We start from the raw sequence: 57,671 nt of genomic DNA, 5'->3' as shown, positions 1-57,671 counted from the left end.
GCCGAAGCCGTGATGAGCGCGGGCGGCAACGCGGACGACCCGTGGGAACGCATGACGAGCGGCCTCGACGCATTCCTCGACGCCTGCCTGGACGACGAGTACCAGCGCATCTGCCTTCAGCAGGGGCCTGCGGTGCTCGGCTGGGAGCGGTGCCGCGAGATCGAGGCGCGCATGATGGGGCTGCTCGATGCGATGCTCGCCGAGCTGGCGGACAGCGGCGCCCGTCTCACCCCCAGCCCCCTGCTGACTCGCGTCCTCTTCAGGATGGTCAGCGAAACGGCGCTGGCCATCGGTGAGGCGGAGGACAAGAAGGCCGCGAGGGCGGAGGCGGGGGAGCTGGTGACGGGGCTGTTGGCTTCGATTCTGCGCGGAGCGCCGACTGCGGACGAAGGCTGACGCAGGGCCGGCCGCTCACCTTGGCATCCAGGTCGGTGGCCCCGCCCCGTCGCGCACGGTGGTCAGCGGCGTGCGCAGATTGAACTCCGCGTTGATGCTTGGGCCGCGTCTTCGCGAGGCTCACTCCCCTCGAAGACGCGGCCCGCGGGCAAGCGCCAAGCGCACGCGAAGTGCGTTCGGTCAGTGCCCAGGCTTTGCGTTCGGCTCAGTGCCTACGCTTTGCGCTGCATGTCGCGGCGGGCAGGGTTGCCCTGTTCCGCGGCCTTGGGGTCCTTCTCGCCGGCTTTCGCGCGGACTCCGTCCTCGATGCGCTTGCCGATCGACTCGTCGATGTTGGACCAGTACTCGAAGGCCCGCAGCAGGACCGGCTCGGTGACGCCGTTGAGCAGGTGGCCGACGACGTTGTCCACCAGGCGGTCTCGTCCGTCGTCGTCCAGGACCTCGCGTACGAGGGTTCCGGGCTGGCCCCAGTCGTCGTCCTCCGCGTGGGAGACGTACGCGGCGCGCGTGATGTCGCCGTCGGCGTGCCAGCTCGGCGGGCTGCCGAAGCGCTCGGTGTCGGCGGCGGGCCCGCCCTTGGAGTTCGGGGCGTACACCGGGTCGCTCGTCTTCCGGTACGCCATCGCCCCGTCCTTCGAGTACGTGTGGACGGGCACGATCGGCGCGTTGACGGGCAGCTGCTGGTAGTTGCCGCCGATGCGGTGGCGGTGCGCGTCCGCGTACGAGAACAGGCGGGCCAGCAGCATGCGGTCCGGGCTCGGGCCGATCCCCGGGACCAGGTTGTTGGGCTGGAACGCCGCCTGCTCGATCTCGGCGTGGTTGTCGGTGGGGTTGCGGTCAAGCGTCATGCGGCCGACCGGGATGAGGGGATAGTCGCCGTGCGGCCAGACCTTGGTGAGGTCGAACGGGTTGAACCGGTAGTTCGCCGCCTCCTCGTACGGCATGACCTGCACGTGCAGCGTCCACGACGGGAAGTCCCCGTCCCGGATGTGCTCGAAGAGGTCACGCGTGTGGTAGTCCGTGTCCGCAGCAGCCATCTGGTCGGCTTCATGCTGCGTGAAGAACTCGATGCCCTGATCGGTTTTGAAGTGATATTTCACCCAGAACCGCTCACCGGAGGCGTTGATCCACATGTACGTGTGCGAGGTGTAGCCGTTCATGTGGCGCCACGTGCGCGGGATGCCCCGGTCGCCCATCAGCCAGGTCACCTGGTGCGCGGACTCGGGGGACAGGGTCCAGAAGTCCCACTGCATGTCGTGGTCGCGGAGGTTGCTGTCCGCGCGGCGCTTCTGGGACCGGATGAAGTGCTGGAATTTCATCGGGTCCTTGATGAAGAACACCGGTGTGTTGTTGCCGACCATGTCGTAGTTGCCTTCGCTGGTGTAGAACTTCACCGCGAAGCCGCGCGGGTCGCGCCAGGTGTCCGGGCTGCCGCGCTCACCGGCGACCGTCGAGAACCGTACGACCAACTCGGTGGTGGTGTCCGGCTGGAACAGCGCCGCCTTCGTGAACCGGCTGACGTCGTGGGTGACTTCGAAGCGGCCGAAAGCTCCGCTGCCCTTGGCATGCGGCTGACGCTCGGGAATCCGCTCACGGTTGAACTGCGCCATCTGCTCGATCAGGTACGAGTCCTGCAGCAGGATCGGTCCACCCGGCCCGAGAGTGAGCGAATGCTCATCGCTCTCCACGGGGGTGCCGGAGTCGGTCGTAGTCGGTTGAGGAGTGGGGTCACTCATGATCGAGTCCTTCGCTGTGGGGCCTGCTGCGCTTGGGGCTCTGGGGGACAGGCCACCGTAGGGTGTGGGAATTGGCCTCCCCTTTTGCCGGCTCCGGGTCACCCAGGGCCGCTCCTTCGGGTGACACGGCGGCCGAGTGGGCTATCCGGCCCTCAGCACTTCCCGGGCGGCGCGAATCCCGGACTGCAGCGCACCCTCGAAGTACCCGACGTACTCGATCGCAGTCTCGGTGCCGGCCCAGAGGATCCGTCCATCGGGTGCACGAAGCGCTTCGCCGTACGTGCACCCCACGCAGATCGGGCTCCAGCTTCGATGGGCTGAGCAAGAGGCGCCTGGCGGGCAGAAGCCCAGCTCAGGCGCCTCTTTTCTGTTCCCCTAGAAGAACCCGAGCTTGTCCGGCGAGTAGGACACCAGCAGGTTCTTCGTCTGCTGGTAGTGGTCCAGCATCATCCGGTGGTTCTCGCGGCCGATGCCCGACTGCTTGTAGCCGCCGAAGGCCGCGTGCGCCGGGTACGCGTGGTAGTTGTTCACCCAGACCCGGCCCGCCTGGATCGAACGGCCCGCCCGGTAGGCGGTGTTCATGTCGCGGGTCCAGACACCCGCGCCCAGGCCGTACAGCGTGTCGTTGGCGATCTTCAGGGCGTCGTCGTAGTCGTCGAACGGGGTGACCGAGACGACCGGGCCGAAGATCTCCTCCTGGAAGATCCGCATGCGGTTGTCGCCCTCGAAGATGGTCGGCTGGACGTAGTAGCCGCCCGCCAACTCCCCGTCGTACTCGATGCGTTGACCGCCCGTGAGGACCTTCGCGCCCTCCTGCCGGCCGATGTCGAGATACGAGAGAATCTTCTCCAGCTGGTCGTTGGAGGCCTGCGCGCCGATCATCGTGTCCGTGTCCAGCGGGTGGCCCGGCACGATCCGCTCCGTGCGGGCCACGGCCGCGTCGAGGAACTCGGCGTAGTGACCGCGCTGGATCAGGGCGCGAGACGGGCATGTGCACACCTCGCCCTGGTTGAGGGCGAACATCGTGAAGCCCTCAAGTGCCTTGTCGCGGAAGGCGTCGTCGCGCGCCCACACGTCGTCGAAGAAGATGTTCGGCGACTTCCCGCCCAGCTCCAGGGTGACCGGCTTGATGTTCTCCGAGGCGTACTGCATGATCAGCCGCCCCGTCGTCGTCTCCCCGGTGAACGCCACCTTCGCGACCCGCGGACTCGACGCCAGCGGCTTGCCCGCCTCCGCGCCGAAGCCGTTGACGATGTTCACCACCCCCGGCGGCAGCAGATCCGCCACCAGGTCCAGCCACACATGCACCGACGCCGGGGTCTGCTCGGCCGGCTTCAGGACCACCGCGTTGCCCGCCGCGAGCGCGGGCGCCAGCTTCCAAGTCGCCATCAGGATCGGGAAGTTCCACGGAATGATCTGCGCGACCACCCCGAGCGGCTCGTGGAAGTGGTACGCGACCGTGTCGTCGTCGATCTCGCTCAGCGAGCCCTCCTGGGCGCGCACCACGCCCGCGAAATAGCGGAAGTGGTCGATGGCGAGCGGAATGTCGGCGGCCAGCGTCTCCCGTACCGGCTTGCCGTTCTCCCAGGACTCGGCGACCGCGAGCGGTTCGAGATTGGCCTCCATCCGGTCGGCGATCTTGTTGAGGATCTGCGCGCGCTCGGTCGTGGACGTACGCCCCCACGCGGGCGCGGCCGCGTGCGCGGCGTCGAGCGCGCGCTCCACGTCCTCCGCGGTGCCGCGGGCGATCTCCGTGAACGTCTGACCGTTGACCGGGCTGGGATTCTCGAAGTACTGGCCACGGGCCGGCGGCACGTACTCGCCGCCGATGTAGTGGTCGTAGCGCGGCTTGTAGGACACGAGGGCGCCCTCGGTGCCGGGCGCGGCGTAACGGGTCATCTCTGCGGGCCTCCCGGGAACGGCCACCCACCGTCGGGCAGCGCTCTGCCGCGGAGACTAGGGACGCGGAGGTTGCAACGACGTTGCCCGTTGCCCGTTGCCCGTTGCCCGTCGCCGTCGGGGTCGAGGCCTCACGCCCCCGACTGCTCCGCGTCCAGTTCCGCCCGCCGGGCGCGCGCCGCCGCATGCTCCGGCGTGCCCGCCCGCGTGACCGCCACCAGCGCCTGCCACACGCCGAGATCGTCCCCGCCCCACCTGCTGTACGCCCAGTCCGCGAGGAGCTGCGGATCGGACCGCTCGATCAGCGCGTCCCGCAGCGACCGCTCCAGCCGGTGCCGCAGCCGCGCCACCTCGGGCGCCTGCGACAGCGGAAGCAGCGGACCGCTGTACGCGCCCACCGCACCGGACACCGAACCCGCCGCCAACCGCCGCTCCGCGAGCAGGAAGTCCGCGTCGACCGGAGCCGTGAACCGGTACGGACGGGACGCGAGCAGCTCGCCGCCGAGCAGTGAGCGCAGCCGCGACAGCTCCGCGCGCAACGTCACCGGCGACATCGACTCGTCCTCGTACAGACCGATGAGGAGCTGGTCCCCGGTCAGGCCCTCCGGATGCCGCGCGAGGAGTACCGCGAGCTCGCTGTGCCGCCGGCTCAGCCGGGTCTTGCGGCCGTGCGCGACGAGCAGCGCCTCGTCCCGGCCCAGGGCGTACAACTCGACGGTCTCACGGTTCGACTGCCGCCGGTCCAGGGCGAGTTGGGCCTCCGCGGCCCGCGCCACGGCCTGCACGAACGCCAGGCTCATGGGCTCCGCGAGCCGGTCGCCGCCCGTGATGTCGACCGCGCCGAGCAGCTGCCCCGTGTGCGGATCGTGCACCGGCGCCGCCGCGCACGTCCACGGCTGCACCGGCCGGCTGAAGTGCTCGGCCGCGAACACCTGGACGGGCCGGCCCACCGCCACGGCCGTGCCCGGCGCGTTCGTGCCCATCGCCGACTCCGCCCAGCGCGCGCCCGGCACGAAGTTCATACGCCCCGCAAGGGCCCGGGTCGCGGAGTGCCCCTCCACCCAAAGGAGCCTGCCGTGCACGTCGCACACCGCGAGGAGATGCTCCCCGTCCATCGCGAAGGTGCTCATCAGCTCCCGGAACAGCGGCATCACCCGCGCCAGCGGATGCTGCGCCCGGTACGAGCCCAGGTCCCCGTCGACCAGCTCGACCCGCGCCGTGCCCTCGGGGCTGACCCGCGCTCTCGCCGAGCGCCGCCACGAGTCGGCCACCACCGACCGCACCGGGCGGGCGACGGTCCCCGCCGACGTGAACGCCGAGTGGGCGCGGCGCAGCATCCGCACCCGCTCCACGCGGTCGGTGCCCGGCTGGAGTGCCACCCACGGATCGGTCAACTCTGCCTCCCTGAAAGGGCCGTGCGCATGCAGTCATCGTGGCCTCGCGGGTGCGGGCCGACAACCGTCATGACAACAGAAGTCGTGACCGGACGGTGATGATCCGGTCACTCGGGGTCCACGGTGCGCGCCGCTGCCGAATATCGGGGGAGGAGTAAAATGAAAGGTCGAACAGCGTTGGAGAATGCCCCAGAACGCCTGGCGAGCAGAGCGGATTCGCAGATCCCCCGAGTTGACCCGAGTTGATTGCGGGAGGTGTGAAGGCGCCCGGAATCCGGGCGTCCGCCATCATGATCACGGCAACGAGTGAACTGTTGGACCTGGCCGCTTCCAGCGGCGCCGTCGGGCGTATCGCCGCATTCATCGGTGGCATCGTCGTCGTCGGTGGCCTGCTCGGAGCCTTCTGGCTGGGCAATCGAGTAAAAGACCGGGAGCCGCACCGACCTCGGCCGGAGGAGCAGCCGAAGCTGCCCGATTCCGGACCGGTCCGGGAGATTCGGGAAATGCGGGAAGCGGACGAAATGCCCGTGGCGAAGGAGGAGAGCGAACGGCTCATGCCGTACGCACTGCACGCCACCAATTCCAAGAGAGCGAAGGATCAGAAACCACGCCGCTGGACTCCGGGCATGAGCGGATCCTTCGGCAGCGGCGGCCTCCGCTAGGCCCAGCAGGCTAAGCCCAGCAGCAGGACACGAACTCCCCGATCACTTCGGAGGCCGGCCGGTCACTCGGCCGGATCCGCGAGATCGGGGAGTTCGCGCTGTCGCAGCGGCCGCGTGGCCGGACCCTGCAGCACCGAGCCGTCCGTGCCGAACCGGGAGCCGTGGCAGGGGCACTCCCAGGTCTGCTCGGCGTCGTTGTAGTGCACCAGGCAGCCGAGGTGCGTGCAGCGCGCGGAGACCGCCGTGACCTCCCCGGTGTCGTCGCGGTGCACCGCGCACGGCTTGCCGCCGAGCCGTACGACCGCACCGCCGCCGCGCGGGACGTCCGCCAGCGAAGCGGCCTCGCCCGTGTGCAGCCGGTCCCCGACGAAGTGCCCGGCCACGGACGCCTGCTGGGCGGCGGCATGGCCCGCGTCCCGCACCGGCGGCAGTCGACGCGGGTCGTACAGCTCGGTCCAGGCAGGGCGCGGCCCGCCCACGATGTGCGCGGCGAGGAGGCGGCCGGCCATGACGCCGTTGCTCATGCCCCAGCCGCCGAACCCGGTGGCCACATACACATGTTGGCTGCCGGGATGTGCGTGGCCCACATAGGGCAGTTGGTCCACGGAGTCGTTGTCCTGCGCGGCCCAGCGGTACACGCTGTCCGCCTCGGCGAAGCCCGGCAGGCTCGTCCGCGCCCACGCGTCGAGCCGCTCGAACCTGTCCCGTACGTCCCCGGCGCCCGGTTCGAACGCCTCTCCCGTGACGACGAGCAGCCGCCGCCCGCTGTCGTACGGGGCGCTGCGCAGCGAACGCGTACGGTCCTCCGGGGTGATGAACATGCCCACGGGCGCCGCTTCCGTCGGGACGGGCGCCGCAAGGACCAGCTCGCGCCGGGGTTCGAGGAGCGTCAGCAGGAGCGTGCGGTCGAAGACCGGGTAGTGCGTGGCGATCACCACGTCCCGCGCGGTGACCGTCACGCCCCGGCCACCTGTCTCCCCGCCACCGCTACCGGTCTCCCCGAGGTCGCCACCGCCGCTGTCACCGGTCACCTCCCCGCCGTCTCCCGGGTGCTCGACGGTGAGGCGGCAGCGGGTGGCGTCATGCAGGGCCGTGACGCGGGACCGCTCGTGGATCCGCCCGCCGGCCGCCTCAATGCGCTCCGCGAGCCCGAGCAGGAACTTCCTTGGGTGGAACTGGAGTTGACCGTCCACGCGGACCGCGCCCGCGACCTCGAAGGGCAGTTCCGTCTCCGTCACGTACGACGCGTCGAGCCCGGCCCTGCGCGCCGCGGCCGCCTCCGCCTTCAGGTCGTGGACGCCCTCCGGATCCCGCAGGTACGTGAGCGCGGGGGCGCGTTCCAGGTCCGCCTCGATGCCCAGCTCGGCGCAGAGCGCCACGATCCGGTCGACCGCCTCCTGCTGCGACTGGCCGTACAGATATGCCGTCTCGCTCCCGTGCTCCGCCTCCAGGCGCGCGTACTTGAGGCCGTGCGCGGCGGTCACCTTGGCCGTCGTGTGCCCGCTCACGCCCGCCGCGATCCGGTCCGCCTCCAGGACGACCACGTCGAGGCCCGCGCTCACCAGCTCCCAGGCGGTGCAGAGGCCCGCGATGCCGCCGCCGATCACGGCCACGTCCGCGGTCAGGTCGGACTCGGGCGGCGGACGGTCGGCGCCGGGCGCGGTGACCATCCAGTACGACGCGTCCACGGTCGGTCGTTGCTGCGTAGCCATGTCGTCCCCTGACGGGTCTCCGCGCGTGCGGGCGGTTTCCGCGAGTACGGACGGTCTCCGCGCGTGCGGGCGGTTTCCGTGCTGCAGGCGGTTTCCGTGCCTCTGGAACGGCAAGGGGCGCACCCTCAGTGTGGGTGCGCCCCTTGAAAACCGCCGCTGTGCGTGGCTCGGTTCAGGTCCGCTGTCCGCACCCTCCTCATCGTGGCACGTTCGCACATGCGGTGCAGCATGGTCGATCACGGTGCGTGAAGGACCCCTACAGGGAGTTGACGAGGTCCATGTAGTGGTCCCAGTCCCAGTTCGGCCCCGGGTCGGTGTGGTCCGCGCCCGGCACCTCGTTGTGCCCGATGATGTGCTCCCGGTCCTTGGCGATGCCGTACGTGGCGCACAGGTACGCGGTGAGCTCCGCCGACGACGCGTACATGGCTTCCGTGAACCACTCCGGCTGGTCCACCCAGCCCTCGTGCTCGATGCCGATGCTGCGCGTGTTGTAGTCCCAGTTCCCGGCGTGCCAGCCGACGTTCCGGTCCCGCACGCACTGCGCGACGTGCCCGTCCGCCGAGCGCACCACATAGTGCGCGGACACCTGCGCGTCCGGGTTCTGGAAGATGCCGAGGGTGTCGGCGTACGTCTCCTGCGTGACGTGCACGACGACGAAGTCGATCGGGTACGTGAGCGGCCGGTTCGACGCCGTGTAGTTGGAGCTGCTGGCCGGGACCCACTCGGCGTCCGGGTAGTCGGCGGGGCGCCGCGACTGCCTCGGCACGACGTCGGCGCGGGCGTCGGGGAGGAGGAGGGCGGTGGGGACGGCGGCGAGGGCGGCGCCCTGCAGCAGCCGGCGCCTGCTGGGGCCGCCGGTGGGGACTCTGCGTGCGCGGTCCATGGGTGACCTGCCTTTCCTGTGGGGGAGTTCAGGTGCGGGATGTGCTCCTCGGGGGTGGTGCGGTCGGAACGTGCCGTGACGGCAGCCAGGCGCGGTCCGTCAACGACCGCTCTGGTGGCGGAAGTTGACGGACACGTGTGCGCCCCCATGTTGTGCCCGCCGGAAACGCCCGCTACGCGCGTACGCCAGGGATCCACGCGCAGGCAGCCAAGCGAAAACAGCCCCTACGCGCGCGTGCCCCCGCCCCTCCCGCTCCGAAAACAGCCCCTACGCGCGCGTGCCCCCCGCCCGCGGCGTCTCCGGCAGGTCCCCGTCGCCGTACACCGACGCGCGCTCCTCGTCCGTCAACGGCGGGCCGGTGAGCGGCTCTTGGCGCGGGCCGCGCAGGGCCGTGAGGACCAGCGCGGGGCGGAACAGGCCCGTCGCCGGGGCCGACAGCGTCATGACCTCGAGCAGGCTGCGGGCCGCGTACGGCCGGGCCGTCGCCGTGGACGTCAGCCGGTCGACGTACCGCTGCCCCGCCCGCTCCAGGAACGTGGGCCGCTTCCCGGTCGCCTCCGGGTAGAGCACGTCCTGCCCGGCCGCCATCTGCCAGGCCATGTCGATCGGCCCGGCCACGGCACGCTGCGCCCGACGCGCGAGGCCCAGCGCCTGCGGCCCGTTCCTGCGCAGCTCCGCCCGCAGCGCCAGCACCCCCTGCGCCGCCACCGACATGCCGTGCCCGTACACCGGGTTGTACGTCGCCACCGCGTCCCCCAGGGCGACGAAACCCTCCGGCCAGGCGCGGCACTTCTCCAGATATCGGCGCCTGTTGAACGTACTGCGCGACAGCGTCACCTCGTCGTCCAACGGCCGCGCGTGCGCGATGAGTTCGCCGACAACCGGGTCCCGCACCTCGCGCGCGAACCGTTCGAACGCCTCCGGCGCCTGCGGAGGATGCGCACCGCGCGTGCCGCACAGCGTCACCAGCCAGCGCCCGCCCTCGACCGGCGCGATGATCGAACCCCGTCCGGGCTCCCCGGTGTTGGCCCGCGGCTGCACATTGACCAGCGGGAAATCCTGCACCCCCGGAGGGGCCTGGTAGAGGCGGCTCGCGTAGAGGACCCCGGCGTCCACCTCCGCCTCACGGACCGGGCCGATCCCGATCCCGGTGAGCCACTGCACCGCGCGCGTGCCCCGGCCCGAAGCGTCCACCACGAGATCCGCGGGCAGCTCCTGCACGCCCGCGCCGGGAGAGTGCACCCGCACCCCGCGCACCCGTCCCGCCGAGCCCAACAGGCCCGTCACCACGGTCCGTTGGAGCAGCCGCACCTGCGGCAGGGCGAGAGCCCGGCGGCGGATGCAGAAGTCGAGCAGGTCGCGGCTGCAGGAGATCAGGAACTGCATCTCCGTGCCGCCGCGCCGGAACCAGCCCTGCGGCGTCATCGACACCAGCGCCGACGGCAGCGGTATGCGCCGCGCCCCCGCGGCCGTCCAGTCGTCGAGGACGCCCGGTAACAGGCTCTCCATGGCGCGCGCTCCACCCGACCACAGGATGTGCGCGTGCCGGGCCTGCGCGAGGGACTTGCGGGGCGACGGGCTCTGCGGCAGGGCGTCGCGTTCGACGACCGTGACCTCGTCCAGGTGCTCGGCAAGCGCGGCGGCGGCCAGCGTGCCGGTCAGGCCGCCGCCGATCACCACGGCACGGCGGGGGCGAGGGCGGGGAACGGTGCTCATACGTGTTGTCCTTCTTCTTCGGCCGCCTCCCGGCGGAACCGGGCCACGACCGTCGATCGGCGCATGGCCTGCGAGATCCTGCGCAGATCGGCCTCCGCGGCCGGGACCGCCCCGGAGGACCGACCCGCATGTGCGGCATCGTCACGGACCTGTTCCTGCCGGTCCGCTGCGACACCTTCGAGCCGCGCGGCCACCGCGATCATCGCGGCCGCCCCCTCTACCTCGGCGTCCCGCTCGCTGCGCCCGTCGAGGAGCGCCGCCTGCGCCGCCTGTGCGCGGACCCGCGCGTCCAGGGCGGGGCCGAGCCGCAGCAGCGCGTCATGGATGGCCGTCTCGCGCTGCATCACCCGCAGCGTGAGGGGCGCGAACAGGCCGAGCGGCACCTCGCGCGTCCCGCCCGCCGAGGACGCCTCCAACTCCCGGAGCAGCGGCCCCAACTGCCGGTACGCGCGCCAGTCCCGCCATTTGCCGACCACCTGAGGGCCCGCCATCGGCAGCAGGAAGCCGGCCGGGCAGAGCGTCCCGCCGACGGCCGCGAGCGGCGGCCCGATCGACGTGCTGAGCACATCCCAGTCGACGCCGTACCAGCGCGCCACCACCGCCGTCAGCTTGCACACCGCGTTGCCGAGCGTGATCGCGAAGGCGTACACGAGCAGCAGCAGACCGGCCCGCAGCCACCCCGTGGCCTTCCGCGACCAGCGCAGGCAGAGCACGCTCATGCCCACGCAGAACGCGCCGTGCGCCACCAGGTAGAGCAGGATCATCTCCCTGATGTACGGGGAGTTGGCGTAGTACGTGTCGAAGTCCTGCAGCCGCTCCACGGGCGCGTGGCCCAGGAAGAACAGCACGAACAGCGAGCTGGACACCACGAGGAAGCCCGCCGCGCACCAGCCGCTGACACGCCGCACCGTGGCCTGGTCGCCGCTGTGCCAGCAGATCAGCAGCACGAAGCAGGAGGCGCTGAGCGCGCTGAGGATCGAGTACGTGACGGGCGCGGCCAGATTCGGAATGTTGGAGGCCGAGTTGACGATCTCGATCGTCGGGGGCGCCGCGAACGTGAACACCAGACCGGCCAGCAGGATCAGCGTGCACAGCGACCAGAGCAGCGGATCACGCCAGTTCCGGATCAGGGCAGGCAGTTTCAGGGCAAGGGCGAAGCCGAGGACGTATGCCGGTATGTAGTAGTCGCCGGGGCTCACTCGGTCTCTCCCTGGTGCGTGATCTGGCGCGCAGCGCGCTCGGAGGAGCCTCTCTCAACCGGTGGCGCTTTGACCAGGCCCGGTCTCATCCGACGGTCGAACGAGCGTCGCTGCCAAGGCTGTTGTCGTCGCCACTGTCGCTACCGTCGCCTTTTACGCCGCCTGCTGAGCCGAGCAGCGGCTCCGCCCCGTCGAGCACTGCGGCGAGCCGCTCCAGGGTCTCCTCGTCGCGCCGCACCGGCTCCAGGAGCGGCCCGCGCGCCGTGTCCCAGCGGCGGGCCACCGCCGCCGGGTCCTCGCCGGTCAGGAGCCCCGCCGCCTGCGCGGCCGCGCCGAGCGCCACCAACTCCCGGGCCTGCGGCACCTGTACGGCCCGACCGGACAGCCGGCGCACGGTCTGCTGCCACGCCGTGCCGCGCGCCCCGCCGCCGATGAGCAGCAACGGCGCGCCCGCACCCGTACCTGCATCCGTACCGGACTCGCTCGGCTTGTCTCCCAGTACGAGATCAAGCGCCCTGAGGAGCGCGAACGCCGCGCCGTCGTACGCCGCCTGCAGCAGTTGCCCGCCGCTGGTGTCGTGCCGCAGGCCGTGCAGCAGCCCGGACGCGGCAGGCAGGTCGGGGGTGCGCTCACCGTCGAGGAACGGCAGGAACGTGACCCCGCCGCCGGGTTCGACCGCCTCCCGGTCGAGGCCGAGCAGCGCCGCCACACGGTCCGCGGCCAGCGTGCAGTTGAGGGTGCAGGCCAGCGGCAGCCAGTCACCGCGCGCGTCGGCGAAACCCGCCACAGTGCCGGAGGGGTCCGCCGGACGGTCCCTGGACACCGCGTACACCGTGCCCGAGGTGCCCAGGCTCAGCACGGGCGCACCGGGGAGCAGACCGAGCCCGAGGGCGGCCGCAGCGTTGTCCCCGGTGCCCGCCCCCACCAACACCCCCTCGCGCAAGGGGAGTTCCGCATGCCGCCGTACGGTGCCCGCAGCCTCACCCGGCCGCAGCACGCGCGGCAACAGCGCAGGGTCAAGGCCGACGGCTTGCAGCACGTCACTGTCGTACGCCTCAGTGGCGGAGGCCCACCAGCCGGTGCCGGAGGCGTCGCCGCGGTCGGTGGTCGCCTCACCGGTCAGCCGCTCGGTGAGGTAGTCGTGCGGCAGCCGCACCGCTGTGGTGGCGGCAGCGGCGGCGGGCTCGTGCTCGCGCAGCCACGCCCACTTGGGCGCCGTGAACGCCGCCCCCGGCACGCTCCCGATCCGCCCGGCCCACCATTCGGCGCCGCCCAACTCTGCGACGAGCCGGGCCGCTTGAGGCGCGGAGCGTACGTCGTTCCACAGCATCGTGGGCCGCACCGGCCGGCCGTCCGCGCCGAGCGCCACGAGCCCGTGCTGCTGCCCGCCCACCGACACGGCCGCCGCCTCACGCGCGGCGTCCCCGCACTGCCGCAAGGCGTCGACGAGCGAGTCCCACCACTCCTCCGGATCGCTCTCGCGGGCGGCTCCGGAGGACACCTTGTGCGGCGCCTGCCCGCTCGCCACGACCCGCCCGGTGGCCGCGTCCACCACGAGCGCCTTGGTGGACTGCGTGGAACTGTCCACCCCCACGACAAGCGGTCCACCGGCTGCTGACATGACGGCTCCGATCGCGAGACGGCCTGACCGCCCGGATACTAATGCGGCCCACCCCACGGGGAAACGCCCGGGGCACGGTCCCGAAAATCACCCCTGCCTCGCAAACTCCCGCCCCCAGCTGCCCCATTCGGTCCCTGAGTGGTGTTGGAGGGGCGGGCCGATTCAGCCCTTCCGGTGTTCGAGGGGCTGGGCTGGGGCGGGCCCTGGCGGCGTCTGGGGGCTTAGCGAGGTCTGGGCGTGGAGCGAGCGGGGTTCGGGGGCAGGACCCGAGTGGGGCGCACGGGCTGCCAACCAGCGGGGCCCGGGGGCGGAGCTCTCCGGGTCTGACCTTGACCGCAGCCTGGGCGGCGGCCCCGAGCGGTCCGGGGCTGGCCCCGAGTGGACTCCGGGGGCTGACCCTGAGCGGGGTCCGGGGGCTGGCCCCGCGCGGTGTCCGGGGGCCCCGGGTGGGTTACGGGGTCGGCCCCGAGCGGTCCGGAGCTGGCCCCCGCAACGGGGCACGGGGCGGAGCCCCGAAGCGGGGTCCAGGGGCGGCAGCCCCGGGCAGGGGGCCGGGGGTGCAGCCCCCGGAGCCGTCTGCTGAAGACTTTCGGGAAGGGGCGGGGAGGGGATCAAAACCAAGCCCGTCCGGCGCTTGAGGACGAGCCCGCAGGGCGATCGACGGTGCCAAGTCGACGGAGCCGGACCCAGGACCCTGCCCCCGCCTCACCCCTCCCCAGCCCCCGCCAGCCCCGTCGCCGGGTCCTGCGAGGCATCCCCCGCCGGCACCCACCGCCCCCGCACCTTGCGATACGGCCACCAACGCCCGTCCCGCCCCAGGCGAAGCTGTGCGCCGCCACCGGCCAAGGTCCACCGATTACGGTCGGCCCGCAGAGCAGGCCGCTCACCCTCCTCCCACGCCGACTCCAACGCCGCACGCGCGCGTGCAGCCGTTTCCCCCTGCGGCGTCCACACCTCCTCCAGCACGGCGAGCCCGGCCGCGCCACCCAACTCCCAGGCCAGCACGGCCAGTCGGAGCCCTTCACGGTCGCGCCCCGTCCCTTCGGCGAGCCGCGCCAGCACCCGTACATCCGCATCGGCACCGGCGTCCGCGGCAAGACGCACCGCATCCACAGCGAGCCGCACCGCATCCTCGGCCACGGTCAGCGCAGCAGCCGGCCCGATCGGCGCGTGACCGGGCGCGAGCGCCTCGGCCAGTGCCCGGTGCGCCTCAGCCGTCGCCGCCGCAGCGAGGAACTCCACCGCGGAGGCGTCCACTCCGGGCGCGGGTGCGGTCTCCGTGTCCAGGGACGGCGGCGTGCCGGCCGACTCGGGCAGCACGGGAAGCGGCGGCAGCGGCGGCAGGATCCCGCCCGTCGCGTACGCCTCACCGGCCGGCACCCCCCGCGCCCCCTCCGGCTCCCGCTCCCGCTCCCGCCCCCCAGAATCAGCAGAACGCTCCGGCTCGTCCTGCCCCGTCTGCGCCGCCCGCGCCACGCTGCGCACCTGCAGGTCGTCGAGCAGCGCCCGCTCGCCCCGCCCGCGCAGCAGGAGCAGTACGAACGGATCCTGGTCGAGCAGTCGCGCCAGCTGGTAGGAGAGCGCCGCCGTGTGCGCGCAGTGGTCCCACGCGTCGCAGCTGCACTCGGGTTCCAAGTCGCCGATGCCCGGGAGGAGTTCGACCCCGGCCGCCGCCGCGTCCTCGACGAGGTGCGGGGGCATCTCGCGGTCGAGGAGCGCCGCGATGTGCCCGGCCCGCTCCACGGCCATGTCGAGGAAACGGTCCCACTCGTCGTCGGTGAGCCGCTGCAGGAGGACGTCGGAGCGGTGCCCCGTACGGTCCCGGTCGCTCACCACGGCCGTGATCCGCCCCGGCCGCACCGACACCGCGCCCACCGCCCCCGAACGGGCAAGCCTGCGGCCCGCCTTGAGCTGCGCGTTGTCGAGCGCCGTGTCCTCAAGAGCCTTCAGCCAGGCCTGCCCCCACCAGGTGACGGCGAAGCCGCGGCCGTGGGCGGGCGGCAGCGCCGCGAACGTCCGCTCCTCCGCGGCCCCTTCGAGCCCCTCGTCGTACCACTCGTCACGCTCGTCGTGTCCACCGCTCATCGCGCGCCCCCTCGAAGTGCCACCAGGTCGGCCAGTTCCGCGTCGGTCAGCTCGGTCAGAGCCGCCTCGCCCGCGCCGAGCACCGCGTCGGCGAGTTCACGTTTCCGCTCCAGCATGGCCGCGATCCGGTCCTCGATCGTGCCCTCCGCGATCAACCGATGCACCTGCACCGGTTGGGTCTGCCCGATCCGGTACGCACGGTCCGTGGCCTGCGCCTCCACCGCCGGGTTCCACCACCGGTCGTAGTGCACGACATGCTCGGCCCGCGTCAGGTTCAGGCCCGTGCCCGCCGCCTTCAACGACAGCAGGAACACCGGCACTTCACCGGCCTGGAACCGCTCCACCATCGCCTCACGTTCCGATACAGGTGTACCGCCGTGCAGGAACTGACTCGGCACCCCGCGCGCCGCCAGATGCCCCTCGATGAGCCGCGCCATCTGCACGTACTGCGTGAAGACGAGCGCGCTCGCGCCCTCGGCGAGGATGGTGTCGAGCAGTTCGTCGAGCAGCTCCAGCTTCCCCGAACGCCCGGACACGCGCGGGCGCTCCTCCTTCAGGTACTGCGCCGGGTGGTTGCAGATCTGCTTCAGGCCGGTGAGGAGCTTCACGATCAGGCCGCGCCGCTCCATGCCGTCGGCCGCCGCGATCGCCGCCATCGTCTCGCGCACCACCGCCTCGTACAGGCCTGTCTGCTCCTTGGTGAGCGACACGGCACGATCGGTCTCCGTCTTCGGCGGCAGCTCCGGCGCGATGCCCGGATCGGACTTGCGGCGCCGCAGCAGGAACGGCCGTACGAGCCGCGCGAGGCGCTCGGCGGCGGCCGGGTCGCCGCCGCCCTCCACGGCCTTCGCGTAGCGGGAGCGGAACGTGCCGAGCCGGCCGAGGAGTCCCGGCGTGGTCCAGTCGAGGATCGCCCACAGCTCGGACAGGTTGTTCTCCACGGGGGTGCCGGTCAGCGCCACGCGCGCGTGCGCCCCGATTCCGCGCAGCTCCTTCGCGGTCGCCGAGAACGGGTTCTTCACGTGCTGCGCCTCGTCGGCGACGACCATCCCCCAGGTGACGCCGGCAAGCCGGGCCGCGTCGAGGCGCATCGTGCCGTACGTGGTGAGCACGAACTCGCCGGCGGCCAGGTCGCCGAGGCTGCGCGTGCCGCCGTGGAAGCGGCGCACGGCGGTGCCGGGCGCGAACTTCCTGATCTCCCGCTCCCAGTTGCCCATCAGGGACGTCGGGCAGACCACGAGGGTCGGTCCCGCCGAGGCCTCGTCCTGCTGCCGGTGCAGGTGCAGCGCGATCAGCGTGATGGTCTTGCCGAGGCCCATGTCGTCCGCGAGGCAGCCGCCGAGGCCGAGGGACGTCATCTGGGCGAGCCAGCCGAGGCCGCGCAGCTGGTAGTCACGCAGCGTCGCCGCGAGCGCCACGGGCTGCTCCACGGGCGTCGCCGCCTCGGGGTCGGCGAGCCGTTCACGCAGCCGCGCCAGCCACCCGGAGGGCTCGACGTCGACACGCCGCCCCTGGACCTCCGTCGAGCCGGTGAGCGCGGCGCTCAGCGCGTCGACGGGGCTGACCTTGTGATCCTGCTGCGCACGCGCGCGTTGTGCCTCTTCCGGGTCGATCAGCACCCACTGGTCGCGCAGCCGCACCACCGGACGGTTGGCTTCCGCGAGCTGGTCGAGCTCCGCGCGTGTGAGCTGCTGATCGCCGAGCGCGAACCACCAGTTGAAGGTGAGGAGCGCGTCGGCGGACAGGAACGACGGGGTGCCGTCGCTGTCGCCGAAGCCGCTGCGGCCGCGCCCGCTTGCGCCCTCGCCTGCGCCGTCGCTCGCGCTCCCGCCGGGTCCGTCGGCGTCGTCCGACGGGCTGATCACGGCACGCGCGGTGAGCTTGCGTGCGAGTTCGCGCGGCCAGTGCACGTCGACGCCGACCGCCGCGAGCGTGCGCGCCGCCGAACCGAGGAGTTCGGTCACGTCCTCGTCGGCCAGCTCCACCGCGTCCGGCACGGCGGCCGAGAGGAGCGGCGCGAGCGGCGCCCAGGCACGTGCCGCGCGACGCAGGGCGAGCAGCGCGTCGAGGCGCGCTCGCGGCCCGAACGAGCGTGCTGCGGGCCCCGATTCGGCCCACACGTCGGCCGCGTCGGCGACCAGGCCGGGATCGCTGACGCTGTGCATCTGCAGCACGGCACGGAAGGACCCGGGCACCGCCCCGCCCCCTGCCCCTGCCCCGTCCCCGTCCACTTCCCCTTCCGCCTCGCCGTCGCCGCTGAGGCCGCCGACCTCCACGCGCATCGAGACGCGTACGCCCGCGTCCTGCCCCGCCGCGACGTCGGCGGCCCAGTCCCGCTGCTCGGGCAGCGGCTCGGGCGCCTCGCCCGCGAACGCCCGCTGTCCAGCCGCGAGTTCGGCGGCGGGGGAGCGGGGCAGCGTGTCGGCCACCGCGTCGAGGAAGGCGCGGAGCAGCCGCTCGGGGACGGGCAGCAGCACCGGACCGCCGGCGGCGGACGCGGAAGCGGGCATGGGAGCGGACGCGGAGGCGGGCAGGGGCACGGCGTGGGCGGCGGGCGGCATCGCGGCCGCCAGATCGCGCAGCAGCCGCAGGTCGTCGACGGTCAGCGGACCCACCCGCCAGGCGTCGTGGTCGTCCGCGGACAGGCCGGGCAACAGCAGCCCGCGCGCGACGAGCTGGAGCCCCCACAGGGCGGCGGCGCCCCAGAACGCCGACGCGGAATCAGCCCCTTCAAGGGTGCGCGCCCGCGTCAGCACCGGCAGCGCTTCGCGTACGGACATGACCCGCGCGGGTACGCGTACGAGCTCGACCCCTCCGTCGCTCGCGGCGCCGTCCGCAGCCGAGGCCGAGGGGAGTGCGACGGTCAGCTGTTCGACGGTGCCGAGGCCCGCGGCGGGCGGTTCCTGCCCGTCCGTGTGCCAGAAGGCCACACGGCCGGTGCGAGCCGGATCTCCCGGCAGAAAAACGGCACTACAGAAGGAGAGCTCGACGATCTCGGAGAACGTTACTGCGGGTGGCCTGTGCACAGCGATGTCAGATTCCTCAAATTTGACTACCGGGCGAGCGGCCGAGGGTAACCCGCCGAAGAGCTCCCGCGCTAACGACCTCCCTGTGACTGTCGTCACTCACCCCTTCTGTAAGCCCTCCTGGGTGCGTCGACCCCCACCGTGAACGCCTGGAAGCCCCCGGTCGCACACGGGTGGTGGCGTCATGAATGCGCAAGGTCACGCCTCCGTACGTTCGAGCCCTCACCTTCTCCTGGCCCGGCCTTTCGTCCGCCGGCGCGGGCCGGGCTGTGAGTCGTTGTCGCCGCTCCGGTCCACGAGCGTGGGCACCAGGGGTGCATCAGGGTGGAGTCAGGGTCAGGTCAGGGTTCGGGACGCTCGACAACGGGGGGACCCACGGGGGGAGACTGGAACCAGGACGCGCTCGGGCCCGTTCTCCGTACAGGAACGTTCCGTGGACCGGACGTGGAGCACCGCCACGGGACACGGGGCGGCAGACGCAGAGCGAGGCTCGAAGAAGCGCGGCACGGGCAGCACGGCTGCAGGGCCGCAGAGGAGGCGACAGTCATGTCGAACAACGCGAAGATCGCCATCGGGGGCGTGGCGCTCGGCCTGTTCCTGTGGATCTGGCTGCCGCTGTGGGCCGTCGTCCTGATCGTCGTCGGCGTACCCGCCGCCGCGTATCTCATGCTCGACCCGTCCCAGCGCCGCAGACTCCGCCGGACACGACGACGCGAGATAGGTCGTTGAGGCGTCCTGGAATCGGGCGCCGAGGTACCGGAGAGTCACGTGTTGAGGCACCGGAGAGCCGGGTGTCGAAGCACCAGAGAAGGGGTCAGAGACGGAGCCGGAGAAGGAGCCGGAGAAGGAGCCGGAGAAGGGGCGGCGGGAGCGGTGAAATCCAGTTGCCCGCCCGCCCCTTCACCCGCCAACCTGTCCCCATGACTTCCGGAAAGGAGGCCCAGCGATCCCACGGTGATCGCTGATGGCCACACCCGCATCCCCTCAGCCCGCGCAGCCGTCGTCGTCCTCCCCGCAGCCCCTCACGCCGGGCTGGCTCAGCGCCCACTTCGACCCGCTGCCCTTCCCCGCCCGCGCCAGCGCCCTCGCGCGCTACGCCCGAGCCCTCACCCCGGCCGCCTACGCGGCCCTCCACCACGCCCTCGACACAGGCACCGACCACGAACGGCACACCGCGCTCTTCCTCGCCGTATCCCGCCGCGACCTGACCACCGTGGCCGACGCCCTGACCGACCCCCTGCTCCGCCGCCGCGCCCTGTCCGCCGCGATCCGCCTCCCCGTCCCCGAACACGCCCTGGAACAACTGGCGTTGAGCCCCCTCCGGGCCGTACGCCACGACACGTACCGCATCCTGAAACGCAGCCGCCGACAGTCTCTGGCCGACGCACTGCTGCCCCGGGTGCACGAGCGGTACGGGGCCGACGATTCGGCCCGGCTCCTCACCGCCTGCCCCACCGAGACCGTCGACGTGTGGCTGCCGCGGCTCGACCCGCCACAAGGCGTCCTCCGCGCACTGGCCCGCACCGCGCCCCTCGCGGCCGCCCGCTTCGTCGCCGACCGGAGCGTGCGGATCGAGCCGAACGGGCAGCGCGTCCGGCGCGCCTTCGACCGCAACCACCGCTCCCTGGCCTGCCTGGCGGCCCGACGGGACCCGGACGCCGGACTCGTACTGGTGCGGGCGGCGCCCCACCTGCTCGAAGGAGACGCCGTGCTGTCCGTGCTGCGCCACCCCGCCGCCGTACTCGAAGAACTGCGCGCGTCGAGGCCGGCAGAGACACGACACCAGCGGCAGGAAGAGACCGGCTGCGGCGCACCACAAGCCGAACTGCGCGTGCCGCCCGGCCCGTTGCCGCGATCCGTCCGGAAAGCCCTCCTGCGTCTGCCGCCCGAAGACCTTGTCGACCTGGCGGAGCGCTGCACGGACGGCGTCCGCAGCCGCAACGTCCGACAGCGGTACGAAGTCGTGCCCGACGGGCTCCTCATGCTGCTCCCGCCCGCCGAGCGCCGCCGGGTCGTCGAACGCAGGGCGGAACACTGCCGTTGCGGCCTGGACCAGGTGTCCGCCACGGCCCTGGCGGCGCTCACGCCCGAAGACCGTGCCGAGTTGACCGAGCCGAGCCGCGAGCGCTGGACCCGACGCCCACGCACCGCGAGCCGCCGAGCCGTCGCACTGCCCCTGGAACACGCCGAACCGATCCTCCTCGACCTCGCGGCGCAACACCGCCTCCACCACCGCGTCCTCGCCTGGCCCGCCCTGCTCGCCTGCGCGGAACTCAACGGCGACACACGGGAGTTCGCGCGCATCGCCACCGCATGCGAGCGAGCCTGGCACGACCGCGACGAGATCCGACTCCGTACACTCGCCCAACTCGCCGGAGCACCGAAGCATCTGCTCGCCGCGCTGCCCAGGAAGGTCCTGCGCGACGCCGCGCTGACCGCGGTCCAGTCCGCCGACACCTCACACGCCACCCTCGTCGAGGCGGACCGGCTGCTGCGCCGCACCATCGCGAGCGCGGCCGCCCGCGACGACCACGAAAGCGCCGCCCACGGCGTCGAGTTGTTGTGCGAGGTCCTCAACGACCCCCGACACCCCTCCTACCCACACCCCGCTACCCACCAGCCGCGCGCCAACCGGAAGCGGCACCGCGCCGCCGCTGTACGGCCACTGCCGTTCGACGTGGCGACAGCCGAGGCCGTCTGGTCCACGATCGCCGGAACCGCCGCAAGCGACGCGACAACAGAAGCAACAGCGACCGCCGCCGCGACAGCCCGCCGAACCTGGCACACCCCCACCCTGAGCGTGCCGCTCGCCGAACTCCTCGCACCCCACCTCCTGCATCTGCCGGAACTGGACGACCGTACGCATCACATCGCCCTGACCGCCGACGACCCGACCCTCGCAGCCCGCGCTGCCGAAGCCTGGCTCGCACCCCACCGCGTCCGTGAGCAGCGCTGCGCCGAACTCCTCGCCCACGACCCCTCGTACGCCTCCGTCCCCCGCGCCCTGCACACACTCACCACCCGCCGCACCGACCTCCTCGACCGGGTCCTCGCAGCAGCGGAAAACGGCCTCACAGGGCACCTGCGCCCCCGAGCCACACCTTGGGCACCCCGCATCACACCGGCCACCATGTACCGCTGGCTGCCGCACCAACGCCGAGCCCAGAACCAGCACTACGCGCGCGTGGCACAGGACGAAACGGCCCAACTGCAGTCCAGAGCAGCCGCCGCCTCCCAACTCCGCGCCCCCGACCTCCTGACCGCACTCGCCGACCAAGCCCCGCAACCCGTCGCCGCGTCAGCCCTCACCGCCCTCGGAACAATCGACGAACCACCCGCGAACCAGGACGAGTTGCATGTCCTGCTGCTCCGGCACGCCGGTACGGGCGGCGTACGCGGCCGCGCCGCGATGGCCGCACTCCGAAGGCTGCTCGCCCACCAGCCCCCCGAGCAGGCCATCACCGTCCTCGCCGGAGTCCTCACGACGCCGGGCGCACCGGTCGGCAGCCAGAAGGAAGCCGCCCGCGCACTCGGCGAACTCCCCGACACGGACGCCTTCGACACTCTCCTCGCAGCCTGGGACACGGACGGCCGACACCGGGACGTACGGGCCGTGCTGGCCCGCTTCCTCGTGCCCCGGATCGACCGCCCCGACATCGCCGACCGCCTCGCCGCCCACCTGACCGAACCCGCCGTACGCGAAATCGTGCTCCACGCGCGCGTAGAGCACGATTCCACGCCGACGGCTCCGTCGGCGGCCGCGTACTCCGTGTTCCTCGTCCGGCTGTTGCGCCGTACGGAGACGGATCGCGAGACGCTGATCGACCTGTGCCGCAAGGTGACGGACCGATGCGCCCCGGACGACATGTCCGCCTTGCTACGGGCCCTCGCCAATCTGATCGGCGACCCCGCGCGGGAACCCGAGGTGTGGGGCGCGGCAGCGGAGGCCTTGGGGCGCTTCCCGATCGAGGGACCGCACGCCCGCACCATCCTCCCGCACCTGTGGAACGCGCTTCGCGCCCGAGCCTCCGCCCCCTCGACCGACGGCAGCCGCAAAGACCGAGGCGATGCACTGCGCCGGCTCACCGCGTGCGCCGACGCACTCCACAACGCCGTACGCCCCAGCACCAGCCGCAGCCGCAAATACGGCCACGACGGCGGATACGGCTACGGACCCGCTGGTCGCCCGCCCGCTGAGGCAGTCACAGCGGCCCGGAACGCGGGTCAGGTGGTCGACGGCCTCGTTGACGCTCTGGAGGCGGTGGGCCTGCTCCAGAGGGCGGCCCGACTGCAGCGCACCGCACTGGTGAGTGCCTTGTTGTACGGCCACTACGAACCCGAACGCTGGGACCGGTTGTTGAGCCGCCTGGAGGGTGACGGGAACGAAACGCTCGACGACCCCGTCGACCCGCCTGACAACGACCCAGAGCCAGGTCCGGGCCCCGCCCCGGTCGCCGCCGTCGCAGTACGCGATCTACGTGCCCGTGGCACCCGCACAGGGGCCCGGATCGCGCTGGCGCTCGTACGGTCCTACGGCCAGCGCTTCTCCTGGCCGTCCGGCTGGCGAGCCGAACTCGACGCGCTGCGCGCTCACCAGGACACGGACACGGCAGCGGAGGCGCTACTCCTGGACCCTGACCGGCCCTGACCGGCCCTGACCGCAAAGGGAGTTGAGCCGCTGAGGACGAAACCGGTCGGGGAGGGGCCACCTCTCTGCCCCTCCTCGACCGGACGCCTCTCGCCCCGCAGCTGTGCTCGTGTTCCGGGCTCAGGCGGGCCGAACGGCCATCTTGTCGAGGGCATCGAGGAGTGCGGGGAGCTCAGGGCCCCGGCCCACAGGGAGGACCTCGCCAGGCTCTTCGTCGAGCAGCACGAACGCGATGTCGTCGGTCCTGGCGACCAGCGACCATCCCGGGCCGTCCGCACGCAGCGTGCGGGCGTCCTGCGTGGCGAACGCCGACCGCACCCGACCCAGCGGAGGCGGCGCGTCGATGTACGCCCGCGCTTCCTCCAGCACGCGCCGCACCCCGCTTACGGACTCAGCCTGCTCACCGGCCTCGCCCTCGCCCTCGGCCCCACCCACATCCGCGGCGCCGGCCTCGGAGGGAGCGGACTCGGTGGCGGCCTCGGCCACATCAGCGCCGGTTCCCTCCGGGTCGGTCACCTCCGCGTCGGCAGCCTCCGGATCGGACTCCGGATTCACGAACTCGGAGTCGTCGATCTGGGCCCGCCACGTCGCCCACTGCAGGGCGATCTCGTCCGCGCCGAGCCGCCGTTGGGCCGAACCCCACGTGCTCGTGTCCGGCGGAGTGAGCACCCGCACGTCGGGACCGTCCAGGTCAGGGTCCGGTTCCGGGTCGTGCGGGGCGGGCACGTCGGGAGCGGCGACGGCCACGGCCAGCGGCCAGCCCGGCAGCGCGGCCACTACCGTGCGGTCGTCCGGTGAGAGGTCGTACTCCATGCCGCAGTCCCACGATGCGATGGCCACGGCCACGAGGGACACGTCGTCCACGACCACTGTCCATCGCGCGCCGTCGCCGTCCTGCCCGAGCACGAGCCCGTACCCGTCGGCCACCGGGCTGAGCCCCAGTGCGCCGCACGCCTCCGGATAGTCGTCGCCGAGCACGCTCGGGAACTTCGCGGGCGTCAAGAGCACTGCTGTGAGCACGTACAGCGCGTCGTCGTCGGCGGCGACGGTCTCGCCCGTCCCAGCCATGGCATCCTCCACATCGGTTCGTCCGTCGGCGCACCTTAACCAGTGGTAACTCGCGCGTCGAGGGCCGGTGATGCGGAAAATCGCTCGTCGGCGCACTGATCGGCTCGCCCCGCGGGTTCCTACCCGGGGGAGCGAACCCGGGGCCGGGGCGGCGAGGTCAGGCCTCCGGCGCGGCCCGCTCCACGACGGGCAGGTCGAGGAGCGCGCGTGCCACCGCGTCCGGTGACTCGCCGCGCTCCCGCGCCAGATTGAGGACGGCCCGCGTGGCGAGCTCGCTCACTCCGAAGGAGAGCGCCTCGGGCGAGACCCAGCCTGCTGCCTCGTCCATCCGGTCGTGATCGTCCGCAGCGGACGCGGATATGTAGGTCGCGGCAGCCTCGAACAGATTGTGCGTGGCCCTGCTCTTGGGCGGCCGTTCACGCTGCTTTTCCTTTGTGCCCGCTCCGGCCGCCGTCCCGCCCCAGCCCCGGCCGTCCGGCCGGAAAATACTGCGAATCCTGTTGTACATCTGCCAACCACCTTCCCCCTGCGCGGTTTCCAGCCCTCTCAGTCCTGGCGGACCGCAAGAGCCAAGAACCTGGCGTCCTCATCAACGTACGACATCATCTTCCACCCCGAACTGGCCAGCAGAGGACGCAAGTTGGCCTCGTCCCGCAGGTCGTCCGGAGTCAACTGGCGTCCCCGCCGGACGGCCAGTGCCGCGCGCCCGACGGCATGGAAGAGCGCAAGCCGCCCACCCGGTCTCACGACGCGAGCCAACTCCCGGAGATTATCGGCCGGTTGCGGCAGGTGCGCGATCAGACCGGCAGCGAACACGGCTTCCAGCGCCCCCGTCCGGATCGGCAGCCGAGACACATCGGCACGCACCAGCAGACCTGCACGGTCCCGGCCCGCCTCCACCGCGGCGGTGAGCATTTCCTCGGTGAGGTCGGCCCCCACGACCACACCGTCCTCGCCCACAGCGGCGCGCAGCGCCGGCAGCGCACGCCCCGTCCCGCAGCCCGCGTCGAGCACACCGTCGCCGGGACGCAGGCCGAGTTCCGCGACTGCCGTGACGTAAGCCGGTCCGTCGTCGGGGAACTTCGTGTCCCAACCGGCAGCGCGGGCCCCGAAGAACTCCTGCACCCGGGCGGGGTCGTACTCCTTGAACTGCCGTGCTCCGCTCTCGTTCTCGCTCATGCGTCCATCATTGCGCAGCCCACTGACAACGAGCCCCGTCGACGACTCAGCGGGCACCGAACCGGCGGACACCCAGCCCGCAGCGGGACCCGAACACCGACCGGCTGCGCCGACATCGTCCTGACCGGATCGATCACGTCACGACCCCGAAAACACCCACCGCACAGCCCTTACCCGCCCCCATACGGACACCACTCGGCTGCGCAGCGGTCAGAACACACAATCCACGATCCCAGTCCCCGAGCCGCAGCCCCCGGCCCAGATACTGCATGCCACATCGAAACCGCCACCGCCCACCGGGTCTGCCAGCCCCCCCCCGAAACCGGCACCGCGCGTGTATCTGACGACCCTCTGGAGAGAACTGTCCATGGCCCCCGAGCGCGTCCACGCTGACAGTGGTGCCCCCACCGCCCTGTCCCTGAAGATCCTCGTCGCCGGCGGATTCGGCGCGGGAAAAACCACCCTGGTCCGTTCGGTCAGCGAGATCCGGCCACTGCGCACAGAAGAACGCCTCAGCGACATAGGGGAGTTCGTGGACGACACGGCAGGCGTGGACCGAAAAGCCACCACTACCGTCGCTCTGGACTTCGGCAGGATCACCATCCGAAGCGGCTCCTCCGGGCTCCTCTCCCTGTACCTCTTCGGCACGCCGGGACAGGACCGCTTCTCCTCCCTGTGGGACGACCTGTCCAGCGGAGCCCTGGGTGCAGTCGTGCTCGCCGACACCCGACGCCTGGAGGACTGCTTTCCCGCGGTCGACTTCTTCGCGCACCGCCGCATCCCCTTCGTGGTCGCCGTCAACACCTTCCCGGGAGCGCGCAGCCACGGAGCGGCGGACGTCTCCCGCGCCCTCGATCTCGACTCCGGCACCCCCGTAGTGCTCTGCGACGCCCGCGACCGCGACTCGGGAAAAGAGGTGCTGATCAGGCTCGTCGAATACGCCGGACGCATGCACACCACCCGTCTTCTCGCCGGCGTCGGCCACCATTGACACCGCCCCGACCACCCCGACAGCCTCGAAACCACCACCCACCCCGTCGACCCTCATGGTCGACAGCTTCCTGGTACAGGCCACATGCGAGACAAATGCCTGCCATTCGGCCTCAGTCACCTTCTGTGCCATGTCCCCATCCCGTCTTGCCCGTAGCGCGACGGTGGTGAAGGCTTGCAGGCAACGGAGGAACGGGGAGGCCCAAAGATGGCTCAGAACACAGGACTTGGCTGGTTGCTCGACGACCTGACCAAGCGCGTCGAACACGTACGGCACGCACTGATCCTGTCCAACGACGGACTGGTCACAGGAGCGAGTTCGGACCTGCAACGGGAGGACGCCGAACACCTGGCCGCGGTCTCCTCCGGCCTGCACAGCCTCGCCAAAGGCTCCGGACGCCACTTCGGCGCCGGCAACGTACGCCAGACCATGATCGAGTTCGATGAGGCGATCCTCTACGTGACCGCTGCCGGCGACGGCAGCTGCCTGTGCGTCCTCAGCTCCGCGGATGCCGACATCGGGCAGGTCGCGTATGAGATGACGCTGCTCGTCAACCGCGTCGGCGAACACCTCGGCGTCGGCGCACGCCACCGCTCGCCCGCCGCCGACGCCTGAAACCTGCGAGTCCGAACAGGCCCGACCTGCCCGACCTGCGGCGACGGCCTGTTCGGAACAGCAGACGCAAGCCCGCAGAATCGACCGAAGCCGACCGGCGAACGAAGTTATCCACAGGCCGAGCGGGCAACGGCACGACCGACTACGGTCTTCACCGAGAGTAGTCAGAGCGATCCGACCTCACGGGGGAGACCACCATGACCGGAAAAGCCGTACCCACCAAGCCAGTTCACCGCCTCGCAACGTCGTACACACCCGGGCGCGCGGCCATCGACCTGGGCCTGAAACGAACCGACCTGCTCCTGGCAGTCCAACTCGGCCTGGTCCGCACCACCGCAGGACAGGATCCCGGGCGTTGGCGCATCCCCAGGTCGGAGATCGAGCGACTCCAGACCGCCCAAGGCTTCCCCGACACGCTGCGTGAACGCGTCAAGCTCGTCGGCACCACCGAAGGCGCCGAACTCATGGGGATCACCCGCGACCGCTTCACCAAGCTCGCACGCCTCGGCTTCCTGACACCGGCCAAGTTCTACCTGAACCGCTATCGCACGTTGGTGTGGCTCTATCTCGCCGACGACGTCCGCCAGTTCGCTGAAGCCAACACCTCACTGCTGTCCGGGAAGGCCCCCGTCACCCTGCGCACCCGACTCGGCGCGGGCGAGGACCGGCGCGCCCGCAACTGGCGCGAACGCCACTGCGGCCATCTCCTCCGCCTGGCCCGAGGCCCTTGGCAGAGCGCAGCGGTCACGGCCTCGATGCTGGACCCCACGCAAGTCGCCGACATCGTGCCCGACCCGTACGAGCGCGCCTACCTGAGCCGGCTCCGCCCCGAATCGACCACCGTGCCAGGCGCCCCGGACTCACCCACCGCCGAAGCGGCCTCGCGCGTCTTGGCGGCAGACGACCCGGACGAGATCCGCTGGCTGCGCACCACCCTGGCCCTGAGCATGGAGGAGGCAAGGAACGAACGCCCAGCCGAAGTCCCACCCACGCCACCAGCCACCCCGCACCACGCCTCGACCTCCGTCCCAGCTGCACCACAGAGCAGCACGCCTCAAGGAATCGCCCCGACGCCGCCCGGCAAAGCCGAAAACGAACAAGGCGAGCAGGCCGAACAGCGCGAACCAGCCGACCCAAGCGGGCCGCCGGACCACGCAGAACCCAGGCTGCCGGCACCCGGAACAGGAGCAACCAGGCGCGGCCTGCTGGGCCGCTGGCTCAGCCGCAGACACGGCTAGGCGCCGGCCTGCGGCCCCTTGGCTGGCCTCTTCGTCAGCAGGCCGATGCCGAAGCACAGGGTCGAGATCCCGAAGGCGCACAGCAGCAGACCGCCGATCTTGGCCTCTGCGTCGGTGTCCGGGCTGCGCCCGGAGTTCGAGGAGCTGGCGACGACAGAGGCCGGATCGGCGACTGCCGTGACCCCGCCGTACAACAGGCCCACCGCAGCGAGAAGCAGGACGATGCCGCCGATGATGCGCCCGGCGGTCCGGCGGGGCCGGGCAGTGGGCTCGGTGTTCTCGGAAGAAGGGGAGACGGGCATGGCCCGGGACATTAGCACCGCCGTCGGCAGGGCTGGGAAGGGCAGACGCCTGCCTCAAACCGTGATCCGCCGGACACGGCCTAGGGCAGAGAGCCAGACCCGGCCGGGGGGACGGCGGAGTCCTCCGCCACCCTCGCGTGCAGGTCCTGTGCGTAGTGCTCGATGGCCGGTCGGTACTCGGCGACGTTCGGATCGTCACTCGTCGTGGCGACCAGCGTGAGGAGCAGCTCCATCGCGTCGTGATGGCGGCCCACGTTGAACAGCGCCATGGCGAGGAACGCCCTGAGCGCACCGTTCTCCGGGAACTCCGCCGACGCGGCCGTCAGCGTCTCCACGGCCTGCTGATACCTGCCGAGGACGCGGTAGGTGGAACCCAGACCGAGGAGCGCATCGGCCCGGTCCTCGGCCGACAGGCCGCCGGGGATTGCGAGCGCCCGTCGATAGTGGGGTTCCGCTGCCGACTCGAGGCCGAGCGTGTCGTGCACCCAGGCTGCCTGGTAGGCGACTTGGGCATCGTCGGGCAGCTCCTGGGCGAGCACGACCAGGAGCTCCCTCGCCTCGGCGGGCCGGCCGCTCTCCCGCAGCCGGACCGCCTCCGCGAGACGGGCGTCCCGGTCGATCACGAAGCTCCCCCGGGCTCGTACCGGCGGAACAAGCCCTCCTGCACGACGGAGACGAGGAGTTGCCCCTGCTGGTCGTAGATCCGTCCGCGGGCGAGACCGCGACCACCCGTGGCGATCGGCGACTCCTGGTCGTACAGGAACCACTCGTCGGCACGGAACGGGCGGTGGAACCACATCGCGTGATCCAGGGAGGCCATGTCAAAACCACGCGGGCCCCACAAGGGCTCGACGGGGATCCGCACAGCATCGAGGAGGGTCATGTCGCTCGCGTACGTCAAAGCACAGGTGTGAACGAGCGGATCGTCGCCCAACGGCCCCACGGCGCGCATCCACACGGCGCTGCGCGGCTCGGCGCCCTGGACCTCGTCCTGCGTCCAGCGGAGCCGATCGACATATCGGATGTCGAAGGGCTGCCGACGAGCCATGCGCTCCAACTGCTCGGGCAGAGCGCCCAGATGGGCCCGGATCTCGTCGGTGACGGTCGGCAGGGTCTCCGGGGCCGGGGCGTCGATGCGCGGCGGCAGCTGGTGCTCGAAGCTGCCCTGCTCGCCCTTGTGGAAGGAGGCGGTCAGATTGAAGATCGTGCGGCCCTGCTGCACGGCGGTCACCCGGCGGGTGGTGAAGGAACGGCCGTCGCGGACACGCTCCACCTGGTACACGATCGGCACGCCGGGCCGGCCCGGCCGCAGGAAGTAGGCGTGCAGTGAGTGCACCGGCCGGTCGCCGTCGGTGGTGCGGCCCGCAGCGACCAGGGCCTGGCCGGCGACCTGCCCACCGAAGACGCGCTGCAGCGACTCCTGCGGGCTGCGGCCGCGGAAGATGTTGACCTCGATCTGCTCCAGGTCGAGCAGGTCGACGAGTCTCTCTGCGGGGTTGGTGGTCATCAGGGGACTCCGACGGTCACGAGGGGAGGGGCGGGGTGGTGGGGGAGGGAGGGGAGGGGGAGGGGGAGGGGGAGGCCCCCAAGAAGGCCCCAAGAATTCGCGATCCACTCACAACTGCCCCACCCCCGTAACCCGAACAACAGCCCGCCCCTCTTCGTCGGAGGCGGCGAGGTCGACTTCGGCGCTGATGCCCCAGTCGTGGTCGTCGTTCGGGTCGGCGAAGGTCTGGCGGACGCGCCACAGCCCGTGCTTCGGGTCTTCCTCGATGGCGAGGAGCTTGGGGCCGCGCGCGTCGGGGCCGGTGCCGAGGTCGTCGTACTCGTCCCAGTAGGCGTCCATGGCTTCGCCCCAGGCGTCGGCGTCCCAGCCGGAGTCGGCGTCGAGTTCGCCGAGTTCGTCGACGTTGTCGAGGGCGGCGAGCTCGACGCGGCGGAACATGGCGTTGCGGACGAGGACGCGGAAGGCGCGGGCGTTGGCGGTGACGGGCTTGACCTGGTCGGCCTTCTCCTGGGCCTCTTCGGCGGTCTCGACCTCGGGGTTGGCGAGCTGTTCCCACTCGTCGAGGAGCGAGGAGTCGACCTGGCGGACCATCTCGCCGAGCCAGGCGATGAGGTCTTCGAGGTCCTCGGACTTGAGGTCGTCGGGGATGGTGTGCTCGAGGGCCTTGTACGCGCTCGCCAGATAGCGGAGGACGATGCCTTCGGTGCGGGCGAGTTCGTAGTGGGACGTGAACTCGGTGAAGGACAGGGCGCGTTCGTACATGTCGCGGATCACGGACTTCGGCGATACCGGGTGGTCGCCGACCCACGGGTGCGAGCGGCGGTAGAGCCCGTACGCGTGCCAGAGGACCTCTTCGAGGGGCTTCGGGTACGAGATGTCCTGGAGGCGCTCCATCCGCTCCTCGTACTCGACGCCGTCGGCCTTCATCTGTCCGACGGCCTCGCCGCGTGCCTTGTTCTGCTGGGCGGCGAGGATCTGGCGCGGGTCGTCGAGGGTGGATTCGACGACGGACACCATGTCGAGGGCGTACGAGGGGGATTCGGGGTCGAGGAGTTCGAATGCGGCGAGCGCGAATGTCGACAGGGGCTGGTTGAGGGCGAAGTCCTGCTGCAGGTCGACGGTGAGGCGGACGATGCGGCCGGTGGCGTCGGGCTCGTCGAGCTTCTCGACGACGCCGCCGTCGAGGAGCGAGCGGTAGATGGCGATGGCCCGGCGGATGTGCCGGATCTGGTTCTTGCGCGGCTCGTGGTTGTCCTCGAGGAGGCGGCGCATGGCTTCGAAGGCGTTGCCGGGGCGGGCGATCACCGACAGGAGCATGGTGTGGGTGACGCGGAACCGTGAGGTCAGCGGCTCGGGCTCGGAGGCGATGAGCTTCTCGAAGGTGTTCTCGGTCCAGCCGACGAAGCCTTCGGGGGCCTTTTTGCGTACGACCTTGCGGCGCTTCTTCGGGTCGTCTCCGGCCTTGGCGAGGGCCTTCTCGTTCTCGATGACATGCTCGGGGGCCTGGGCGACGACGAATCCGGCGGTGTCGAATCCCGCGCGTCCGGCGCGGCCCGCGATCTGGTGGAACTCGCGTGCCCGCAGCACGCGCACGCGGTTGCCGTCGTACTTGGCGAGGGCGGTGAACAGCACGGTCCTGATGGGGACGTTGACGCCGACGCCGAGGGTGTCGGTGCCGCAGATGACCTTGAGGAGCCCGGCCTGGGCGAGCTTCTCCACGAGGCGGCGGTACTTGGGCAGCATGCCCGCGTGGTGCACGCCGATGCCGTGGCGTACGTAACGGGACAGGTTGCGGCCGAACTTGGTGGTGAAGCGGAAGTTGCCGATCAGTTCGGCGATCTGCTCCTTCTCGGCCTTGGTGCACATGTTGATGCTCATCAGGGACTGGGCGCGTTCGACGGCCTGTGCCTGGGTGAAGTGCACGATGTAGACGGGCGACTGCTTCGTCTCGAGCAGTTCCGTCAGCGTCTCGGTGATGGGCGTGAGGCGGTACTCGTACGAGAGCGGAACCGGTCGGGTCGCGGAGCGCACCACGGAGGTGGGGCGGCCGGTGCGGCGGGTGAGGTCCTTCTCGAACATGGAGACGTCGCCGAGGGTCGCCGACATCAGGACGAACTGGGCCTGCGGGAGTTCGAGCAGGGGGATCTGCCAGGCCCAGCCGCGGTCCGGCTCCGCGTAGAAGTGGAACTCGTCCATGACGACCTGGCCGATGTCGGCGTCCTTGCCGTCGCGCAGGGCGATGGAGGCGAGGACTTCGGCGGTGCAGCAGATGACGGGTGCGTCGGCGTTCACGGAGGCGTCGCCGGTGAGCATGCCGACGTTCTCGGTGCCGAAGAGCTTGCACAGGTCGAAGAACTTCTCGCTGACGAGGGCCTTGATCGGCGCGGTGTAGAAGGTGACCTTGTCGGCGGCCAGGGCGGCGAAGTGGGCGCCCGCGGCGACGAGGCTCTTGCCGGACCCGGTGGGCGTCGACAAGATCACGTTGGCCCCGGAGACCACCTCGATCAGCGCCTCCTCCTGAGCCGGGTAGAGAGTGATGCCCCGTTCCTCGGTCCACGACGAGAAGGCGTCGAAGAGGGCATCGGGGTCGGCGTCCGGCGGCAGCTGATCGATAAGGGTCACACCCCCATCTTGCCTGCCCGCACCCCCGATCAGGGAACCGGAGGTCGGCGGGAAGATCACGAGCGTTACGCTGTGCCGTCGACCGGGCGCCCGACCACGCGTCAACTGGGCGTCAGCAGAACGAGAATTGGGGCGGGCACGGCCATGATGGGTCCAGCACACTCACTGTCGGGAGCGGCGGCCTGGCTGGGGGTGGGAGCGGCGGCGGCTGCCGCTGGGCACCCGATGCCCTGGCCGGTCCTTGTGGTCGGCGCGCTGATCTGTGCGGGCGCGGCCCTTGCCCCTGACCTGGACCACAAGTCGGCCACGATCTCGCGCGCTTTTGGCCCGGTTTCGCGTGGTTTGTGTGAAGTCGTGGACAAACTCTCGTACGCCGTCTACAAGGCGACGAAGTCGCGGCATGATCCGCGGCGCTCGGGCGGGCACCGGACGCTGACGCACACCTGGCTGTGGGCGGTGCTGATCGGCGGTGGCGCGTCGGTCGCCGCGGTCACCGGGGGGCGCTGGGCGGTCCTGGCGATCCTTTTCGTGCACCTGGTGCTCGCGGTGGAGGGATTGCTGTGGCGGGCCGCGCGGGTGTCGAGCGATGTGCTGGTGTGGCTGCTCGGTGCGACGAGCGCGTGGATCCTCGCGGGTGTGCTCGACGAGCCGGGCAACGGCTCGCACTGGCTGTTCACCGGCGCCGACCAGGAGTACCTCTGGCTGGGCCTGCCGATCGTCCTGGGCGCGCTCGTCCATGACATCGGAGACGCCCTTACAGTGTCGGGTTGCCCGATCCTGTGGCCGCTCCCGATCGCGGGCAAGCGCTGGTACCCGATGGGGCCGCCGAAGGCGATGCGTTTCCGCGCGGGCAGCTGGGTGGAGCTGAAGGTGCTGATGCCGGTGTTCATGCTGTTGGGCGGCGTGGGTGGAGCGGCGGCGCTGAACTTCATCTAGCGGCTTCGGAGGCTTCTGGGAAGGTGATTCTCGGGGATGCCCGAACGATCTCTCACTCTTGACCTCAGGGTGAGACTTCGCTCGATCGTCTGATCAGGCAGCCGGCGGTCGCGCCTTGCAATCAGTGCTCGCGCGTTAGTGCCCGGCCTCGTTTCACACCGCTCCCGGCTCTGCTCTCAGCGAATGAGTTGCCCTGTGGGAACGTCGGATTCCGGGCGATCCGAGGCGTAGATTCGAGTGTGTTCGACGGGCACAGACCGCACACGAGTCGGGGGGCGTCATGGCAGTGCTGAAGGGCAAGACGGCGGTTGTCACAGGGGGTTCGCGCGGGATCGGCCGGGCGATCGTGGAGCGCTTGGCGCGCGACGGGGCGAGCGTGGTGTTCAACTACGCGCAGAGCACCGATGCGGCCGCAGACGTCGTACGAGCGGTCGAAGACGCCGGCGGAAGCGTCCATGGCGTGCAGCTCGACCTGGCAGCTGCGGGAGCGCCGGAGCGCCTCATGGAGCTCGCCGACGAACGGTTCGGCGGACTCGACATCCTGGTGAACAACGCCGCGCTCAACTTCTCGATCGCGCCCCTCGCGGAGACCGAGGAGGAGGTCTTCGACCAGGCGATGACCGTCAACGCCAAGGCCGCGTTCCTCACGATCCGCCACGCGGCCCGGCATATGCGGGACGGCGGCCGCATCATCACCATCTCCACTTTGAACACTGCCCGCCCGGCCCCGCAGAACGCCCCGTACGCGGCCAGCAAGGGCGCGATCGAGCAGCTGACCGCCGTGGCGGCGCAGGAGCTCGGACCCCGAGGCATCACGGCGAACACGGTCTCGCCCGGAGCCACCGACACCGATCTCCTACGAGGCACCAACTCGCCGGAGAACCTCGAGATGGCCGTGGCAATGACCCCGCTCCGCAGACTCGGCCAGCCGTCGGACGTGGCCGATGTGGTGGGCTTTCTGGTGGGTCCCGATGGCAGATGGATCACGGGGCAGAACATCCGGGCCACGGGTGGCATCGGCTGAGCCACGCCGCCCAGTGAGCGGAAGTGCCGCCGGCAGGCGTCGGCCGGCAGCACCTCCAGCCCTCTTCGCGGAGTGGGTCACCCGTGCCAGGACCGCCACAGTGCGGCGTACGCGCCGTCCGCGGCGACGAGTTCGTCGTGGCTGCCCAACTCGCTGATCCGGCCCTGCTCGACGACCGCGATCACGTCGGCGTCATGTGCCGTGTGCAGACGGTGCGCAATGGCGACCACGGTGCGGCCGTCCAGCACGCGCGCCAGGGACCGCTCCAGGTTCCGGGCGGCGCGCGGGTCGAGCAGCGAGGTCGCCTCGTCCAGGACCAGCGTGTGCGGATCGGCGAGCACCAGCCGGGCCAGGGCGATCTGCTGGGCCTGAGCCGGGGTGAGCGTGAAGCCGCCCGAGCCGACCTCGGTGTCGAGGGCGTCGTCGAGCGCCCGCGCCCAGGCGTCGGCGTCGACCGCGCCGAGCGCTGCCCACAGCTCGGCGTCCTTGGCGTCGGACCGGGCGAGGAGCAGGTTGTCGCGCAGCGAACCGACGAACACGTGGTGTTCCTGGTTGACCAGGGCGACATGCTCGCGGACCCGTTCCGCGGGCATAAGGGACAGCTCCGCGCCACCGAGGGCGACCGAACCGGTGCGGGGACCGTAGATGCCGGCGAGCAGACGGCCGAGCGTGGACTTGCCCGCACCGGACGGCCCGACCAGAGCGACCCGGCTTCCGGGCTGTACGGAAAGGGTCACCTGGTGCAGGACGTCCACGCCCGTGCGGTATCCGAAGTGGACGCGGTCCGCCGTGACCTCACGCCCGTCGGGGGCGACGGACGTGTCGCCCGCTCCCGGTTCGATCTCGCGGACCCCCACGAGTCGGGCCAGGGAGACCTGGGCGACCTGGAGCTCGTCGTACCAGCGCAGGATCAGGTTCACGGGGTCGACCATCATCTGGGCGATCAAGGCGCCGGTCGTGAGCTGGCCGACGTCGATCCAGCCCTGCAGGACGAAGACGCCGCCCACGAGCAGCACCGAAGTCAGGACGGTCACGTGCGTGGCGTTGATGACGGGGAAGAGGACGGAACGGAGGTAGAGGGTGTAGCGCTCCCAGGCAGTCCATTCTTGGACGCGCTGGTCGGACAGGGCGACGCGCCGGTCACCGAGCCGGTGGGCCTCCACGGTGCGTCCCGCGTCCACGGTCTCCGTCAGGGCGGCGGCCACGGCGGCGTACCCGGCGGCCTCCGAACGATACGCGGACGGGGCGCGCTTGAAGTACCAGCGGCAGCCGACGACCAGTGCGGGAACCGCGAGGAGCACCGCGAGCGCGAGCGGCGGAGAGGTGAAGGCGAGACCGCCGAGGAGCAGCCCGATCCACACGACGCCGATGGTCACCTGCGGGACCGCCTCGCGCATGGCGTTGGCGAGCCGGTCGATGTCCGTGGTGATACGGGACAGCAGATCACCGGTGCCGGCCCGCTCCAGGACACCGGGCGGCAGGCCGACGGAGCGGATCAGGAAGTCCTCGCGAAGGTCGGCCAGCATCTGCTCGCCCAGCGTCGCACCACGCAGCCGCACCAGGCGGATGAAGACGGCCTGCAGGACCAGCGCAACCACGAACAGCGCGACGGCACGGCCCAGTTGGAGGTCGCGGGCACCGTCGGCGGCATCCTGCACAAGATCACCGAGGAGGGTGGGACCGACCATGGACGAGATCACGGCGACCGCGTTGACGCCGATCAGCAGAGCGAAGGCTTTGCGGTGCCGAGCGAGCAGTTCACGCACGTACGCCCGTACCGTCGCGGGGCTGCCCACCGGCAGCGTCTCCGTGGTGCGGGGAGCCGCCGGGTCGTACTCCGGCGGCGCCAGGCCGATCATGCTGTCTCCTCGATGCCGATCTCGATGCCGAGGCCGGTGGTGCCGACCCGGGCTGCGGTCTTGTCGCCGGACCCGTCCGGGCCGCCCGATCCGTTGCCGGTGCGGTGCTGCTGTTCCTGTTCCGTCTCCCGGGTCACGACTGCGCGGTAGCGGGGCTGGGTGTGGACGAGTTCGCGGTGCACGCCGACCGCCGCGACCTCGCCTTCGTGGACGAACACCACACGCTCGGCCCGGTCCAGGAGCAGCGGGGACGACGTGCACACGACGGTGGTGCGGCCTCGACGGAGGGCGCGCAGCCCGTCCGCGATGCGTGCCTCGGTGTGCGAGTCCACGGCGGACGTCGGCTCGTCCAGTACGAGGACCTCCGGGTCGGTCACCAAGGACCGGGCGAGGGCCAGGCGTTGGCGCTGGCCGCCGGAGAGCGACCGGCCGCGTTCGGTGATCGGCGCTTCCATCGGGTCGTCGTCCACCGAGTTCTGCGCAAGGGCGTCCAGCACGTCGGCGCACTCGGCCGCGGCCAGGGCGTCTGCCACGGCGACCTGTCCGGAGGCGGGCACGTCGAGGAGCTCGCGCAGGGTTCCGGAGAGCAGCACCGGGTCTTTGTCCTGCACGAGGACGGCGGCGCGGGCGGCGTCGAGGGGAAGGGCGTCGAGCTGGGTGTCGCCGAGGCGCACCGAAGGGACGGGGGTGTCCAGCGGGGCGTGTCCGCCGAGCCGTTCGGCGAGCCGGCCGGCCTCGTCGGGGTCGCCGCAGACCACGGCCGTGAGACGACCCTCCGGGGCGAGCAGCCCGGTCACCGGGTCGTAGAGGTCACCGGTCGCACGGACGGGAGCCCCGACTGAGCCGACACCCGATCCCGAAGTTGATCCCGATCCCGAAGTTGATCCCGATCCCGAAGTTGACCCCGAACCCGAACTTTCCCCAGAGCCCGAGCCAGCCGAGTCACCCGAGCCAGCCGAGTCACCCGAGCCGGCTGAGTCGCCTGAGTCACCCGAGCCATCCGTGACCTCCGCCCCCACCGAAGAGTCCCGCTGGAGCGAGAGAACTCGTGCCGCGCGCTTGGCCGACGGGCGGGAGAAGGAGTACGCCATCGCGATCTCTTCGAAGTGACGAAGCGGATAGCCCAGAAGCATCACCGCGCTGTAGACGGTGACGAGTTCGCCGACCGCGACGTGGCCGTCCCGGACCAGACCGAGGCCGTGCCAGACCACGGCGATGAGCAGCAGACCAGGGAGCAGAACTTGTACAGCGGTGATGAGGGACCACATGCGCGCGCTGCGCACGGCCGCGCGGCGCACGTCCTGGGAGGCGCGACGGTAGCGGTCGAGGAAGAGTTCCTCGCCGCCGATGCCACGCAGCACGCGCAGTCCGGCGACCGTGTCCGAGGCGAGTTCGGTGGCCTTGCCCGCCTTCTCGCGCTGGGCGTCCGCGAGCCGGGTGGCGCGCGGCAGCAACGGCAGGACGCCGAGGCCGACGAGTGGCACGCCCACGGCTACGACGAGCCCGAGGTCGGGCTGGTACACGACGAGCCCCACGCACACCACGACGACCGTCAGCGCCGCAGCCGTGAACCGGGAGACGGCCTCCACGAACCAGCCGATCTTCTCCACGTCGCCCGTCGACACCGCGACCACCTCGCCGGCGGCGACCCGACGCGTCAGAGCCGACCCCAAGTGGGCGGTCCTGCGGGCGAGGAGCTGCTGTACGCGGGCGGCGGCGGTGATCCAGTTGGTGACGGCGGTGCGGTGCAGCATGGTGTCGCCGAGTGCGATGCCGATCCCGGACACGACGAGCATGACCCCGGCCAGGGCGAGACGCGTTCCGGACCGCTCGACGACGGCCTGGACGGCGAGACCCACCCCGTACGGCAGGGTCATGACGGCGACGAAGTGCAACAGGCCCCAGGCGAGCGCCTTGAGTTGGCCGCCCAGTTGGTTGCGTCCGAGCCACCACAGGAACCGTGGGCCCGAGCGGGCGTCGGGCACACCCGGGTCGGCGTACGGAAGATCGCTGATCTGCATGACGTCCCAGAGGTCGGTCGGCGCGCTGCGGAGGAGCCGCGGTGCTGAATGCGGTTGAGGAGCCGAGGAGTTGACGGGGGAGAGGGGAGAGGGTTGAAGAATTGGAGTAAGCGCCTGCTGTGCTGGGTGAGGCTGAGGAATCGGGGGAAACCTCGCAAGGCTGACTCCGAAACGGCACCCGAGGCAAACGGTTTTCCGTCTGCGTGCAAAGAACCGGTCATTCCTCCTGTCGGCGGGGTCCGTACAGGCCGGGCTGGTGGTGCCGGGTGCGACGATGGGGCGTATGCGCATATCGGGGACGCTCAGGGGGCGGACGGTTTTCGGGACGGCTCTCGCGACGCTGCTCGCGCTGACAGCCCTCACGTCCTGCGGTGCGACGGAGAGCGGGAGTTCGGGCGGCAAAGCCGGTGGCACCGCATCAACGAAGAACGGGAACGGGGCACCCGGGAAGCCCGGCAGTGGCTCGGCCGGGAACGCCGCGAACGGTGTGAAGCAGCGCACCCAGAACCTGCGACGCCTCCCGGACGTCGGCAACGCCCTGCACAGCCGCATCCCCGAACAGGCACGCCAGGCCCTGGTGGTCCGGGGCGAGGGAGAGGACTCGCCGGACTCCACGGTGTTCCTGTACGAGAAGCACGGCAAAACCTGGGACCGCACCCGCAGTTGGCCCGCGCACAACGGCAAGCGGGGCTGGACCGCCGATCACCGGGAGGGCGACAAGCGCAGCCCCGTCGGGGTGTTCACGTTGAGCGACGCGGGCGGTGTGCTCGCCGCGCCGGACGCCCGCCTTCCGTACACGCACTCGCCCGCTTTTCAGGCGTCCCGTGCCTGGCCCAAGACGTACTGGCACGACTTCGACCATGTGATCGCCATCGACTACAACCGAGTCCCGGGTACCCCGCCCAACGACCCGAGCCGACCGCAGGGGCAGTCCAAGGGCGGCTACATCTGGCTGCACCTCGACCATGGCAGCGGCACGTCGGGCTGCGTGAGCGTGTCCAAGTCGGCGATGGAGTACCTGCTGCAGGAGCTGGACCCCGAGTCCCACCCGGTGATCGTCATGGGCGACAAGGGTCACCTCGGCGCGGCCTGAGATACGCGGGACCTTTAGAGCCGGCCGACAGTGCCGACCGATAGCGCTGGCCGATAGTGCATTCGCAACACCTATCGCCAGGGCGACAATTCATGCCACTAAGGCTGATCGCGCCACCGAGGCCGCCACAAAAGGGTGCTCACACCGGCGGGCGTTGTAGCAAGATCCAATCTTTACGCGGATCTGACACGGACGTCTTTTCTTCCCTGACATCTGTCAGCAAGAGTGCGCTTCGCGGAAATTACTTTCCGTATACCAGAAGTAACTTCGGAGGAGTGCCCGTGCCGCAGTCCGTACCGTCCCTACCGCGACGCGTCGCACGCTTGTTGCGTACCTCATTGTTCGCGCAGGTCGCCTGCGCTCTTGTGATCGGAGTCCTCGTCGGACGCCTGTGGCCCGAGGTGGCCACCGCCGTCCAACCGCTCGGCGACGGCTTCGTACGGCTCATCAAGGCGATGATCGCCCCGCTCGTGTTCTGCGTGGTCGTCGCCGGCATCACCAAGGCCGGTGACCTCAAGGCCTTCGGCCGGATCGGGCTCAAGGCCCTGATCTGGTTCGAGGTCGCCACCACCATCGCCCTGGTCGTCGGGCTGGTCGCCGGCAACCTCGGGCGACCCGGCTTCGGCATGAATGTCGACCCCGCTTCTCTCGACGCGTCCGCCGTCGACGAGAAGACCGGTGGCGGCGAGCTGCCGTCCACCTCGGAGTTCATCCTGCACTCGCTGCCGGACAGCGCGGTCGGTGCGTTCGCGGAGAACTCCCTGCTCCAAGTCCTCGTCCTGGCCTGCCTGGTGGGCGCGGCGCTGCTGCACCTCGGCAACACCAAGGTGCCCGCGATCCTGCCCGCCATCGAGCAGGCCCAGGAGGTCGTCTTCGCGGTCGTCGGCTTCATCATGAAGCTGGCCCCGCTCGCCGTGTTCGGCGCGACCGCGCACCTCGTGGGGGAGTACGGCCTCGGCGCGCTCTCCACGTACGGCAAGCTCATCGGCATCTGCTACGCGGTCGCCTTGATCTTCCTTCTCCTGCTCGGGGTCGCGCTCAAGGTGGTCACCGGGCTGAGCCTGTGGAAGTTCATCCGCTACACCCGCGAGGAGCTGCTGCTCGCGCTCGGCACCGCGTCCAGCGAGACCGTCATGCCGCGCATGATGCAGAAGCTCCGCCAGGCGGGCTGCCGTGACGACGCCGTGGGCCTCGTGCTGCCCACCGGCTATTCGTTCAACCTCGACGGGGCCTCGATCTACCTGTCGATCGGCACGTTGTTCATCGCTCAGGCCGTGGGCGTGGACCTGTCGCTCGGTCAACAGATCACTGTGGTCCTGGTGTTGATGCTGACGAGCAAGGGCATGGCCGGAGTTCCCGGTTCCGCGTTTCTGGCGCTTTCGGCCACCGCGTCCGCGCTCGGCGTCATCCCCGCCGGAGCCGTCGCGCTGCTGCTCGGCGTCGACCGGATCATGGACGCGATGCGGGTCTCCGTGAACCTGCTCGGCAACTGTGTGGCCGTGTTCGCGGTGTCCCGTTGGGAGGGCGCGCTCGACAGGGGCAAGGCGAAGAAGGTGCTGTCGGGCGAGATCGCGTTCGTCCCGGAGGAGGAGAAGGAGGAGGAGAGGGAGGAGTACGAGGGCGCGCCGAAGTCCTCGAAGACCGAAGCCCTCGCTCTGTCCACAGCCGGAACAGGAACAGGGGATGGAGCAGGGATCGGAACCGGAACACGGACCGGAATAGCCGCAACCTCCGCCGCAGACAACGACCCCGCGCCGAAAGTGAGTTGAGCCCGGCGTGGTGTGGTCCGGCTCTACTGCAGGAGGGCCGGACCACACCACGCGAACCCTGCCTCAGCTCACCCTGCAGGCTTCTCCGAGTCCACCCCCGGACGGGCCTTGTTCCACAGCCCGCGTGTGAAGTCCGGTATCGCCTGCGGCGCGCCCTTCGCCTTGATGGAGGCGTGGCTCAGCGGCACCGGAGCCGTCCAGGTCACCGCGTCGTACACGTCGAAGTCCGGTACGAGACCGAGCTGCATGCACTGCATCAGGCGGAACACCATGATGTAGTCCATGCCGCCGTGCCCGCCGGGCGGGTTGGAGTGCTCCTTCCACAGCCAGTGGTCCCAGTCGGCGAACTCGGCGAAGTCGTGCCACTTGTCGTCGGTGTGGCCGGGCTCCAGGTAGATCCGCGACGGGTAGTCCTCGAAGACACCCTTCGTACCGCCGAGGCTGTTGATACGCGAGTACGGGTGGGGTGTCGACACATCGTGCTCGAGCCGAATGACGCGGCCCTTCTCCGTCTGCACGAGGCTGATCGTGCGGTCGGACTCGATGTACGTCTCCTTCCAACTCGGGTCGCCCGGCGGCATGTTCGCCTTGCGGTACTCGGCGAGGCCGAGCGCCGGGGTGCCGAAGCTGGAGATGTGCGTGACGCGGTCGCCGCGGTTCACGTCCATGTAGTTGGAGACCGGACCGAAACCGTGGTTCGGGTACAGGTCGCCGAGCAGCCGCGTGTGCCAGAGCCGCCGCCACGGACCTTCGTAGTAGTCCGGGTCGAACATCAGGCCGCGCAGGTCATGGTTGTACGCGCCCGCGCCGTGCAGGAGTTCACCGAAGAGCCCGGCGTGCGCCATGCGCAGGACCCGCATCTCGTTCTTGCCGTAGCAGCAGTTCTCCAGCTGCATGCAGTGCTTGCGGGTGCGCTCCGAGAGGTCCACCAGCTCCCACAGCTGGTCGAGTTCGAGCGCGATGGGACATTCCACGCCGACGTGCTTGCCGTTCAGCATCGCCGTCTTGGCCATCTCGAAGTGGAAGTCCCAGGGCGTCGCGACGTACACGAAGTCCAGGTCGCTGCGCTTGCAGAGGTTCTCGTAGTCGCTCTCGCCCTTGGTGTACGTGGCCGGGGCGGGCTGGCCCGCGTCGGTGACCTTCTTCGCGGCGGCCGCGGTCTTCTCCTTGACCGGATCGCACAGCGCCACAACGCTGACCTGCGGCAATGCGAGGAAGAGGTCGATCATGCTGCCGCCGCGGTTGCCGAGTCCGATGATCCCGACCCGTACCGTCGACCGCTTCTCGAACGGCACCCCGATCATGGTCTCGCCCTGCCGGGGAGGGGCTTCGGCGGCCGCGGTGGCCTGTGCGGGCGTGGTCGCGGCAGCGGGGTTCGCGTGCGCGGCGCCCCCGGTGAACCCGGCGAGCCCCAGGCCCACACCGGCGATCCCGGCATTGCGCATCATGGCTCTACGGGACACACCGGAGCTGTCCTGGCCGGGACTCGCGGCCGTCTCGCCGACCGAACCCTCGGACTGCTGCGGGGAGTTGTCGTCGTGCATGGGACCTCCGTACGCGTCGGTGGTACGTGGGTGAAGCAACGGCGACGCCACCTTGTCCGGAAGATCACCTGGTGCACAAGGGACCGAAAGGGACGGGGATTTGGACTTCTCGCGGGCAGACTTGGACTCCCTGATTCCGCCGACCCTCAGCCGCTGGTTGGAGAGACTCGCCTCGACCTCGGCCTCAGCCTCGACCGGCCATGGCGCAGGCAGAGCCGACCGGAGCCGTGCTCAGCGCTCGCCGTCGCGCAGCGCTACGTCAACAGCCGTGCGGGAGCTCTGCCGAACGTCGAAGTGCCGAAAGGGCACGTACAGGCCCGCGACCGGGCTGTGTTGAGGCTGGAGCCCGCGAACGCCTACCCCCTGAACTCACTGCGGTGCCCCCGGAAGGCCCCCAGCCCCCAAGCCCACCTCGCCCCCTAACCCCCTCCCCCCCCAACCCCCCAACCCCCCAACCCCCCAACCCCCCAACCCCTCAAGGCCGAGTAGCCCGCTCCAACTCGATCAACACCGAGTGGTAGCTCCGCCCCGTCGCATGGTCCATGCCCACCTCGCACATCCGGTTGGCCGAGAGATGCGCGTCGTACGGGCGCGACGTGACCTCGGCCGCCTCGCGGGCCGTGGCTGCGCGGGTGAGTTCCTCGTGGAGCATGCCGCGGTCTCCGGCGAAGCCGCAGCAGGCCTCGTCGTCCGGGGTGGCGACCTCGTCGGCGCAGGCCTCGGCGAGTTGCCGCAGCTGGTCGCCGTCGCTGAGGTGCCGCATCGAGCACGTCGTGTGCACGACGGCCGAACCGACCGTGCGGAGAACCGTCAAGTGCGGAAGGAGTTCCTCGGCCGCCCAGACGAGGGAGTCGACTACGGTCAGCTCCGCGTGCAACTCCCGGTTGTCGTCGGAGAGATACGGCACGACCTCGTGTGCGATGCCGAGCGTGCAGGACGAGGCGTCGACGACGAGTGGCAGGCGTCCGCCGGCAGTCCAGCCCCAGGCGGCCTCGACGATGCGGTTGGCCATCACGCGGTTGCCCGCCTCGTACCCCTTGGAGTGCCAGATCGTCGCGCAGCATGTGCCGGTCACGTCGTCCGGGATCCACACCGGCTTGCCCGCGCGGGCGGACACGGCCACCACGGACTGCGCGAGCGAGAGTTCTTCCTCAGGGCCGCCGAAGATGCGGTTGACGCACGCAGGGTAGTAGACGGCGGCGGCGCCCACGCGGGACGTGGTGGGGAGTCTGCGGGCGGCGGGGCCGGGGATCTCGGGGAGCCACTCCGGTACCAGATCGGGGTGTACGGCCCTGCGGGCGGTGCGTGTCACCGACGTCAGGAGCCGGTCGCCGATCTTGTCGGCGGCGGCCACGGCGAGCCGCGCGGAGGCCTCGACCAGCTTGAAGTTGCGGGCGGCGAGCGCGGCGATCCGCTCCTCGCGCGGGGAGTGCCGGGCGTGCCGGAAGTCCTTCATCAGCATGCCCGTGTCGATGCCGACGGGGCAGGCCAGCTTGCAGGTGGAGTCGCCGGCGCAGGTGTCGACGGCGTCATAGCCGTATGCCTCCACCAGGCCGTCCTCGACCGGGGAGCCGGGGGACTGCCGCATCATCTCGCGGCGCAGCACGATGCGTTGGCGCGGTGTGGTCGTCACGTCGTGGCTGGGGCAGGTCGGCTCGCAGAAGCCGCACTCGATGCACGGATCGGCGATCGCCTCGACCTGCGGAATGGTCTTGAGGCCGCGCAGATGGGCCTTCGGGTCGCGGTCCAGGACGATACGCGGCGCCAACACCCCGTCCGGGTCGATGACTTGCTTGGTACGCCACATCAGCTCGGTGGCCTTGGCGCCCCACTCCAGCTCCAGGAACGGTGCGATGTTGCGTCCGGTGGCGTGCTCGGCCTTCAGGGAGCCGTCGAACCGCTGCACGGTCAGTGTGCAGAACTCGTCCATGAACGCCGCGTACCGCTCGACGTCCGCGGGCTTGCCCGCGTCGAAGGCGAGCAGGAAGTGCAGGTTGCCGTGGGCGGCGTGCCCGGCGACAGCCGCGTCGAAGCCGTGCCGCGTCTGCAGGTCGAGGAGCGCGGAGCAGGCGTCGGCGAGCTTGGCGGGCGGCACGGCGAAGTCCTCGGTGATCAGCGTCGTACCGGAGGGGCGGGATCCGCCGACGGCGGTGACGAACGCCTTGCGCGCCTTCCAGTACCCGGCGATCGCCTTCGCGTCCCGGGTGAACGCGTTGGTAACCGAGTCGACCGGCGCGACGAGTTGGAGCCCTTCCAAGACCTCGGCGGCCCTTTCCTCGTACGCGAGTTGCCGCTCCTCGTCGGGTGCGCGGAACTCCACGAGCAGGGCCGTGGTGTCCTTCGGCAGGTCGGCCCAGTCGGCGGGGACGCCCGCGACGCTCACGGAGGCGCGCAGCGTGTTGCCGTCCATCAGCTCCACGGCGAGCGCGCCGGCCTCGTTGAACTTCGGCACGGCGGCCGCGGCGGCGGGCAGCGAGGGGAAGAACAGCAGGGCGCTGGAGACGAGCCGGTCGAGGGGCAGCGTGTCGAAGACCGTCTCCGCGATGAACCCGAACGTGCCCTCGGAGCCGACCATCAGGCCGCGCAGGATCTCCACCGGCGTCGCCCCGTCGAGGAACGCGTCCAGGCGGTAGCCGTTGGTGTTCTTGATCTCGTACTTGGCGCGGATGCGGGCGACGAGTTCCGGGTCCGCCTCGATCTCCGCCTTGAGCGCCGACAGGCCTTCGCAGAGCGCGGGTTCGGCGTGCGCGAGCAGCTCGTCCGCATCGGCCTCCGCGGTGTCGACGACTGTCCCGGACGGCAGCACGAACGTCAGCGAGGCGAGCGTGCGGTACGAGTTGCGGGTCGTGCCGGCCGTCATGCCCGAGGCGTTGTTGGCGACGACCCCGCCTAGCGTGCAGGCGATCGCGCTCGCCGGGTCGGGCCCGAGCACCCGGCCGTGCCGGGCGAGCGTGGCGTTGGCGCGCACGACGGTCGTGCCGGGACCGATCCTGGCCCGCGCCCCGTCGTCGAGCACCTCGATCCCCGCCCAGTGCCGGCGCACGTCGACGAGGATGTCCTCGCCCTGCGCCTGCCCGTTGAGACTGGTCCCGGCTGCTCGGAAGACGACCTCGCGGCTTTTTCCGTGCGCGTACGAGAGGACCGTCGAGATGTCGTCGATGTCCTCGGCGACGACCACGACCTGGGGGGTGAAGCGGTAGGGGCTGGCGTCCGAGGCATAGCGCACCAGGTCGGAGACCTTGTGCAGCACCTTGTCAGAGCCGAGCAGGGCGATCAGGTCGCTCCTGAGCGGCTCGGGGGTGCCGCCGGCCTGCCGGTCCGGCACGCGGTCCGGGGCCGGCACGGGCTCGCGCACCGTGGGCCGCAGGGCGTCCGCGTTGGGCTCCAGCAGGGGCATGAGCGCCTCCTCGACGTCGTCGTCCGCTTTCCCTCGGCCGTGAATCTCAGCCGTGTCTGTCGCACCCGCCCGGATCTTCGATCAGGGTGGTGAGCAGCCCGCCGAGCACCTCGCGCTGACCGGCGGTCAATGGAGCCAGGATGTCCTCTGCGGCGGCCCGGCGCGCGTCGCGCAGCGTCCGCAGGGTCTTGTGCCCCTCGGGGGTCAGCTCGATGCGGGTCACGCGCCGGTTCTCCGGGTCGGGGGCCCGGCGCACGCAGCCGGCCGTCTCGAGTCCGTCGACCAGCGTCGTCACGGCGCGGGGCACCACCTCGAGGCCCTGGGCCAGGTCGCCCATGCGAGGCGGTGACTCGTGGTGAGCGACCAGGCGGAGCAGCCGGGACTCGCCGGGGGTCAGGCCGACCGGTTCGAGGTGGCGCTTCTGCGCACGGTGCAGTCTGCGCGCCAGGCGGAGGAGGTGGTCGGCGAGGAGGCCGTCCGGGTCGGGCGAGGTCGAGGCCGCTGAGGTCATGAACGCAGCGTAACAGGACAAGGCTCATTGTGAATAGGGGTAACAATGAGCTAGGCTCACCTCGTCATCGTGGACTCGATCTCAGGAGGCTCATGCGCCCCGAAGACTCCGGCTGGACGCCACCACCCCCCGATCCCGACCAGCCCCGCCAGCTCCGCCGCATCCTGCGGCTCTTCCGTCCGTATCGCGGCCGGCTCGCCCTCGTCGGGCTGCTCGTCGCCGCATCCTCGCTCGTCTCCGTCGCGACGCCGTTCCTGCTCAAGGAGATCCTGGACACGGCGATCCCCGAGGGGCGTACGGGGCTGCTCAGCCTGCTCGCGCTCGGCATGATCCTCAGCGCGGTCGTCACCAGCGTCTTCGGCGTGCTGCAGACGCTGATCTCCACGACGGTCGGCCAGCGCGTCATGCACGATCTGCGTACGGCGGTCTACGGCCGCCTGCAGCGCATGTCGCTCGCCTTCTTCACCAGGACCCGCACGGGCGAGGTCCAGTCCCGCATCGCCAACGACATCGGCGGCATGCAGGCGACGGTGACCTCGACCGCGACCTCCCTGGTCTCCAACCTCACCAGCGTCGTCGCGACGGTCGTCGCGATGCTCGCCCTCGACTGGCGTCTGACGGTCGTCTCGCTCGCCCTGCTACCCCTGTTCGTGTGGATAAGCCGCCGCGTCGGCCGCGAGCGCAAGAAGATCGCCACGCAGCGGCAGAAGCAGATGGCCGCGATGGCCGCCACGGTCACCGAGTCGCTCTCCGTCAGCGGAATTCTGCTCGGCCGCACGATGGGCCGCGGCGACTCCCTCACGCGCAACTTCGCCACCGAGTCCGAGCGCCTCATCGACCTGGAGGTCCGCTCCAGCATGGCGGGCCGCTGGCGGATGTCCGTGATCGGCATCGTCATGGCCGCGATGCCCGCCGTCATCTACTGGGCAGCGGGCCTGGCGCTGCACTTCGGCGGCCCGTCGATCTCCCTCGGCACGCTCGTCGCGTTCGTCTCGCTCCAACAGGGCCTCTTCCGGCCGACGGTGAGCCTGCTCTCCACCGGCGTGCAGATCCAGACCTCCCTCGCCCTGTTCCAGCGCATCTTCGAGTACCTCGACCTGCCCGTGGATATCGAGGAGCCCGCCGAGCCCGTCCGTCTCGACACGGTCAAGGGTGAAGTCCGGTTCGAGAACGTGCAGTTCCGGTACGACGCCGATGGCGCCGAAGGAGATGAAGGAACGGCAGGCGGTTCCGTCCGTGCGCCCGTGCTCGACGGCGTCGACCTGACCCTCCCCGCCGGCGGCAGCCTCGCCGTCGTCGGTCCCACCGGCTCCGGCAAGTCGACGCTCAGCCACCTCGTGCCGCGCCTGTACGACGTGACCGGCGGCCGCGTCACCCTCGACGGGGTCGACGTGCGCGACCTCGACTTCGACACCCTCGCCCGCGCGGTCGGCGTCGTCTCCCAGGAGACGTACCTCTTCCACGCCTCCGTCGCCGACAACCTGCGCTTCGCGAAGCCCGACGCCACCGACGAGGAGCTGCACGAGGCGGCCCGCGCGGCCCAGATCCACGACCACATCGCCTCGCTGCCCGAGGGGTACGACACGGTCGTGGGCGAGCGCGGCCACCGGTTCTCCGGAGGCGAGAAGCAGCGCCTCGCCATCGCCCGCACGATCCTGCGCGACCCACCGGTGCTCATCCTCGACGAGGCCACCAGCGCCCTCGACACCCGGACCGAACACGCGGTGCAGCAGGCGATCGACGCCCTCTCCGCCAACCGCACCAGCATCACCATCGCCCACCGGCTCTCCACGGTCCGCTCCGCAGAGCAGATCCTCGTGCTCGACTCCGGCTGCATAGCCGAACGCGGCACGCACGAGGCGCTGATGGAGGAGAACGGCCGGTACGCGGCCCTGGTCCGAAAGGACGCCAGAATCGAGCCGCCCGCCTCCCACCACGAGTCGGCGGCGACGTTGAGGGGGGACCGGGGGAAGTCCGAGGAGGAGCCCGAGCGGAGCCCGAGTGGAGGCCTCGCGCCAACACCCGCGCACGGGTGGACTCCGGGCTGAAGATATGTCAGATATGCCCAGATTGTCATAACTCTCGGGGTACCGTGCCGACATGGTGAACAAGACTCCGCGCCAGGGCAAGATCCGGCTGACCCGCCGTGGCCGGGTCGCGCTCCTTGTGACAGGCGCCCTCGTGATCGGCACGGCTGTGGCGGTGCCCCTGCTCCTGAACCGCGGCGACGACCGCCCGGACACCCTGCTCGTCCCCGAGGGCTGGCGTGCCGGCCAGGTCTACGAGGCGGTGGACAAGGCCCTCGGCGTGGAGAAGGGCACCACGAAGAAGGTCGCCGGATCCTCGGGCCTGAAGCTGCCGGGGGAGTCCGGTGGCAATCCTGAGGGCTACCTCTTCCCCGCCACGTATCCGATCGGCGGGAAGTCCACCCCGAAGTCGGTGCTCGCCTACATGGTGGACACGGCCAACAAGAAGTTCGGCGCAGGCAGCGTCACGGCGGGCGCCGACCGCAACGCCGTCTCCGTCTATCAGCTGGTCACGATCGCGAGCATCGTCCAGGCCGAGGCCGACACCAAGAAGGACATGGCCAAGGTCGCCCGCGTCGTCTACAACAGGCTCGACCGCGGCATGCCTCTGCAGATGGACTCCACCCTCAACTACGCCCTGAACCGCTCCACCCTCGACACGAAGAACGCGGACACGAAGCTCAAGAGCCCGTACAACACGTACGAGAAGACCGGGCTGCCGCCGACACCCATCGCCAACCCCGGGCAGGAGGCGCTCGAAGCGGCGCTCGCGCCGACGGAAGGTGACTGGCTGTACTTCGTCACGGTGAAGCCCGGCGACACCCGGTTCACGGTCGACTACCAGCAACACCGCAGCAACGTCGAGGAGTTCAACCGGGAGTTCAACCGCGACCGCCAGTCCGAGGGCGCGCAGCAGCCGAAGGAGCGCGAGCAGGCGCCGAAGACGAACGCGAACGCCGCCGGCTGAACAGGGCGCAGGACAGGGGCGGTGGTTCAGCGGGCAGCGACCCGCAACTCCCGCTCCCCATCCAGGAGTTGCCGGATCTCCCGCACAGCCGCCCGCCCTGCGCGGTTCGCGCCGATCGTGCTGGCGGAGGGGCCGTACCCGACCAGATGCACCCGGGGGTCGCGGGCCGCGCGCGTCCCTTCGAGGCGGATGCCGCCGCCCGGCTCGCGCAGCCGTAGCGGCGCCAGGTGGTCGATGACCGGGCGGAACCCGGTCGCCCAGAGGATCACGTCGGCCGCCACCTCGCGCCCGTCGTCCCAGGCCACCCCGTCCGCGGTGATCCGGTCGAACATCGGAAGGCGGTCCAGGGTTCCGTCGGCCCGGCCCCTGCGTACCGCCTCGTTCAGGGGGAGGCCCGTCACCGAGACCACGCTGCGCGGCGGCAGCCCTTCGCGGACCCGCTCCTCCACGAGCGCCACCGCGGCCCGCCCCTGGTCCTCGCCGAACTCGCCGTCGCGGAACACCGGTTCGCGCCGCGTCACCCACGTCGTGTCCGCCGCGAGCGGCGCGATCTCCAGCAGATGCTGTACGGCGGAGGTGCCGCCGCCCACGACGATCACACGCTGCCCGGCGAACTCCTGCGGACCCGGGTACTGCGCGGTGTGCAGCTGCCGGCCGCGGAACAGTTCCTGTCCCGGGTAGCGCGGCCAGAACGGCCGGTCCCAGGTGCCGGTCGCATTGATCAGTGCCCGCGTCGCGAATGTGCCCTCCGAGCTCTCCACGAGGAGCAGCCCGTCCTCGCCCTCCCGGACCGCGTGCACATCGACGGGGCGGTGCACGCGCAGGTCGAAGGTCTCCTCGTAGGCCGTGAAGTACTCGCCGATCACCTCGGACGACGGCCGGCTCGGGTCGGCGCCGGTCAGCTCCATGCCGGGCAGGGCGTGCATGCCGTGGACGCGGCCGTACGTCAGGCTCGGCCAGCGGAACTGCCAGGCGCCACCCGGGCGCGGGGCGTGGTCGAGGACGACGAAGTCACGGTCGGGCTCGAATCCGTTGCGCCGCAGATGGTGGGCGGCGGACAGTCCGGCCTGCCCCGCGCCCACCACTACGACCTGCACGTTCCGTACCGCGTCCGTCGCTCCGCGTACCTCGAAATCGTTCACGCTTCTACTAACTCGGGAGGGGGCGGGAATCTTCCCGGAAACGGGAAGCGCTCGGTGGCCCGCCCCGACCGCACACCCTCAGCGCCCGCCCGCCACCAGAAGCGGCGCGCCGCCGGGAGCCGAGGCGGGCCGCCCGTTCGCCGCGGGCACTCCGAGCAGCGGCGACGCGGGCACGCGCGGCAGCAGGCCGCGCCCGGCGAGCTCGGAGATGACGCCCTCGCCGAACCAGTACGCCTCCTCCAGATGCGGATAGCCCGAGAGGACGAAGTGGTCCACGCCGAGGGAGTGGTACTCCTCGATCCGGTCGGCCACCTCGGCGTGGCTGCCGACGAGTGCGGTGCCCGCGCCGCCGCGCACCAGGCCCACGCCCGCCCACAGGTTCGGCGCGATCTCCAGCTCGTCCCGCGAGCCGCCGTGCAGCGCCAGCATCCGCTGCTGGCCCACCGACTCGCTTCTGCCCAGGGCCTGTTGGGCCGCCGCGACCGTCTCCGGATCCAGGTCGTCCAGGAGCCGGTTCGCCGTACGCCACGCCTCGGCGGAGGAGTCGCGGGAGATGCTGTGCAGGCGGATGCCGAAGCGGACCGTGCGCCCCTCCGCCTCCGCGAGGCCGCGGATCCAGTCGATCTTCTCCTTGACCGCGGCCGGCGGTTCGCCCCAGGTCAGATACACATCGCTGTGACGTGCGGCGACCGGCCCCGCGGCAGCGGACGAACCCCCGAAGAAGATCTCCGGCAGCGGGTCCGGCGGCAGTGCGGTGAGCCCGCCCTCCACCTGGAAGTGCTCCCCGGCGAAGTCGAAGGGCCGCCCCTGCCACACCCCGCGCACCACGGACAGGAACTCTTCCGTGCGCGCGTACCGCCGGTCGTGGTCCAGGTGGTCGCCGAAGCGCCGCTGCTCGGTCGAGTCGCCGCCCGTCACCACGTTCAGGAGCAGCCGTCCGCGCGTGATCCGCTGGTAGGTGGCCGCCATCTGCGCGGCGAGCACCGGCGAGATCACCCCGGGGCGGAACGCCACCAGGAACTTCAGCCGCTCGGTGTGCTGCGCGAGCGCGACCGTCGTCAGCCACGCGTCCTCGCACCACGTGCCGGTGGGCGTCAACACGGCCTCGAAACCGAGCTGTTCGGCCGCCTTCGCGATCTGCGCCAGATACTCGATGTCCGGCGCGCGCACCCCGCTCACGGGGGTGATCCGCTCGCGTTTGATGCCGCCGTCGGTGTAGGCGTGCCGGTAGACGAGGGTCCGTCCGTCCCCGCCGGTCGGCAGGAACCAGTGCAGGTGAACGGTCACTTGGAGTCCTTTTCCTGGTTCTTGTAGCTGCGCGCGGGGGTGGTGGAGGGCGGCAGTTCGCCGTTGAAACGCTCGTCGACGAAGTCCTTGAACGTGACGCGCCGCGGAATCAGCTTGAGCTTCGCGAAGGTGTCGACGATCTCCTGCTCGGACGTCACCACGTTCTCGTCGACGGCGACCGGCACCCGGGTGCCGTTGGTCCGCTTCACGGCGGCGAGCGCCACCTCGTACGGCAGTCCGGTGTCCTTCGCCCACACCTTTGCCCACGCCTCGGGGTGCTCGAACACCCAGTCCTGGGCGCGCCGCAGCCGCTCCAGATAGTCGTCGATCGCCCGGGTCTTCTTCTTGTCCTTCAGTGAACGGGGCGCGGCCACCTGGAAGTTGAGCCCGTTCACCACCCCCTGGCCGTTGGTGAGGACCCGCCCCTGCTTCGCTTCGAGCACCTGCGAGGTGTACGGGTCCCACACCGCCCAGGCGTCCACCTTGCCGCCGGTGAACGCGGCGAGCGCGTCGGCCGGCTGCAGGTACTTCACCTGCACGTCGTCGAGCGTCAGGCCGACCTTCTTCAGCGACGCCACCAACTGGAAGTGCGCCGAACTCCCTTGGGCGACGGCGACCGCCTTGCCCTTCAGCTGCTCGGGCCGCTTCAGGGGCGAACCGTTGGGCACGAGCACGGTCTCCCCGTACGCGGTGCCGTGCGTCGCAGCCACCACGGTGATCTTCGACCCGGCGCCGGCGGCGAACACCGGCGGGGTGTTGCCGACGGCGCCGAGGTCGACGGCCTGCGCGTTGACCGCTTCGAGCAACGGTGGGCCCGAGCTGAACGTGGACCACTTGATCTTGTAGTCGAGGCCCTTCAACTCCCCGGCGGCGGCGAGCACAGCCCGCGAACCCCCTTTCTGGTCACCGACGTTGAGCGTCAGCGAACCCTTTCCGTCGACGGCGCCCCCGCTCGTACCGCCCGCAGAGGTGGCGGCGGTGGAGGCCCCGGAGCAGCCGGAGAGGAGGAGCGAGAGGGGGAGGAGCAGAGCGGCGGGCAGGAGGGCGCGGCGTGCGGGTCGTGACATGGGTTCGTTCCGTTCTTGAGGCGTACGAGGTTCTAGAGGCGGGGGACGTCAGGCGGAGGCGGAAGCGGAGGCGTGCGCGTGCGCGGGGGCCGGGGCCGGGGTCGGGGCCTCGACGCCGAGGTGGTCGAGGAGGTGGGTGCGCAGCTCGGCGAAGCCGGGGTCGGCGATGTCGCGCGGCCGGGGCAGGTCGATCTCCGTCTCGTGGGCGATCACCCCGTCGTCCATGACGAGCACCCGGTCGGCGAGCAGCACGGCCTCCTCGACGTCATGCGTGACGAGCAGCACCGCGCAGCCGCGTTGCTGCCACAGCTCGCCCACCAGCCGCTGCGCCTTGATACGGGTGAGCGCGTCGAGCGCCCCGAACGGCTCGTCGAGCAGCAGCAGATCGGGCTCGCGTACGAGGGCACGCGCGAGGGAGGCCCGCTGCGCCTCGCCGCCGGACAGCGTCTTCGGCCAGGCGTCGACGCGGTGGTCGAGCCCGACCTCGGCCAACGCCCGTTCCGCCACGGCGCGTTCGGGTTTTCCCGGCAGCCCGAGGAGCACGTTCCGCCAGACCTTCTTCCAGGGCATGAGCCGCGGCGCCTGGAACGCGGTGGCTTTGCGGCGCGGTACGAGGACGGCGCCCTCGATCTCGCGGTCGAGGCCGGTGAGGATCTTCAGGAGGGTCGACTTCCCGCATCCGCTCCGCCCGAGCAGGGCCACGAACTCCCCTGACCGCACGGTGAGTTCGAGCCCGTCGACGACCCGCCGCCCGTCGAACGTACGGGACAGGCCCTGGACGCGTACGGCGGCCGGTTCTTCTTGCCCGGCTCGGTCGGGGCTCACTGCCCGGTGAACGTCGGTCGCCATTGCAGCAACAGCCTTTCGAGGGTACGGACGACGAAGTCGGCGAACAGGCCGAGGAACGCGTAGACGATCAGGCAGACGACGATCACGTCGGTACGCAGGAAGTCCCGCGCCTGCACCATCAGGAAGCCGATGCCGGAGTCGGCGTTGACCTGCTCGGCGAAGACAAGGGCCAGCCACGCCACGCCGAGCGAGAACCGCAGCCCGGTCATGGCCCCGGGCAGCGCCCCCGGCAGCACGACATGCCGCACGAGCCCCCAACGGGAAAGCCCGAGCGACTGCCCGGCCTCGATCAACTGCGCGTCGACGCCCCGGATCCCGGCGTACACGTTCAGATACAGCGGGAACGTCACACCGAGCGTGATGATCGCGACCTTGGGCGCCTCGCCGATGCCGAACCAGATGATGAACAGCGGGATCAGCCCGACGAACGGCACGGTCCGCAGCATCTGCACGCTCGCGTCGACAAGATCCTCCCCGGCCCGGAAAAGCCCGGAGAGCAAGGCGAGTACGGTCCCGACGACGGCCCCGAGCAACACCCCGAGCGCGACCCGCTGCAGCGACACCCCCATCGCGGAGGTGAGCGACCCGTCGGCGATCAGATCCCGCCCGACCCGGGCGATGGTCCCGGGCGAGGCGAGCACATCCGCCGTCAACACCCCACTGGCACTGGCGAGTTGCCACGCGAGGAGCAGCAGCAGAGGTCCGGACAACCGACGCAGCCAACGGGGAACACGGGCACGGTGGCGGGTGGTGCTGGTGGAGGGGAGGGGTTCGAGGAGGGGTGCTGGGAGCGGCTGTGGGGGTGCGGTTGAGGGGGAGGTTCCGCCTATATCCGCAATTTCATTCGGCGGCGGGGCATGACTGATGCTCATGGAGGTGCTCCGGGGAAGGGAACGGAAGACTGAGCCGGCACGGGCGTACGGGAACACTGGGCAGGCCGAAACGAGAGCCCAGAGCTCAGAGCTCAGAGCCCAGAGCTGAGCCCTCAGGGCTCAGAGCTCAGGACCCTGAGGGCTCAGAAGGAACGCCGACGGACCGGCACGAAAGAAACGCGCGCGAAGGCGTGAAACAGAGAATGAAGTGCGTGACGAAAAGGCGTCAGCAGCCGCGACGACAGGCGGCGGAAGCCACCCGCAGCAGGTCGATGTGACCGCGCGTGGTGAGCAGGGCTGAACGCAACATGCCGCTGAACGTAGCGAGATGATCCACGTACGGTCAACGGCGTCTCGTACTACGGACGTACGCGCCCGACAGGTGGCCGCCACGGTGCCGCCACCGGGCACTCGGCCGCCGGTTGCGCGACGATGACCCCATGTCCGATTCCTTCACCACGTACGTCCTGAACGTCACGACCGGTCCCGCGGAACGAGTCGTCGACCTGACCCGCGACTGCGAACGCTTTCTCGGCGAGGCTGCGGCCGGCCGCGACGGGCTCCTGAACATCTTCGTGCCGCACGCCACCGCGGGCATCGCGGTCATCGAGACGGGCGCGGGCAGCGACGACGACCTCCTCGCCGCCCTCCACACCCTCCTCCCCGCCGACAACCGCTGGCAACACGCCCACGGCTCCCCGGGCCACGGCCGCGACCACGTCCTCCCGGCCCTGGTCCCACCCCACGCGACGCTTCCGGTGGTCAACGGGCGGTTGGAGCTGGGGACTTGGCAGTCGGTGTGCCTGGTGGACACCAACAGGGACAACGCCGACCGGCAGGTTCGGTTGTCGTTCCTCGGGTGACGAGGGCGTCGACTGCAGGTCGGAAGTGCGGCCGTACCAAACGGGTTTCGGGCGGCCCTTTGTCTCAGCCGGCACCTCCTACGGGAACTCCTGGGCGTAGTTGGTGGCCGTCCCGCCCTGCGATGCGGGTGGCCACCCGCAGTCGGCAGCACGCCCAGTGTTGGGGCCTTGAGCCTCAGACAGGGCACTAGAGGTCATCGGCCAACGGCTGCCTGGGGCGCCTCTTCATCGCCCAGGGCCGTCCGTGCTGCCGCTGTGAATGTGTTGATGCGTTCAGTGAGTCTGGTCAACTCGACAGCGTGGCGTTCCACGAACTTGATGTTGAGGTCTGGGGCGCCCACCGAATCGCGCCAGGCGAGAAGGGTCGTGCGTGTGGAGTCCCGTGTGAATGCTGTGGGCTGCTCGCTCTACCGGCGGCGTGCCTTCCTGGGCCACTGCGCGTGATCGACTTTGGCTTGGTGGTGTACCTGTTGACGGCTCGTCCAACTCGATATCGCAGACAACCTGTCATGAGGTGATGCGGGGCGCTCCCGGTGTCAAGTGGTTGCCCTCGCGGCTCCAGAAGGTGGTGGCGTCACCGCTGGGGCAGCAGTGGGAGTCGTTGGGGCGGTACCACTTCTCGTGCACGATGATCCGGCCTGGCTCGAAATCCGCTCGTACGAGGGCCGTGGTGTACGAGGCGGACTTCTGTTGTGGAGTGATCGTGCCGATGGCAGCCAGGTTGTCTCCGACCCGGTCGAACACCACGTAACTGGCCACGAGTTGGGTGTTCTGTGTGGCCCCGTTGTCGTCGCAGCCGACGTAGACGACGGCCTCGTCGTGCTGGTCGCCGTCGGTGTCGCCGTATTGGACCTCGCGGCCGAGGATCAGACGCACTGTGCCCCAGGTCCGGGACGTGGCCACGGCTTGGCCGTCGGCGTTCCATCGGACGAGCCCCGGAACTCCGCAGAAGTCGCCCGGGACGGGGACCTCGGCCCAGTCCACGTCGTGCAAGTCCCGTGGCGCCGGTCCGACGACCTGGGGCGCATCCGGCGACGCGGCGGTGGGGGAGGGGGACGAGGGGCCACGGCCCGGATCCTCGGACCCACCGGCCGACGGTTCGACCCGGGGGCCCGGAGCCGGTGCGTCGCAGGCGCCGGTCATCAGCAGGATCGCGAGGAAGGCCGAGAACGCGGTGAACGAGCCGGTGCGCTGGGAGATTGCCACGGTTTCCTCCGTATCGAGGTCAGGCGCAGGGCGGGTCGTAGGGCCGGTCGGGAAGGTACTGCGCCCACTGCTCGCGGGTGATGGGCGGAGATTCCGCGCACAGCCACTGCAGGATGGCGGTGGGGTCCACGGTCCACAGACGCATGCCTGTGGTGCCGCTGACCGCGAGCGTGCGGCCGTCCGGGCTGAAGCCCACGTTCGCGCCGGGGTAGAGGTTGCCGTCGCTGAGTGCGGTCACCTCGACAGGACGGGTCTGATCCCGCACGTCCCACAGGCGGATACGGCCGTCCAGACCGCCGGTGGCCGCGAGTTCGCCGTCGGGGTGGACGGCGAGCCCGGTGATGTCGTCGGTGTGGCGGGCCGAGGCCCCCTGCCTATCCGGCTGTCCGGGACACGTTACGTCCCAGATGCTGATCGTCCCGGTCTCGTCCCCGACGAACAGGGTGCGGCCCTTCGGCCCGAAGGCAAGGGCCGTCACCCGCCCCTTCGTCCTGGGCAGGTCTCCCGCAGGCCTGGGCGGGGAGTTCCGGCTGACCCACCAGAGGCGTACCGCATTCCCGTCCGGCGCGGCCAGCAGCGCACCGTCCGGACTGAAAGCCAGATCCTGGCGATCCGCACCGGCACCGGCGTCGCCGAGTGTGCCGAGCAGGGTGGGGTGAGCCCTGTCGCCGATGTTCCATACGTGCACCGATTCGCCGGGGGCACCGCGTGCGGCCACCAACGGAAGGACGGGATTGA

General features: G+C 70.7%; 45 protein-coding genes (2 of these 45 cut by a window edge). 14 read left to right on the top strand and 31 right to left on the bottom strand.

Going from position 1 to position 57,671, the window contains the following annotated elements:
* Positions 1–396, top strand: the 3' portion of a protein-coding gene (locus QIS96_RS09945; protein ID WP_282542097.1) for a TetR/AcrR family transcriptional regulator. It extends 216 nt beyond the left edge of the window; only the last 396 of its 612 coding nucleotides appear in the window; its start codon lies beyond the left edge, outside the window; its stop codon occupies positions 394–396.
* 212 nt (positions 397–608) lie between these two features.
* Here the strand turns inward: QIS96_RS09945 and QIS96_RS09940 are convergent, their stop codons facing one another.
* The 4 genes from QIS96_RS09940 to QIS96_RS09925 all read right to left on the bottom strand — a co-directional run bounded on the left by QIS96_RS09940 (position 609) and on the right by QIS96_RS09925 (position 5,425).
* Positions 609–2,132, bottom strand: coding sequence for a catalase (locus QIS96_RS09940; RefSeq protein WP_282542096.1), 1,524 nt, complete (start codon positions 2,130–2,132; stop codon positions 609–611).
* Positions 2,133–2,273: 141 nt separating this feature from the next.
* Positions 2,274–2,423 (bottom strand): FAD-dependent oxidoreductase, encoded by a 150-nt coding sequence (locus QIS96_RS09935; protein WP_282542095.1) that lies wholly within the window; start codon positions 2,421–2,423, stop codon positions 2,274–2,276.
* A gap of 84 nt (positions 2,424–2,507) precedes the next feature.
* Entirely contained in the window at positions 2,508–4,031 is a 1,524-nt protein-coding gene (gene exaC, locus QIS96_RS09930) for an acetaldehyde dehydrogenase ExaC (RefSeq protein ID WP_282542094.1), read from the bottom strand.
* A 131-nt stretch (positions 4,032–4,162) separates the two neighbouring features.
* Entirely contained in the window at positions 4,163–5,425 is a 1,263-nt protein-coding gene (locus QIS96_RS09925; RefSeq protein ID WP_282542093.1) for a GAF domain-containing protein, read from the bottom strand.
* Positions 5,426–5,715: 290 nt separating this feature from the next.
* Between QIS96_RS09925 and QIS96_RS09920 the strand changes: the two genes are divergently transcribed.
* A complete protein-coding gene (locus QIS96_RS09920) occupies positions 5,716–6,087 on the top strand; it encodes a DUF6479 family protein (protein ID WP_282542092.1) in 372 nt (123 codons plus the stop codon).
* A 62-nt stretch (positions 6,088–6,149) separates the two neighbouring features.
* Here QIS96_RS09920 and QIS96_RS09915 read toward each other — a convergent pair whose 3' ends face one another.
* The 7 genes from QIS96_RS09915 to QIS96_RS09885 all read right to left on the bottom strand — a co-directional run bounded on the left by QIS96_RS09915 (position 6,150) and on the right by QIS96_RS09885 (position 18,329).
* Entirely contained in the window at positions 6,150–7,799 is a 1,650-nt protein-coding gene (locus QIS96_RS09915) for an FAD-dependent oxidoreductase (RefSeq protein WP_282542091.1), read from the bottom strand.
* A gap of 256 nt (positions 7,800–8,055) precedes the next feature.
* Positions 8,056–8,682: an N-acetylmuramoyl-L-alanine amidase gene (locus QIS96_RS09910; protein WP_282542090.1), complete on the bottom strand. Its 627-nt coding sequence runs from the start codon at positions 8,680–8,682 to the stop codon at positions 8,056–8,058.
* Positions 8,683–8,949: 267 nt separating this feature from the next.
* Positions 8,950–10,398 (bottom strand): FAD-dependent monooxygenase, encoded by a 1,449-nt coding sequence (locus tag QIS96_RS09905; RefSeq protein WP_282542089.1) that lies wholly within the window; start codon positions 10,396–10,398, stop codon positions 8,950–8,952.
* On the bottom strand, positions 10,395–11,597 hold the full coding sequence (locus QIS96_RS09900) for an MAB_1171c family putative transporter (protein WP_282542088.1): 1,203 nt from the start codon (positions 11,595–11,597) through the stop codon (positions 10,395–10,397). Before QIS96_RS09900 ends, QIS96_RS09905 begins: the two co-directional genes overlap by 4 nt.
* A gap of 85 nt (positions 11,598–11,682) precedes the next feature.
* Positions 11,683–13,218, bottom strand: a complete 1,536-nt coding sequence (gene xylB, locus QIS96_RS09895) for a xylulokinase (RefSeq protein WP_282542087.1) — start codon at positions 13,216–13,218, stop codon at positions 11,683–11,685.
* A 705-nt stretch (positions 13,219–13,923) separates the two neighbouring features.
* Positions 13,924–15,303: an SWF or SNF family helicase gene (locus QIS96_RS09890; RefSeq protein ID WP_282542086.1), complete on the bottom strand. Its 1,380-nt coding sequence runs from the start codon at positions 15,301–15,303 to the stop codon at positions 13,924–13,926.
* Positions 15,300–18,329 carry a DEAD/DEAH box helicase gene (locus QIS96_RS09885; RefSeq protein WP_282542085.1) on the bottom strand — a complete coding sequence of 1,010 codons (3,030 nt, stop codon included), beginning with the start codon at positions 18,327–18,329 and terminating at the stop codon, positions 15,300–15,302. The genes QIS96_RS09890 and QIS96_RS09885 overlap by 4 nt, the downstream gene beginning before the upstream one ends.
* 546 nt (positions 18,330–18,875) lie before the next feature.
* Here QIS96_RS09885 and QIS96_RS09880 point away from each other — a divergent pair.
* Both QIS96_RS09880 and QIS96_RS09875 read left to right on the top strand, forming a co-directional pair.
* Positions 18,876–19,058 (top strand): hypothetical protein, encoded by a 183-nt coding sequence (locus tag QIS96_RS09880; protein ID WP_282542084.1) that lies wholly within the window; start codon positions 18,876–18,878, stop codon positions 19,056–19,058.
* A gap of 235 nt (positions 19,059–19,293) precedes the next feature.
* The gene (locus tag QIS96_RS09875) at positions 19,294–22,977 is read left to right on the top strand and encodes a hypothetical protein (protein ID WP_282542083.1); all 3,684 of its coding nucleotides are present in this window, start codon (positions 19,294–19,296) and stop codon (positions 22,975–22,977) included.
* 120 nt (positions 22,978–23,097) lie between these two features.
* On the opposite strand, the gene QIS96_RS09870 is transcribed toward QIS96_RS09875, so the two are convergent.
* The 3 genes from QIS96_RS09870 to QIS96_RS09860 form a co-directional block, all read right to left on the bottom strand.
* The gene (locus QIS96_RS09870) at positions 23,098–24,045 is read right to left on the bottom strand and encodes a hypothetical protein (protein ID WP_282542082.1); all 948 of its coding nucleotides are present in this window, start codon (positions 24,043–24,045) and stop codon (positions 23,098–23,100) included.
* Positions 24,046–24,202: 157 nt separating this feature from the next.
* On the bottom strand, positions 24,203–24,553 hold the full coding sequence (locus QIS96_RS09865; RefSeq protein ID WP_282542081.1) for a hypothetical protein: 351 nt from the start codon (positions 24,551–24,553) through the stop codon (positions 24,203–24,205).
* Positions 24,554–24,591: 38 nt separating this feature from the next.
* Entirely contained in the window at positions 24,592–25,224 is a 633-nt protein-coding gene (locus tag QIS96_RS09860; protein WP_282542080.1) for a class I SAM-dependent methyltransferase, read from the bottom strand.
* A 367-nt stretch (positions 25,225–25,591) separates the two neighbouring features.
* On the opposite strand from QIS96_RS09860, the gene QIS96_RS09855 reads away from it, so the two are divergent.
* From QIS96_RS09855 to QIS96_RS09845, 3 genes are all read left to right on the top strand, one after another.
* Positions 25,592–26,215, top strand: coding sequence for a GTP-binding protein (locus QIS96_RS09855; RefSeq protein ID WP_282542079.1), 624 nt, complete (start codon positions 25,592–25,594; stop codon positions 26,213–26,215).
* A 207-nt stretch (positions 26,216–26,422) separates the two neighbouring features.
* Complete coding sequence (locus QIS96_RS09850) at positions 26,423–26,830, top strand: roadblock/LC7 domain-containing protein (protein ID WP_282542078.1); 408 nt, start codon at positions 26,423–26,425, stop codon at positions 26,828–26,830.
* Positions 26,831–27,027: 197 nt separating this feature from the next.
* A complete protein-coding gene (locus tag QIS96_RS09845) occupies positions 27,028–28,068 on the top strand; it encodes a DUF6397 family protein (protein WP_282542077.1) in 1,041 nt (346 codons plus the stop codon).
* Here the strand turns inward: QIS96_RS09845 and QIS96_RS09840 are convergent.
* The 4 genes from QIS96_RS09840 to QIS96_RS09825 all read right to left on the bottom strand — a co-directional run bounded on the left by QIS96_RS09840 (position 28,065) and on the right by QIS96_RS09825 (position 32,559).
* A complete protein-coding gene (locus QIS96_RS09840) occupies positions 28,065–28,370 on the bottom strand; it encodes a hypothetical protein (protein ID WP_282542076.1) in 306 nt (101 codons plus the stop codon). The genes QIS96_RS09845 and QIS96_RS09840 overlap by 4 nt on opposite strands.
* 80 nt (positions 28,371–28,450) lie before the next feature.
* Positions 28,451–28,993, bottom strand: coding sequence for a tetratricopeptide repeat protein (locus QIS96_RS09835; RefSeq protein WP_282542075.1), 543 nt, complete (start codon positions 28,991–28,993; stop codon positions 28,451–28,453).
* On the bottom strand, positions 28,990–29,877 hold the full coding sequence (locus QIS96_RS09830; RefSeq protein WP_282542074.1) for an acyl-CoA thioesterase: 888 nt from the start codon (positions 29,875–29,877) through the stop codon (positions 28,990–28,992). The genes QIS96_RS09835 and QIS96_RS09830 overlap by 4 nt, the downstream gene beginning before the upstream one ends.
* 108 nt (positions 29,878–29,985) lie before the next feature.
* Positions 29,986–32,559 carry a DEAD/DEAH box helicase gene (locus QIS96_RS09825; RefSeq protein ID WP_282542073.1) on the bottom strand — a complete coding sequence of 858 codons (2,574 nt, stop codon included), beginning with the start codon at positions 32,557–32,559 and terminating at the stop codon, positions 29,986–29,988.
* A gap of 84 nt (positions 32,560–32,643) precedes the next feature.
* On the opposite strand from QIS96_RS09825, the gene QIS96_RS09820 reads away from it, so the two are divergent.
* Both QIS96_RS09820 and QIS96_RS09815 read left to right on the top strand, forming a co-directional pair.
* Positions 32,644–33,435, top strand: a complete 792-nt coding sequence (locus tag QIS96_RS09820) for a metal-dependent hydrolase (RefSeq protein WP_282542072.1) — start codon at positions 32,644–32,646, stop codon at positions 33,433–33,435.
* Positions 33,436–33,715: 280 nt separating this feature from the next.
* Entirely contained in the window at positions 33,716–34,459 is a 744-nt protein-coding gene (locus tag QIS96_RS09815) for an SDR family oxidoreductase (RefSeq protein WP_282542071.1), read from the top strand.
* Positions 34,460–34,536: 77 nt separating this feature from the next.
* On the opposite strand, the gene QIS96_RS09810 is transcribed toward QIS96_RS09815, so the two are convergent.
* Both QIS96_RS09810 and QIS96_RS09805 read right to left on the bottom strand, forming a co-directional pair.
* Positions 34,537–36,318, bottom strand: coding sequence for an ABC transporter ATP-binding protein (locus QIS96_RS09810; RefSeq protein ID WP_282542070.1), 1,782 nt, complete (start codon positions 36,316–36,318; stop codon positions 34,537–34,539).
* Positions 36,315–38,339, bottom strand: coding sequence for an ABC transporter transmembrane domain-containing protein (locus tag QIS96_RS09805; protein WP_282542069.1), 2,025 nt, complete (start codon positions 38,337–38,339; stop codon positions 36,315–36,317). Before QIS96_RS09805 ends, QIS96_RS09810 begins: the two co-directional genes overlap by 4 nt.
* A 283-nt stretch (positions 38,340–38,622) precedes the next feature.
* Between QIS96_RS09805 and QIS96_RS09800 the strand changes: the two genes are divergently transcribed.
* Positions 38,623–39,432 carry a L,D-transpeptidase family protein gene (locus QIS96_RS09800; protein WP_408907151.1) on the top strand — a complete coding sequence of 270 codons (810 nt, stop codon included), beginning with the start codon at positions 38,623–38,625 and terminating at the stop codon, positions 39,430–39,432.
* A gap of 281 nt (positions 39,433–39,713) precedes the next feature.
* Complete coding sequence (locus QIS96_RS09795) at positions 39,714–41,201, top strand: cation:dicarboxylate symporter family transporter (protein WP_282542067.1); 1,488 nt, start codon at positions 39,714–39,716, stop codon at positions 41,199–41,201.
* A gap of 68 nt (positions 41,202–41,269) precedes the next feature.
* Here QIS96_RS09795 and QIS96_RS09790 read toward each other — a convergent pair whose 3' ends face one another.
* From QIS96_RS09790 to QIS96_RS09780, 3 genes are all read right to left on the bottom strand, one after another.
* The gene (locus tag QIS96_RS09790; RefSeq protein WP_282542185.1) at positions 41,270–42,649 is read right to left on the bottom strand and encodes a Gfo/Idh/MocA family protein; all 1,380 of its coding nucleotides are present in this window, start codon (positions 42,647–42,649) and stop codon (positions 41,270–41,272) included.
* A 571-nt stretch (positions 42,650–43,220) separates the two neighbouring features.
* The gene (locus QIS96_RS09785; protein WP_282542066.1) at positions 43,221–46,142 is read right to left on the bottom strand and encodes an FAD-binding and (Fe-S)-binding domain-containing protein; all 2,922 of its coding nucleotides are present in this window, start codon (positions 46,140–46,142) and stop codon (positions 43,221–43,223) included.
* A 46-nt stretch (positions 46,143–46,188) separates the two neighbouring features.
* Complete coding sequence (locus QIS96_RS09780; protein WP_282542065.1) at positions 46,189–46,653, bottom strand: MarR family winged helix-turn-helix transcriptional regulator; 465 nt, start codon at positions 46,651–46,653, stop codon at positions 46,189–46,191.
* 92 nt (positions 46,654–46,745) lie between these two features.
* Here QIS96_RS09780 and QIS96_RS09775 point away from each other — a divergent pair, with 92 nt between their 5' ends.
* Both QIS96_RS09775 and mltG read left to right on the top strand, forming a co-directional pair.
* Positions 46,746–48,701 carry an ABC transporter ATP-binding protein gene (locus QIS96_RS09775; RefSeq protein WP_282542064.1) on the top strand — a complete coding sequence of 652 codons (1,956 nt, stop codon included), beginning with the start codon at positions 46,746–46,748 and terminating at the stop codon, positions 48,699–48,701.
* 52 nt (positions 48,702–48,753) lie between these two features.
* The gene (gene mltG / locus QIS96_RS09770) at positions 48,754–49,647 is read left to right on the top strand and encodes an endolytic transglycosylase MltG (protein WP_282542063.1); all 894 of its coding nucleotides are present in this window, start codon (positions 48,754–48,756) and stop codon (positions 49,645–49,647) included.
* A 26-nt stretch (positions 49,648–49,673) separates the two neighbouring features.
* On the opposite strand, the gene QIS96_RS09765 is transcribed toward mltG, so the two are convergent.
* The 6 genes from QIS96_RS09765 to QIS96_RS37825 all read right to left on the bottom strand — a co-directional run bounded on the left by QIS96_RS09765 (position 49,674) and on the right by QIS96_RS37825 (position 55,174).
* Positions 49,674–50,789 carry an NAD(P)-binding domain-containing protein gene (locus QIS96_RS09765; protein ID WP_282542062.1) on the bottom strand — a complete coding sequence of 372 codons (1,116 nt, stop codon included), beginning with the start codon at positions 50,787–50,789 and terminating at the stop codon, positions 49,674–49,676.
* A gap of 78 nt (positions 50,790–50,867) precedes the next feature.
* Positions 50,868–52,076 (bottom strand): LLM class flavin-dependent oxidoreductase, encoded by a 1,209-nt coding sequence (locus tag QIS96_RS09760; protein WP_282542061.1) that lies wholly within the window; start codon positions 52,074–52,076, stop codon positions 50,868–50,870.
* Complete coding sequence (locus QIS96_RS09755; protein ID WP_282542060.1) at positions 52,073–53,143, bottom strand: ABC transporter substrate-binding protein; 1,071 nt, start codon at positions 53,141–53,143, stop codon at positions 52,073–52,075. Before QIS96_RS09755 ends, QIS96_RS09760 begins: the two co-directional genes overlap by 4 nt.
* Before the next feature lie 48 nt (positions 53,144–53,191).
* Positions 53,192–53,992 carry an ABC transporter ATP-binding protein gene (locus tag QIS96_RS09750; protein WP_282542059.1) on the bottom strand — a complete coding sequence of 267 codons (801 nt, stop codon included), beginning with the start codon at positions 53,990–53,992 and terminating at the stop codon, positions 53,192–53,194.
* Complete coding sequence (locus QIS96_RS09745; protein WP_282542058.1) at positions 53,965–54,864, bottom strand: ABC transporter permease; 900 nt, start codon at positions 54,862–54,864, stop codon at positions 53,965–53,967. The genes QIS96_RS09750 and QIS96_RS09745 overlap by 28 nt, the downstream gene beginning before the upstream one ends.
* A gap of 226 nt (positions 54,865–55,090) precedes the next feature.
* Positions 55,091–55,174 (bottom strand): putative leader peptide, encoded by an 84-nt coding sequence (locus tag QIS96_RS37825; protein ID WP_349817350.1) that lies wholly within the window; start codon positions 55,172–55,174, stop codon positions 55,091–55,093.
* A gap of 130 nt (positions 55,175–55,304) precedes the next feature.
* Between QIS96_RS37825 and QIS96_RS09740 the strand changes: the two genes are divergently transcribed.
* Positions 55,305–55,727 carry a secondary thiamine-phosphate synthase enzyme YjbQ gene (locus QIS96_RS09740; RefSeq protein WP_282542057.1) on the top strand — a complete coding sequence of 141 codons (423 nt, stop codon included), beginning with the start codon at positions 55,305–55,307 and terminating at the stop codon, positions 55,725–55,727.
* A gap of 507 nt (positions 55,728–56,234) precedes the next feature.
* Here QIS96_RS09740 and QIS96_RS09735 read toward each other — a convergent pair.
* Together QIS96_RS09735 and QIS96_RS09730 are read right to left on the bottom strand one after the other, a co-directional pair.
* A complete protein-coding gene (locus QIS96_RS09735; protein ID WP_282542056.1) occupies positions 56,235–56,933 on the bottom strand; it encodes a hypothetical protein in 699 nt (232 codons plus the stop codon).
* A gap of 19 nt (positions 56,934–56,952) precedes the next feature.
* A protein-coding gene (locus QIS96_RS09730) for a WD40 repeat domain-containing protein (RefSeq protein WP_282542055.1) crosses the window boundary here: on the bottom strand, positions 56,953–57,671 show its 3' portion. 73 nt of this gene lie beyond the right edge of the window; only the last 719 of its 792 coding nucleotides appear in the window; its start codon lies off the right edge, out of view; it ends in the stop codon at positions 56,953–56,955.

The sequence above is a fragment of the Streptomyces cavernicola genome, from assembly GCF_029968035.1.
GTDB lineage: Bacteria > Actinomycetota > Actinomycetes > Streptomycetales > Streptomycetaceae > Streptomyces > Streptomyces cavernicola.
The sequence above is the reverse complement of the archived record's forward strand: the minus strand, read 5'-3'. Positions and strand labels throughout refer to the sequence as shown.

What these genes read in the sequence shown, in the direction of transcription:
- QIS96_RS09920 (WP_282542092.1), top strand. Translation starts at nt 5,716, where the DNA reads ATGATCACGGCAACGAGTGAACTGTTGGACCTGGCCGCTTCCAGCGGC.
- QIS96_RS09775 (WP_282542064.1), top strand. Translation starts at nt 46,746, where the DNA reads ATGCGCCCCGAAGACTCCGGCTGGACGCCACCACCCCCCGATCCCGAC.
- QIS96_RS09740 (WP_282542057.1), top strand. Translation starts at nt 55,305, where the DNA reads ATGTCCGATTCCTTCACCACGTACGTCCTGAACGTCACGACCGGTCCC.
- QIS96_RS09855 (WP_282542079.1), top strand. Translation starts at nt 25,592, where the DNA reads ATGGCCCCCGAGCGCGTCCACGCTGACAGTGGTGCCCCCACCGCCCTG.
- QIS96_RS09905 (WP_282542089.1), bottom strand. Translation starts at nt 10,398, where the DNA reads ATGAGCACCGTTCCCCGCCCTCGCCCCCGCCGTGCCGTGGTGATCGGC.
- QIS96_RS09785 (WP_282542066.1), bottom strand. Translation starts at nt 46,142, where the DNA reads ATGCCCCTGCTGGAGCCCAACGCGGACGCCCTGCGGCCCACGGTGCGC.
- QIS96_RS09820 (WP_282542072.1), top strand. Translation starts at nt 32,644, where the DNA reads ATGATGGGTCCAGCACACTCACTGTCGGGAGCGGCGGCCTGGCTGGGG.
- mltG (WP_282542063.1), top strand. Translation starts at nt 48,754, where the DNA reads ATGGTGAACAAGACTCCGCGCCAGGGCAAGATCCGGCTGACCCGCCGT.
- QIS96_RS09755 (WP_282542060.1), bottom strand. Translation starts at nt 53,143, where the DNA reads ATGTCACGACCCGCACGCCGCGCCCTCCTGCCCGCCGCTCTGCTCCTC.
- QIS96_RS09910 (WP_282542090.1), bottom strand. Translation starts at nt 8,682, where the DNA reads ATGGACCGCGCACGCAGAGTCCCCACCGGCGGCCCCAGCAGGCGCCGG.
- QIS96_RS09815 (WP_282542071.1), top strand. Translation starts at nt 33,716, where the DNA reads ATGGCAGTGCTGAAGGGCAAGACGGCGGTTGTCACAGGGGGTTCGCGC.
- QIS96_RS09915 (WP_282542091.1), bottom strand. Translation starts at nt 7,799, where the DNA reads ATGGCTACGCAGCAACGACCGACCGTGGACGCGTCGTACTGGATGGTC.
- QIS96_RS09800 (WP_408907151.1), top strand. Translation starts at nt 38,623, where the DNA reads ATGCGCATATCGGGGACGCTCAGGGGGCGGACGGTTTTCGGGACGGCT.
- QIS96_RS09860 (WP_282542080.1), bottom strand. Translation starts at nt 25,224, where the DNA reads ATGAGCGAGAACGAGAGCGGAGCACGGCAGTTCAAGGAGTACGACCCC.
- exaC (WP_282542094.1), bottom strand. Translation starts at nt 4,031, where the DNA reads ATGACCCGTTACGCCGCGCCCGGCACCGAGGGCGCCCTCGTGTCCTAC.
- QIS96_RS09810 (WP_282542070.1), bottom strand. Translation starts at nt 36,318, where the DNA reads ATGATCGGCCTGGCGCCGCCGGAGTACGACCCGGCGGCTCCCCGCACC.
- QIS96_RS09890 (WP_282542086.1), bottom strand. Translation starts at nt 15,303, where the DNA reads ATGAGCGGTGGACACGACGAGCGTGACGAGTGGTACGACGAGGGGCTC.
- QIS96_RS09840 (WP_282542076.1), bottom strand. Translation starts at nt 28,370, where the DNA reads ATGCCCGTCTCCCCTTCTTCCGAGAACACCGAGCCCACTGCCCGGCCC.
- QIS96_RS37825 (WP_349817350.1), bottom strand. Translation starts at nt 55,174, where the DNA reads ATGTTGCGTTCAGCCCTGCTCACCACGCGCGGTCACATCGACCTGCTG.
- QIS96_RS09805 (WP_282542069.1), bottom strand. Translation starts at nt 38,339, where the DNA reads ATGCAGATCAGCGATCTTCCGTACGCCGACCCGGGTGTGCCCGACGCC.
- QIS96_RS09880 (WP_282542084.1), top strand. Translation starts at nt 18,876, where the DNA reads ATGTCGAACAACGCGAAGATCGCCATCGGGGGCGTGGCGCTCGGCCTG.
- QIS96_RS09790 (WP_282542185.1), bottom strand. Translation starts at nt 42,649, where the DNA reads ATGATGCGCAATGCCGGGATCGCCGGTGTGGGCCTGGGGCTCGCCGGG.
- QIS96_RS09830 (WP_282542074.1), bottom strand. Translation starts at nt 29,877, where the DNA reads ATGACCACCAACCCCGCAGAGAGACTCGTCGACCTGCTCGACCTGGAG.
- QIS96_RS09845 (WP_282542077.1), top strand. Translation starts at nt 27,028, where the DNA reads ATGACCGGAAAAGCCGTACCCACCAAGCCAGTTCACCGCCTCGCAACG.
- QIS96_RS09940 (WP_282542096.1), bottom strand. Translation starts at nt 2,132, where the DNA reads ATGAGTGACCCCACTCCTCAACCGACTACGACCGACTCCGGCACCCCC.
- QIS96_RS09780 (WP_282542065.1), bottom strand. Translation starts at nt 46,653, where the DNA reads ATGACCTCAGCGGCCTCGACCTCGCCCGACCCGGACGGCCTCCTCGCC.
- QIS96_RS09850 (WP_282542078.1), top strand. Translation starts at nt 26,423, where the DNA reads ATGGCTCAGAACACAGGACTTGGCTGGTTGCTCGACGACCTGACCAAG.
- QIS96_RS09875 (WP_282542083.1), top strand. Translation starts at nt 19,294, where the DNA reads ATGGCCACACCCGCATCCCCTCAGCCCGCGCAGCCGTCGTCGTCCTCC.
- QIS96_RS09870 (WP_282542082.1), bottom strand. Translation starts at nt 24,045, where the DNA reads ATGGCTGGGACGGGCGAGACCGTCGCCGCCGACGACGACGCGCTGTAC.
- xylB (WP_282542087.1), bottom strand. Translation starts at nt 13,218, where the DNA reads ATGTCAGCAGCCGGTGGACCGCTTGTCGTGGGGGTGGACAGTTCCACG.
- QIS96_RS09865 (WP_282542081.1), bottom strand. Translation starts at nt 24,553, where the DNA reads ATGTACAACAGGATTCGCAGTATTTTCCGGCCGGACGGCCGGGGCTGG.
- QIS96_RS09745 (WP_282542058.1), bottom strand. Translation starts at nt 54,864, where the DNA reads ATGAGCATCAGTCATGCCCCGCCGCCGAATGAAATTGCGGATATAGGC.
- QIS96_RS09750 (WP_282542059.1), bottom strand. Translation starts at nt 53,992, where the DNA reads ATGGCGACCGACGTTCACCGGGCAGTGAGCCCCGACCGAGCCGGGCAA.